This window comes from Paenibacillus silvestris, from assembly GCF_009882985.1.
In the GTDB taxonomy this organism is placed as follows: Bacteria; Bacillota; Bacilli; order Paenibacillales; family NBRC-103111; genus Paenibacillus_E; species Paenibacillus_E silvestris.
This window is the reverse complement of the sequence record NZ_WTUZ01000038.1, coordinates 115344-173014: the sequence shown is the minus strand read 5'-3', so window position 1 is coordinate 173014 and position 57671 is coordinate 115344. Positions and strand designations below refer to the sequence as shown.

53 protein-coding genes (2 of these 53 cut by a window edge) are annotated in these 57671 nt (G+C 46.7%); 38 read left to right on the top strand and 15 right to left on the bottom strand.

Annotation, left to right across the window (positions count from 1 at the left end):
- A protein-coding gene (locus tag GQF01_RS29285) for an FAD-dependent oxidoreductase (RefSeq protein ID WP_161410505.1) crosses the window boundary here: on the top strand, nt 1–705 show its end. The gene continues 1242 nt to the left of window position 1, outside the view; 705 of the gene's 1947 nt are visible here — the last part of the coding sequence; its start codon lies off the left edge, out of view; it ends in the stop codon at nt 703–705.
- A gap of 105 nt (nt 706–810) precedes the next feature.
- On the opposite strand, the gene GQF01_RS29280 is transcribed toward GQF01_RS29285, so the two are convergent.
- Complete coding sequence (locus GQF01_RS29280) at nt 811–1119, bottom strand: hypothetical protein (protein WP_161410504.1); 309 nt, start codon at nt 1117–1119, stop codon at nt 811–813.
- 321 nt (nt 1120–1440) lie between these two features.
- Nucleotides 1441–1830 (bottom strand): DoxX family protein, encoded by a 390-nt coding sequence (locus tag GQF01_RS29275; RefSeq protein WP_161410503.1) that lies wholly within the window; start codon nt 1828–1830, stop codon nt 1441–1443.
- Between the two features lie 122 nt (nt 1831–1952).
- Between GQF01_RS29275 and GQF01_RS29270 the strand changes: the two genes are divergently transcribed.
- From GQF01_RS29270 to GQF01_RS29255, 4 genes are all read left to right on the top strand, one after another.
- Entirely contained in the window at nt 1953–2258 is a 306-nt protein-coding gene (locus tag GQF01_RS29270) for a winged helix-turn-helix transcriptional regulator (protein ID WP_127455345.1), read from the top strand.
- A gap of 449 nt (nt 2259–2707) precedes the next feature.
- Nucleotides 2708–3973 carry a histidine--tRNA ligase gene (gene hisS, locus GQF01_RS29265; protein WP_161410501.1) on the top strand — a complete coding sequence of 422 codons (1266 nt, stop codon included), beginning with the start codon at nt 2708–2710 and terminating at the stop codon, nt 3971–3973.
- A 44-nt stretch (nt 3974–4017) separates the two neighbouring features.
- The gene (gene aspS / locus GQF01_RS29260; RefSeq protein ID WP_161410500.1) at nt 4018–5796 is read left to right on the top strand and encodes an aspartate--tRNA ligase; all 1779 of its coding nucleotides are present in this window, start codon (nt 4018–4020) and stop codon (nt 5794–5796) included.
- A gap of 25 nt (nt 5797–5821) precedes the next feature.
- Nucleotides 5822–6574, top strand: a complete 753-nt coding sequence (locus GQF01_RS29255) for a tRNA threonylcarbamoyladenosine dehydratase (RefSeq protein WP_161410498.1) — start codon at nt 5822–5824, stop codon at nt 6572–6574.
- 227 nt (nt 6575–6801) lie between these two features.
- Here GQF01_RS29255 and GQF01_RS36040 read toward each other — a convergent pair whose 3' ends face one another.
- Nucleotides 6802–6951 (bottom strand): hypothetical protein, encoded by a 150-nt coding sequence (locus GQF01_RS36040; protein ID WP_202556765.1) that lies wholly within the window; start codon nt 6949–6951, stop codon nt 6802–6804.
- Nucleotides 6952–7229: 278 nt separating this feature from the next.
- On the opposite strand from GQF01_RS36040, the gene GQF01_RS29245 reads away from it, so the two are divergent.
- Complete coding sequence (locus tag GQF01_RS29245) at nt 7230–8549, top strand: replication-associated recombination protein A (protein WP_161410496.1); 1320 nt, start codon at nt 7230–7232, stop codon at nt 8547–8549.
- On the opposite strand, the gene GQF01_RS29240 is transcribed toward GQF01_RS29245, so the two are convergent.
- The 3 genes from GQF01_RS29240 to mnmA all read right to left on the bottom strand — a co-directional run bounded on the left by GQF01_RS29240 (nt 8544) and on the right by mnmA (nt 10887).
- Complete coding sequence (locus tag GQF01_RS29240) at nt 8544–8918, bottom strand: DUF3889 domain-containing protein (protein ID WP_161410493.1); 375 nt, start codon at nt 8916–8918, stop codon at nt 8544–8546. The two genes, GQF01_RS29245 and GQF01_RS29240, sit on opposite strands and share 6 nt — an antisense overlap.
- 145 nt (nt 8919–9063) lie before the next feature.
- A complete protein-coding gene (locus GQF01_RS29235; protein WP_161410492.1) occupies nt 9064–9747 on the bottom strand; it encodes an AlkZ-related protein in 684 nt (227 codons plus the stop codon).
- A gap of 51 nt (nt 9748–9798) precedes the next feature.
- The gene (gene mnmA / locus GQF01_RS29230) at nt 9799–10887 is read right to left on the bottom strand and encodes a tRNA 2-thiouridine(34) synthase MnmA (protein ID WP_161410490.1); all 1089 of its coding nucleotides are present in this window, start codon (nt 10885–10887) and stop codon (nt 9799–9801) included.
- Between the two features lie 314 nt (nt 10888–11201).
- On the opposite strand from mnmA, the gene cymR reads away from it, so the two are divergent.
- The 5 genes from cymR to GQF01_RS29205 all read left to right on the top strand — a co-directional run bounded on the left by cymR (nt 11202) and on the right by GQF01_RS29205 (nt 14761).
- Entirely contained in the window at nt 11202–11621 is a 420-nt protein-coding gene (cymR, locus tag GQF01_RS29225; RefSeq protein WP_161410489.1) for a cysteine metabolism transcriptional regulator CymR, read from the top strand.
- A gap of 9 nt (nt 11622–11630) precedes the next feature.
- Nucleotides 11631–12779 carry a cysteine desulfurase family protein gene (locus GQF01_RS29220; RefSeq protein WP_161410487.1) on the top strand — a complete coding sequence of 383 codons (1149 nt, stop codon included), beginning with the start codon at nt 11631–11633 and terminating at the stop codon, nt 12777–12779.
- 28 nt (nt 12780–12807) lie between these two features.
- Nucleotides 12808–13329, top strand: coding sequence for a PRC-barrel domain-containing protein (locus tag GQF01_RS29215; RefSeq protein WP_161410486.1), 522 nt, complete (start codon nt 12808–12810; stop codon nt 13327–13329).
- Between the two features lie 10 nt (nt 13330–13339).
- Complete coding sequence (locus GQF01_RS29210) at nt 13340–13540, top strand: hypothetical protein (RefSeq protein WP_079419326.1); 201 nt, start codon at nt 13340–13342, stop codon at nt 13538–13540.
- Between the two features lie 150 nt (nt 13541–13690).
- Entirely contained in the window at nt 13691–14761 is a 1071-nt protein-coding gene (locus GQF01_RS29205) for an AI-2E family transporter (RefSeq protein WP_161410580.1), read from the top strand.
- Between the two features lie 234 nt (nt 14762–14995).
- Here the strand turns inward: GQF01_RS29205 and GQF01_RS29200 are convergent, their stop codons facing one another.
- Entirely contained in the window at nt 14996–15220 is a 225-nt protein-coding gene (locus GQF01_RS29200) for a DUF3951 domain-containing protein (RefSeq protein WP_161410484.1), read from the bottom strand.
- A 460-nt stretch (nt 15221–15680) separates the two neighbouring features.
- Between GQF01_RS29200 and alaS the strand changes: the two genes are divergently transcribed.
- The 10 genes from alaS (at nt 15681) to GQF01_RS29150 (ending at nt 27518) form a co-directional block, all read left to right on the top strand.
- On the top strand, nt 15681–18308 hold the full coding sequence (gene alaS / locus GQF01_RS29195) for an alanine--tRNA ligase (RefSeq protein WP_161410483.1): 2628 nt from the start codon (nt 15681–15683) through the stop codon (nt 18306–18308).
- 115 nt (nt 18309–18423) lie between these two features.
- Nucleotides 18424–18684 (top strand): IreB family regulatory phosphoprotein, encoded by a 261-nt coding sequence (locus GQF01_RS29190; protein ID WP_028555746.1) that lies wholly within the window; start codon nt 18424–18426, stop codon nt 18682–18684.
- A gap of 17 nt (nt 18685–18701) precedes the next feature.
- Nucleotides 18702–19118 (top strand): Holliday junction resolvase RuvX, encoded by a 417-nt coding sequence (gene ruvX / locus GQF01_RS29185; protein WP_161410481.1) that lies wholly within the window; start codon nt 18702–18704, stop codon nt 19116–19118.
- A gap of 6 nt (nt 19119–19124) precedes the next feature.
- On the top strand, nt 19125–19433 hold the full coding sequence (locus tag GQF01_RS29180) for a DUF1292 domain-containing protein (protein WP_056610485.1): 309 nt from the start codon (nt 19125–19127) through the stop codon (nt 19431–19433).
- Nucleotides 19430–19726 (top strand): DUF1292 domain-containing protein, encoded by a 297-nt coding sequence (locus tag GQF01_RS29175; protein WP_161410479.1) that lies wholly within the window; start codon nt 19430–19432, stop codon nt 19724–19726. Before GQF01_RS29180 ends, GQF01_RS29175 begins: the two co-directional genes overlap by 4 nt.
- Before the next feature lie 109 nt (nt 19727–19835).
- Complete coding sequence (mltG, locus tag GQF01_RS29170; protein WP_161410578.1) at nt 19836–20936, top strand: endolytic transglycosylase MltG; 1101 nt, start codon at nt 19836–19838, stop codon at nt 20934–20936.
- Nucleotides 20937–20974: 38 nt separating this feature from the next.
- A complete protein-coding gene (locus tag GQF01_RS29165; protein ID WP_328803556.1) occupies nt 20975–21904 on the top strand; it encodes a peptidase U32 family protein in 930 nt (309 codons plus the stop codon).
- A 26-nt stretch (nt 21905–21930) separates the two neighbouring features.
- Nucleotides 21931–23214, top strand: a complete 1284-nt coding sequence (locus tag GQF01_RS29160) for a peptidase U32 family protein (protein WP_161410477.1) — start codon at nt 21931–21933, stop codon at nt 23212–23214.
- Between the two features lie 189 nt (nt 23215–23403).
- On the top strand, nt 23404–25554 hold the full coding sequence (locus GQF01_RS29155; RefSeq protein ID WP_235960630.1) for a methyl-accepting chemotaxis protein: 2151 nt from the start codon (nt 23404–23406) through the stop codon (nt 25552–25554).
- A 149-nt stretch (nt 25555–25703) separates the two neighbouring features.
- Entirely contained in the window at nt 25704–27518 is a 1815-nt protein-coding gene (locus GQF01_RS29150) for a peptidoglycan D,D-transpeptidase FtsI family protein (RefSeq protein WP_161410476.1), read from the top strand.
- Here GQF01_RS29150 and GQF01_RS29145 read toward each other — a convergent pair.
- Entirely contained in the window at nt 27504–28775 is a 1272-nt protein-coding gene (locus tag GQF01_RS29145) for an ATP-binding protein (RefSeq protein ID WP_161410475.1), read from the bottom strand. The two genes, GQF01_RS29150 and GQF01_RS29145, sit on opposite strands and share 15 nt — an antisense overlap.
- A gap of 191 nt (nt 28776–28966) precedes the next feature.
- On the opposite strand from GQF01_RS29145, the gene GQF01_RS29140 reads away from it, so the two are divergent.
- Nucleotides 28967–29791 carry a lipoate--protein ligase family protein gene (locus GQF01_RS29140; RefSeq protein ID WP_161410474.1) on the top strand — a complete coding sequence of 275 codons (825 nt, stop codon included), beginning with the start codon at nt 28967–28969 and terminating at the stop codon, nt 29789–29791.
- A 228-nt stretch (nt 29792–30019) separates the two neighbouring features.
- On the opposite strand, the gene GQF01_RS29135 is transcribed toward GQF01_RS29140, so the two are convergent.
- Nucleotides 30020–30751 (bottom strand): alpha/beta hydrolase, encoded by a 732-nt coding sequence (locus GQF01_RS29135; RefSeq protein ID WP_161410471.1) that lies wholly within the window; start codon nt 30749–30751, stop codon nt 30020–30022.
- A 263-nt stretch (nt 30752–31014) separates the two neighbouring features.
- On the opposite strand from GQF01_RS29135, the gene pdhA reads away from it, so the two are divergent.
- Genes pdhA through lpdA form a run of 4 tightly spaced genes read left to right on the top strand, consistent with a single transcriptional unit; the run spans nt 31015 to nt 35901 of the window.
- On the top strand, nt 31015–32097 hold the full coding sequence (gene pdhA, locus GQF01_RS29130; RefSeq protein WP_161410469.1) for a pyruvate dehydrogenase (acetyl-transferring) E1 component subunit alpha: 1083 nt from the start codon (nt 31015–31017) through the stop codon (nt 32095–32097).
- Nucleotides 32098–32133: 36 nt separating this feature from the next.
- Nucleotides 32134–33114 carry an alpha-ketoacid dehydrogenase subunit beta gene (locus GQF01_RS29125; RefSeq protein ID WP_161410468.1) on the top strand — a complete coding sequence of 327 codons (981 nt, stop codon included), beginning with the start codon at nt 32134–32136 and terminating at the stop codon, nt 33112–33114.
- A 32-nt stretch (nt 33115–33146) separates the two neighbouring features.
- The gene (locus tag GQF01_RS29120; protein WP_161410466.1) at nt 33147–34481 is read left to right on the top strand and encodes a dihydrolipoamide acetyltransferase family protein; all 1335 of its coding nucleotides are present in this window, start codon (nt 33147–33149) and stop codon (nt 34479–34481) included.
- A 4-nt stretch (nt 34482–34485) separates the two neighbouring features.
- Complete coding sequence (gene lpdA, locus GQF01_RS29115) at nt 34486–35901, top strand: dihydrolipoyl dehydrogenase (protein WP_161410464.1); 1416 nt, start codon at nt 34486–34488, stop codon at nt 35899–35901.
- 86 nt (nt 35902–35987) lie between these two features.
- Here lpdA and serC read toward each other — a convergent pair whose 3' ends face one another.
- The 4 genes from serC to GQF01_RS29095 all read right to left on the bottom strand — a co-directional run bounded on the left by serC (nt 35988) and on the right by GQF01_RS29095 (nt 40539).
- Nucleotides 35988–37082 carry a 3-phosphoserine/phosphohydroxythreonine transaminase gene (gene serC, locus GQF01_RS29110; RefSeq protein WP_161410462.1) on the bottom strand — a complete coding sequence of 365 codons (1095 nt, stop codon included), beginning with the start codon at nt 37080–37082 and terminating at the stop codon, nt 35988–35990.
- Nucleotides 37083–37364: 282 nt separating this feature from the next.
- Nucleotides 37365–38702 carry an ABC transporter substrate-binding protein gene (locus GQF01_RS29105; protein WP_407945435.1) on the bottom strand — a complete coding sequence of 446 codons (1338 nt, stop codon included), beginning with the start codon at nt 38700–38702 and terminating at the stop codon, nt 37365–37367.
- A 137-nt stretch (nt 38703–38839) separates the two neighbouring features.
- Nucleotides 38840–39661: a carbohydrate ABC transporter permease gene (locus tag GQF01_RS29100; protein ID WP_161410458.1), complete on the bottom strand. Its 822-nt coding sequence runs from the start codon at nt 39659–39661 to the stop codon at nt 38840–38842.
- The gene (locus GQF01_RS29095; RefSeq protein WP_407945434.1) at nt 39658–40539 is read right to left on the bottom strand and encodes a carbohydrate ABC transporter permease; all 882 of its coding nucleotides are present in this window, start codon (nt 40537–40539) and stop codon (nt 39658–39660) included. The genes GQF01_RS29100 and GQF01_RS29095 overlap by 4 nt, the downstream gene beginning before the upstream one ends.
- Nucleotides 40540–40828: 289 nt before the next feature.
- On the opposite strand from GQF01_RS29095, the gene GQF01_RS29090 reads away from it, so the two are divergent.
- From GQF01_RS29090 to lplT, 3 genes are all read left to right on the top strand, one after another.
- A complete protein-coding gene (locus tag GQF01_RS29090) occupies nt 40829–41563 on the top strand; it encodes a glycerophosphodiester phosphodiesterase (protein ID WP_161410456.1) in 735 nt (244 codons plus the stop codon).
- A gap of 352 nt (nt 41564–41915) precedes the next feature.
- The gene (locus GQF01_RS29085) at nt 41916–44075 is read left to right on the top strand and encodes an AMP-binding protein (RefSeq protein WP_161410455.1); all 2160 of its coding nucleotides are present in this window, start codon (nt 41916–41918) and stop codon (nt 44073–44075) included.
- A 14-nt stretch (nt 44076–44089) separates the two neighbouring features.
- On the top strand, nt 44090–45259 hold the full coding sequence (gene lplT, locus GQF01_RS29080) for a lysophospholipid transporter LplT (RefSeq protein WP_161410454.1): 1170 nt from the start codon (nt 44090–44092) through the stop codon (nt 45257–45259).
- On the opposite strand, the gene GQF01_RS29075 is transcribed toward lplT, so the two are convergent.
- The gene (locus GQF01_RS29075; protein ID WP_161410452.1) at nt 45256–46173 is read right to left on the bottom strand and encodes a diacylglycerol/lipid kinase family protein; all 918 of its coding nucleotides are present in this window, start codon (nt 46171–46173) and stop codon (nt 45256–45258) included. The two genes, lplT and GQF01_RS29075, sit on opposite strands and share 4 nt — an antisense overlap.
- Nucleotides 46174–46372: 199 nt before the next feature.
- Between GQF01_RS29075 and GQF01_RS29070 the strand changes: the two genes are divergently transcribed.
- Nucleotides 46373–48145, top strand: coding sequence for a methyl-accepting chemotaxis protein (locus GQF01_RS29070; RefSeq protein ID WP_161410450.1), 1773 nt, complete (start codon nt 46373–46375; stop codon nt 48143–48145).
- A 486-nt stretch (nt 48146–48631) separates the two neighbouring features.
- Here the strand turns inward: GQF01_RS29070 and GQF01_RS29065 are convergent, their stop codons facing one another.
- Nucleotides 48632–49453: a PDDEXK family nuclease gene (locus GQF01_RS29065; protein WP_161410448.1), complete on the bottom strand. Its 822-nt coding sequence runs from the start codon at nt 49451–49453 to the stop codon at nt 48632–48634.
- Nucleotides 49454–50003: 550 nt separating this feature from the next.
- Here GQF01_RS29065 and GQF01_RS29060 point away from each other — a divergent pair.
- The 8 genes from GQF01_RS29060 to nagZ form a co-directional block, all read left to right on the top strand.
- A complete protein-coding gene (locus tag GQF01_RS29060; RefSeq protein ID WP_235960628.1) occupies nt 50004–50399 on the top strand; it encodes a DMT family transporter in 396 nt (131 codons plus the stop codon).
- Nucleotides 50400–50404: 5 nt separating this feature from the next.
- Entirely contained in the window at nt 50405–50857 is a 453-nt protein-coding gene (locus GQF01_RS29055) for an OsmC family protein (RefSeq protein WP_161410445.1), read from the top strand.
- Between the two features lie 91 nt (nt 50858–50948).
- Nucleotides 50949–52769, top strand: a complete 1821-nt coding sequence (locus GQF01_RS29050) for a sensor histidine kinase (protein WP_161410443.1) — start codon at nt 50949–50951, stop codon at nt 52767–52769.
- Nucleotides 52766–54406 carry a response regulator gene (locus GQF01_RS29045; protein ID WP_161410442.1) on the top strand — a complete coding sequence of 547 codons (1641 nt, stop codon included), beginning with the start codon at nt 52766–52768 and terminating at the stop codon, nt 54404–54406. The genes GQF01_RS29050 and GQF01_RS29045 overlap by 4 nt, the downstream gene beginning before the upstream one ends.
- 94 nt (nt 54407–54500) lie before the next feature.
- Nucleotides 54501–55841: an extracellular solute-binding protein gene (locus tag GQF01_RS29040; protein ID WP_161410440.1), complete on the top strand. Its 1341-nt coding sequence runs from the start codon at nt 54501–54503 to the stop codon at nt 55839–55841.
- A 35-nt stretch (nt 55842–55876) separates the two neighbouring features.
- Complete coding sequence (locus GQF01_RS29035) at nt 55877–56737, top strand: carbohydrate ABC transporter permease (protein WP_328803555.1); 861 nt, start codon at nt 55877–55879, stop codon at nt 56735–56737.
- Nucleotides 56734–57567 (top strand): carbohydrate ABC transporter permease, encoded by an 834-nt coding sequence (locus tag GQF01_RS29030; RefSeq protein WP_235960626.1) that lies wholly within the window; start codon nt 56734–56736, stop codon nt 57565–57567. The genes GQF01_RS29035 and GQF01_RS29030 overlap by 4 nt, the downstream gene beginning before the upstream one ends.
- 26 nt (nt 57568–57593) lie before the next feature.
- Nucleotides 57594–57671, top strand: partial view of a beta-N-acetylhexosaminidase gene (gene nagZ / locus GQF01_RS29025; protein ID WP_161410436.1) — the start only. It continues 1557 nt past the right edge of the window; the window shows 78 of its 1635 coding nt (coding positions 1–78); it begins with the start codon at nt 57594–57596; its stop codon lies off the right edge, out of view.

Sequence of the window (57671 nt, the reverse complement as noted above, 5' to 3'; positions counted from 1 at the left end):
CCGAAGCAATACGCAATTCCGTTCCGCAGCTTAGTGCCGCAGAAAGTGGATGGATTGCTTGTAGTAGGCAGAGCGGCCAGCTACGATACACTGCCGCACGGAAGCGCCCGCGTTATGCCTACAGGCATGGCCGAAGGGGAAGCCGCAGGAGCTGCAGCCATGTTTGCTAAGCAAGAGAACATGACGTTCCGTCAGCTGTCGGCCTCCAAAGAAGGGATTGCGAAGCTGCAAGAGCAGCTGAACAAACAAGGCATGGAGATTCATCCGATGACGCTCAAGCCGCAGCCATTTATGGAGCACAAAGCCTATGAGGGTCTGAAATCTGCACTAATGCTAGGGCTGGCTTCCGGTGCGTACGACAATAATTTTCACTTAGATGACCCAGCGAATCCGAAGCGAATGGTTAATCTCGTGAGCGGCGCGAAGAAAATGAAGCCAGATGCGTTCAAAGGTGATGTATCCCAGGCGATAGCAAAGCTGGAGAATGCCGATAAAATCCCATTATCTCTTGAGCAGGCTGCTTACACGATCACACAAGCTTTGGGACTGACAGCTTCATCTCAAGAGGCTCAAGCCAAGTTAATGGAGAGTAAACTGCTGACTGACGCTTCCTTGAAGTTAATAGCAGACAAGCAAAAATTAACGAATGCGGACACGTACTTGCTTATCAAAGATCTAAAGGTTGGCTTAACAGGCAAGCCTTAATAAATAACAAATAAGAGCCTTATTACGCCGAGTTTCCTGTGGCGATAAGGCTCTTATCCTTTTTTTCGAAGCCAATGGAAGTTTTTATGACTGCGCTTACAAATTTCAGTCAGCTTCTGAAGCATCCTCTTCGGCTTCCGCAGATTCTTCCGCTTCTTCTTCGGCAGAATCCTCACTATCTACTTCAGCATCCTCATCGGCATCAACTTCCGCTTCTTCTTCCGCTTCGACTTCTTCTTCATCAGCTGCTTCTTCCACTTCTTCAGCTTCGTCCGAATCTTCAATGGCCTCTTCTTCGGCTGCTTCTGATTCTTCGGCTACGTCATCTTCTACTTCAGCTTCGGTTTCGGATTCCTCAGAGAAGAGCACCACTAGATCTTGCCGTTCCTCTTGAAACTCGTTTTGTGTTGTCATTGTTAACAGCCTCCTGGTGAGATATTCAAGGCCATTTGCCTTGTTGTACATGTATATGTGGAAAAAAGTCTGAATATACGAGGGAGAGCAAATGAAAATGATGAAAATACAGGGAAAACACTTGTAATGAAATTGTAATTTAAAATTGATACGGCGTTAATTAACCGTGGGTATAATAAAACTCGACCCCCTTTAATTTATATATTGTCTAGAGGCCTGCCGCCACTCGTGCTGCAGGCTATTTTCTTTGTGTAGATACAAAAAAGGCTATCATCCATCAAGTCATTTCTGACCTAAGGAGATAGCCCTTTTTCTTATTTTTTAGAATAAAGCATCCAGCGAATAATCACCTGCACCGATAAGAGCGACGCCTAATGCTGCCGCGATCAAAAGCAAATTGTACTCGAACCCATTGGAGGTCGACCAATAGCTTTTATAATGAACCTTAATAATAGCAACAAGCATCGTAATGATAATAAGTGCAGCAGCAAGTGGTGTCCAAAGTCCTGCGGCAAAGAACAATCCGCCTACAATTTCCGACAAGCCAGCCACAACGGCCATCAGAACACCGGGCTTAATCCCAATGGAGTCGAAAAAGCCTCCTGTGCCTTTTGGTCCATAACCGCCAAACCATCCAAATACTTTCTGTGTGCCATGCGCGGCTATTGTTAAACCTAAGACCAAACGAATAATAAGAAGACCTAAAGCCATGACTAACAACTCCTCTTTAAATAAATTTTCATTAATTACTTACTTTATGTTAGTATATTATTACGCAGCACTTACTTTTGTCAAGCGACTATGCTAAAATTGTTTATAAGGAGATGATTTATATGGAAGACTATCAACTGTGCCCGAAATTCGAAAATGCATTTGAACTTCTGGGAAAGCGTTGGACGGGACTCATCGTTCATGTCTTATTGACTGGACCGAAGAGGTTTAAAGACATATCCGTGCTAATTCCTAGTATGAGTGATCGTATGCTTTCGGAGAGATTTAAAGAACTTGAGGCTGCAGAGATCATTGTCCGACACGTGTACCCGGAAACTCCGGTTCGTATTGAATACGAATTGACAGCTAAAGGAAAAGGGCTTAAGCCTGTTATGGACGAGTTGCAAAAATGGGCTGACTCTCATTAATTAAATGAAGGCGGTACGAAGTCAAGTGGACGTATATCTCTTGACTTTACTTCTGCCAATGTTTACAATAAACAATAATTCAATACCTTTGTGATCCGTTGAAGGGATAAAGTATTTCGCCCCCACATTATCAGAGAAGGAAGTCCAGGCTGCAAGCTTCCTATGATGAGCGAACGAAAAGACCTCCCCGAGGACCTGCTGGGAACGACATGTCGATTTATATCGACCGTCTAGTAGCGGCTAGTGCGTATTCGCGGGCGTTAACCGTAAAGAGCAGATTTCTGTTTGTTGTACCTAGGTTTGACCTAGGGTGCGAGAACAGACGATCTGAATGTGGGTGGTACCACGGGTGAATTTGTTAATCAAATCTCTCGTCCCTGACAAACGTCGGGGGTGGGGGATTTTTTTGTTATATAACCAAGATCGACAGATAAAGGGAGGTTGAACACATGAGCATTCAAAAGCCAAAAGGCACGCAGGACCTGCTTCCCGGCGAAGTGGAGAAGTGGCAGTACCTGGAAAGTAAAGCAAGAGATCTATGTCAACGGTTTAACTACAAAGAAATCCGTTCGCCAATTTTCGAGAGTACCGAGCTTTTCTCCCGAGGTGTTGGAGAAACGACGGATATTGTCGAGAAAGAAATGTACACATTTGTGGATAAAGGCGATCGCAGTATGACCTTGCGTCCAGAAGGGACTGCTGGCGTTGTTAGGGCTTATGTAGAAAATAAGTTGTATGGAGTGCCAGATTTGACGAAGTTGTTCTATGTGGGACCTATGTTCCGCTATGAGCAGCCGCAAGCAGGAAGATACCGTCAGTTCCACCAGTTCGGGATTGAGGCTTTCGGATCCGTTGATCCAAGCATCGATGCAGAAGTCATTGCGCTGGGGTACACTTTCTACAAAGAAATTGGGTTAAAAGAAGTAACCGTGGAAATTAACTCCGTGGGCACACCTTCTGTTAGAACCGTTTACCGCGAGAAGCTGCAGGAATTTTTTGCACCAGTGAAACATTTGCTTTGCAAAGATTGTCAGTCCCGTTTTGATCGCAATCCGATGCGAATTCTTGATTGCAAAACAGATCAAAAGTATGGGGTAGGCGCTCCTGAGATTCTGGATTATTTGGACGAAGAATGCACGACACACTTTGCGGCGGTTCGAGAGCACCTAACCGCTATGGACATTCCCTATCGAGTTAATCCTCGCCTAGTGCGCGGGCTTGATTACTACACGCACACTGCTTTTGAATACAAAGCAGCTGGCATTGGAGCTATCGATACAATTGGCGGCGGCGGGCGTTACAACGGTCTCGTTGAGCAAATTGGTGGTCATGGTACAGATCAGCCAGGGGTTGGCTTAGGTTTAGGCCTGGAACGTATTCTGCTTGTGCTGCAAGCGCAAGGTGTTGAAATCCCGAAACCAGAGCCGCTTGATGTCTATTTAATTGGATTAGGTGAGCCTGCTGAGAAGGAAGTTACGAAGCTGCTGCACCAGTTAAGGGTTCAAGGTCTCAAAGCTGAGAAGGACTACCAAGGACGCAAGTTGAAGGCGCAAATGAAATCAGCGGACCGTTTTCAAGCGAAGTATGTGGCGATTCTCGGAGACGATGAGCTCGCCCGCGGCGAAATTACGCTGAAGCAAATGGAAACAGGTTCTCAAGTCATTATAAGTCTAGTGGATCTTGCCTCAAATGCTGCAAAGACACTATTCGAATAGATAGCATTGAATTATTCAACTACTCATGAGGAGGCAACAACATTATGATGCTCAAAACACATCATTGCGGGCAGCTTACAAAAGCCCAGGTAGGACAGACTGTAATATTAAACGGGTGGGTACAAAGAAGACGTGACTTAGGCGGTGTTCTATTTATTGATCTTCGCGACCGCAGCGGGCTTGTACAGACTGTCTTTAACCCGGATTTCTCAGGGGATGCGCTTGCTATTGCTGACCGTGCACGTAACGAATATGTGCTTGCAGTAAAAGGGAAAATCGTAGAACGTGACGCGGAAACCATTAATAAGAACATCCCAACGGGTGAGATTGAAATTCAAGTAACGGAAATCGAAATTATGAACGCAGCCAAAACACCTCCGTTCTTCATTGAAGACGGTGTAGATGTTGATGAAGCTGTTCGCTTGAAATACCGCTATTTGGATCTTCGTCGTCCAGAAATGCAAAGAACATTAATGCTTCGCTCGAAAGCGTCCAAGATTTTCCGCAATTTCTTGGATGACCAAGGATTCGTGGAAGTTGAAACACCAATTTTGACGAAAAGCACACCGGAAGGGGCTCGTGATTACTTGGTGCCAAGCCGTGTTCACCCAGGTGAATTTTTCGCGCTGCCGCAATCTCCACAAATTTTCAAACAACTGCTGATGGTTAGTGGTTTGGAGCGTTACTACCAAATCGCACGTTGTTTCCGCGATGAGGACCTTCGTGCAGACCGTCAACCGGAATTTACACAAGTCGACATTGAGACTTCCTTCCTAGCACAAGATCAACTACTCGATATTTTGGAAGAACTTGTCGTTAACTTGATGAGAGAAACTGCACAAGTCGAAATCCCGCGTCCTTTCCAACGTATTACGCATGCAGATGCGATGGCGAAATATGGTTCAGACAAACCGGATCTGCGTTTCGGCCTAGAGCTCGAAGATGTATCGGACATCGTTCAAACTTCCGGCGTTCAAGTATTTGCGAATGTGGTTAAAGGCGGAGGTCAAGTTAAAGCGCTGAACGCCAAAGGTTGTGGTACTTGGAGTCGTAAAGAAATCGATGACCTGCTGCCATTCGCGGCGCGTTACGGGGCTAAGGGCTTAGCTTGGATTCAAGTCAAAGACGGCGAATTCAAAGGGCCTATCGTGAAATTCTTTAACGAGGCTGAAATTGCTGCATTAACTGAGCGTCTTGGCGCTGAAGAAGGAGATCTACTTCTTTTCTCCGCGGATAAAAAGAAAGTCGTTGCCGACGTTCTAGGAAACCTTCGTCTGAAAATCGGTCGTCAACTTGGACTTATCGACGACTCCAAGTTCAAGTACGCATGGGTTGTAGACTTCCCGCTGCTTGGATACGATGAAGAAGCGAAACGTTATGTCGCAGAACATCATCCGTTCACGCGTCCTAATGAAGACGACATTCATTTCTTTGACACGGACCCAGGTCAAATTCGCGCTCAAGCGTATGACCTTGTGTTGAACGGCTATGAAGTAGGCGGCGGTTCCATGCGTATTTACCAACGTGACGTGCAAGAAAAAATGTTCGGAGCGCTTGGTTTCTCCAAAGAAGAAGCACAAGAGAAATTCGGCTTCTTGTTAGAAGCGTTCGAATATGGAACGCCTCCACACGGCGGTTTCGCCTTCGGTTTTGACCGTTTGGTGATGCTGATTACAGGCCGTACGAACTTGAGAGAAACGATTGCATTCCCGAAAACAGCGAGCGCAACGGACCTGTTAATGGATGCACCGGGAACTGTAGATGACAAACAGCTGGATCAGCTGTCGATTCGTTTAGCGCTTAAGCAGCCTGCTAAAGCCTAAGAACATTGAAAGAGGACGTGTTTCTATGCTTCACCAATTTTCGCGGACTGAACTAGCCATTGGCCCTGAGGGCCTGGACGTTATGAAAAACAGCACCGTTGTCGTTTTAGGCATCGGTGGTGTTGGTGCAATCGCTGCTGAAGCGTTGGCGCGTACGGGAATCGGACGTCTTATTCTGATCGACAAAGACGTTGTCGACATCACGAATATTAACCGTCAGATCCATGCCCTTACAACGACTGTAGGGCAGCCTAAAGCTGATCTGATGCGCGATCGCATCAAATTAATTAATCCGGAATGCGATGTTATCTCAATGCGGATGTTTTATACAGAGGAAACCTATGAGGAAGTGTTCGCTCATCACATCGATTACGTGCTTGATGCAAGTGACACCATTTCCTACAAAATTCATCTGATCAAGCAGTGTCTGGAGCGGAAAATTCCGATTGTCTCCAGCATGGGGGCCGCTAATAAAATGGACCCTTCGCTGTTCAAAATTGCGGATATTTCCAAAACGAGCATGGACCCGGTTGCTCGGGTCGTGCGCCAGAAGCTGCGCAAAGAAGGCATCAAAAAAGGCGTTAAAGTCGTCTTCTCGACCGAAGAGCCGATGAAGCCGCGTGAAGACGTCACGCAACAAATCGTACCAGAGAATGCACCAGAAATTCGTAAAGCGAAGCAGCCTCCGGCGAGCAACGCTTTCGTTCCACCTGTGGCAGGATTGATCATGGTGAGTGAGGCTGTGAAAGATCTTTTGGAGATTGGTTTGAAAAAGTAAGGAACGGATTAGGGCTGTCACAGAAGATCAGGAATGATCTTTTGTGGCGGCTCTTTTTGCGTCGTAGGAGGATTAGGGGAACTACAGGGCGCTATTTCAGCTGGAATTTGGTTTTTATACCACTTGTGGGGAACTGTGGTCCGTTATTTCGGTGATTTTTGTTGAAATTCGGTGCTTGGATCGAATATAAGAGCCTGTAGTTCCGTCAGGAGCCGGATACGGTTAATTTAGTTGAAATAACGTCCTGTAGTTCCCTTTAACCCGAACACGAGCCCAAGCCCGAACCCGAACCCGAACCCGAACCCGAACCCGAACCCGAACCCGAACCCGAACCCGAACCCGAACCCAACCGCCACCATTTGTTGCATTTTGTGCATCAAATATATGTAATCCAGCCCTAGACCGCTCAGATCCTGCAAAATGTGCAGCAAATTCCGAGAAATTACCCGATTTCCAGCCAATTCGCCATTATTTACTGTACGTAATACAGTAAACTGTCTCGAAATATCCGTTTCGCATCAATTTTACTGTACAAAATACAGCTACTTATCGTGCTCATGCCAAGCAGCAATAAATCCGCAAGACATGACAGTCTATCCCATGAGGGGTATAATGGAAAATGTCTATTTAAACCCAATGCAAAGGAATAACCAACATGGACTTGTTTACATATGCCTCATCGCAAGAACCGACCGGCAAACTGCTCGCAGACCGGATGCGTCCCACAACGCTGGATGAGTACATCGGCCAGGAGCAAATTGTCGGCAAAGGCAAGCTGCTGCGCAGAGCCATTGAAGCTGATCAGGTGAGCTCTATCCTGCTCTATGGTCCACCGGGCACAGGGAAAACCACCCTCGCGAATATCATCGCGAACAAGACAAAGGGAGAGTTCATGAAGCTGAACGCTGTCGATGCCTCGGTCAAGGATGTGCGAGAGATAATTGAGCTCGCCAAGACCAACAAAGCGATGTACGGCCGCAAGACGATCCTGTTCCTGGACGAGGTGCACCGCTTCAACACCTCGCGTCAGGATGCGCTGCTGCCTGCCGTAGAGCAGGGCATCCTCATCTTCATCGGGGCGACCACAGAGAACCCGTTTCACCATGTGAACGGGGCTCTGCTGTCGCGCTCGACGCTGTTTCAGCTCGAGCCCCTCACGGCGGAGCATGCGCTCATCGCCATGCGAAGAGCCATCGCCGATCCCGATAAGGGGCTCGGCTTCATGCGCCTCCACGTGGACGAGGAGGCGCTGGAGCATATTGCGCAGATGGCCGTTGGGGACATCCGCCGCTCTTTGAACGCGCTGGAGCTGGCAGCGCTGACGACCTCACCCGAACCGGATGGGACGGTTCGGATTACGCTTGAGGTGGCGGAGGAGTCGATCCGCCGACCTATCGTGAAAGCGGACGAGTCGACGCAGTATGACGTCTTGTCCGCCTTTCACAAGAGCGTGCGCGGCTCCAGTGACGCCGCGCTGTTCTGGTTCTTGTATGCCGTCGAGAAGCTCGGCATGGACCCTATGACGTTCCTGCGGCGGCTTATCGTCGCCAGCAGCGAAGATATCGGCCTTGCCAACCCGCAGGCCATGGTGCAGTCTGTGACGGCCATGGATGCGTACCACAAGATTGGCTGGCCGGAATCGAAGTACGTCATTTCCCAGGCAATTTTATTCGCTGTAGAGAGTCCCAAATCGAATTCGATCCCAATCGCTATTTCTCGAGCGGAACAGTTAATGGACCACGTAAAATCTGCCGACGTGCCGCTTCATTTGCGCGATACGCACTATAAGGGAGCAGAGAAGCTCGGGCATAAAGGTTATATGTATCCACATGATTATCCAGGACATTACGTGCAGCAGCAGTATTTACCAGACGAAATAAGACATCAAATCATCTTTGCGGCCAGTGAGCAGGGAACGGAAGATAAGATGAGGCAGAATCAGCACAAAAGAAGAGGGAAGCCTGCAGATCTATAGGATCTGTAAGTTCCCTCTTCTTTCTTGTTCCATTTCGATGGTAAAAAGCTTTTCCGACACGGGGTCATACCGGATAGATACAATTAGCGGAAATTCGACGCCTTGATGTCTAACCCAGAAGCGAAATTGCTGCTGATCCACACCAGGGGCAACACGAGAATGTCCCAGATACTTGTAATCTAGTAATACATAGACTTTCCCGGCCTCCTGAAAAGCGATTTTGCTCCATTTGGCATAGAGAGGATCAGGTTTTTGAGACGGAGCTGGTTGATGGGTTATAGCTTCTAGGATGTCTGTTTCCATGCTCGCATGTGCTGTGCTGCACCAACTTAGTCCAAGTAAGAGAAGCACGGCTGACATTTTCCTCATTCGCTCACACCTTTCGACATTATGGTTCGCGTAGGTGCGAGGCTGCATACTTGCAGGTAGTGAGGTAAATATGGGCACTTCTTGCAGATTGAGGAGACAAAAAAAGAGCCTCATAAAGAGGCCCTCTGTTTGGTTTGCCAAATCCTTATAACTTGAAAATCTTCCCAAGATACTGGATAGCCCTTGAGCTATAACGTTCCTGTATATAGGCTCTGAACTGACTTTTGGCTTCAGGAGTGGGGGAAGAATTCATGGCTAAACGATGAAGCTCCATCCAATGCAGTGCGGTCATGTAGCAAGTGCTGTTCCAGCCGTTTTTTGTCCCATTGGCATTCAAACGCTCGCTGATGCCTGCAATCACAATATCCGTTGTGCTCTGGAGTTCAATGAGTGCACGGTCGAATTCGCTTTTGGACTCTTTGGCTTTCATTCCGGTAACAGCCCGAAGCTCTTTGACATCGATGCCTTCGTTCGCTTCAACAGCTTGGAATAGCTCGACGGCTGATTTGGGAAGCTGCCCGTCTTCATAGCGTTCTTCCACGGAATAAGGGTCTTCCAACAAATTTTTCACCAATGGGAAGAGGTCCGCAGAAATTAACAAAGGTTTCTTTGCAAAAAAGCGACCATAGGCAGCAAGTCCGTCACCAGGCAGGCGATCCCGCCAAAGCCAAGGATCCGTCTCTAAGCCGGTATGCCATTGTGCTTGTGTTGTTATGGATTCAAGGGAAGGATGATCCGGTATGAAAGATGAGAGAGGTAGAATGCCGACCTCTTTAACGATTTGTGTAACATCCTCGTACGTAGCTGCCTGCAGAGTCACTTCATTCATTTTGATCAAACGGATCATCCTTCCTTCTTGAACCATCTATTTTGCCAATAATTATTTATGAACTTTGTCAATCACACCGCCGCCTAAACAAACATCACCATCATAGAAAACAACGGATTGTCCTGGCGTTACAGCCTTCTGCGGGCTATCAAATACGACTTCAATTGTTCCATCCTCCATAAAGGTCAGAACAACACCTTGGTCAGGCTGACGGTAGCGGAATTTGGCTGTGCAGGTGAAAGACCCTTGAGGTCTTTTCGGAGAGATCCAGTTGACATCTGTCGCTGTGAGCCCTTTGGAGTAAATTCCTGGATACTGCTCGCCTTGAACGACAAGAAGCTCGTTGGTTTCCAAATTCTTATCCACGACAAACCAAGGTTCGCCAGAACCTGAACCGCCAATGCCAAGACCTTGTCTTTGGCCTAGCGTATAGTACATCAGCCCGTCATGGCGTCCTTTTACCTCGCCGTTACGGATATCAACCATATTCCCGGGTTTAGCAGGCAAGTATTGGCTGAGGAATTCCTTGAAATCGCGCTCGCCGATGAAGCAAATGCCTGTGCTGTCTTTTTTCTTTGCTGTTGCCAGACCAGCTGCTTCGGCAATTTTACGTACCTCAGGTTTCGGCAGGTGACCGATCGGGAACATGGCTTTGGACAGCTGCTGCTGTGTAAGCACATTGAGGAAGTAAGTTTGATCCTTGCCTGGATCATTGCCCCGCAGGAGCACGTACTCACCATCTTGTTCTTTCACTTGGGCATAGTGGCCAGTTGCGATATAATCTCCGCCTAAATCGATGACTTTTTGGAGCAATTCACCGAATTTGATCTCTCTATTGCACATGACATCCGGATTCGGCGTGCGACCTTTGGTGTACTCGTCCAAGAAATAAGCAAACACCTTTTCGTAGTACTGTTTTTCAAAATTTACTGTATAAAAAGGGATTCCGAGCTGATCGCATACTCTGCGGACATCCTCTGCATCTTCTTCGGCTGTGCAATGGCCAAACTCATCGGTATCGTCCCAGTTTTTCATGAAAATACCGATAACTTCATAACCTTGTTCTTTCAAGAGCAGTGCGGCGACAGAAGAATCGACACCCCCGGACATACCCAGAATGACACGTGTTTTTCTATTCATGGCTTGTGTTCCTCTTTTCTATCCAGTGAGACTTTTTTAAAACTCATACTATTATACATCTCTCTAGTTAAAAATTAAAATATTTCATGAGAATGTCATTGTTTTTCCCCCATAGAACAAGGAATTATGATAACATAGATACGATATACGGATGTTTAGGAATGTTTTTGCTAAAAATGGAAACGCTGTTTACCTAGATAGGGACGAGCATGATGTCTGAACGTAGACAAAGCATAAGGTAAATAACTCACAATTTCTTTCTCGTAATATCAAATAGCCCCCTTGATGGCATAAATGTTGAATGAGGTGTAATTTTGAAAATTTCCACAAAAGGCCGCTATGGTTTAACGATCATGATGGAGCTGGCTAATCGAGTTGGTGAAGGCCCGACTTCGCTCAAAAGTATTGCCGAAAAGCATCAGCTCTCCGAGCATTATCTCGAGCAGCTTGTTGCTCCTTTGCGTAACGCGGGATTGGTCAAAAGCATTCGTGGAGCGTACGGTGGATATATTCTCTCCAAAGCTGCTGATCAAGTGACAGCAGGTGAAGTGATTCGCGTATTGGAAGGGCCAATTAGTCCTGTCGATTTTACGGAGGAAGATGATCCGGCCAAACGCGACTTATGGATTCGTATCCGCGACAGCATTGCGGAAGTGCTAGATTCTACAACTCTTGCGAACTTGATCTCCTTTGAAGACGCAGGTCAGCAAGACAACTACATGTTTTATATTTAAAGGTGATTTATGAATCCTATTTATCTTGATCACGCGGCGACCACGCCGGTGCATCCCGACGTTATGGAAGCTATGCTTCCTTTTTATACAGCCTATTTTGGCAATCCTTCCAGCACGCATAGCTTCGGTCGAGCGACGAGAACTGCACTTAACCGGTTTCGTGACGCTATGGCGAAGTCACTTGGCTGTCTGCCCGGCGAGCTGATTTATACGAGCGGCGGGACTGAGAGCAACAATATGGCGATCTTTGGGATCATCCATGCGAACAATAATGGCAAGAAACATATCATAACGACAGAGATTGAGCACCATGCCGTTCTGCATCCCTGTGAGCGGCTGGAGGACCTCGGTTACGAGGTCACTTACCTTCCAGTAGGTCCGACTGGTCTTATTCAAGTCGAAGATGTGGAGTCGGCTATTCGTCCCGATACGGCTCTCATCTCCATCATGTATGTGAATAATGAAATAGGCACGATTCAACCGATTGTAGAAGTTGGTCGGTTAGCACAAAGTCGAAAAATTCCTTTTCATGTCGATGCCGTTCAAGCCTTAGGTAAATTACCGCTGAATTTACATGATTTGCCGGTTGATTTGCTAAGCTTGTCTGCTCACAAAATATATGGTCCTAACGGTGTGGGCGCATTGTATGTGTCCAAGAACACGAAGCTGGTCCCTCATGTGCATGGTGGCGCACAAGAAAGAAAGCGCCGCGCGGGAACAGAGAATGTAGCTGCTATAGCAGGGTTTGCCAAGGCAATTGAGATGGTTCTCCCTATGACGGATGCCCTTTATGAACAAGCTGCAGAGCTAAGGCAGTACATGATTACCAGCTTGGATCAGCAACTTGGTCGTGATCAATTTACGATAAATGGACATGCCGAACAACAAGTTCCGCATATTCTGAACATCAGCTTTCCTGGTGTATCCACAGAGACGCTGCTTATGAATCTTGATCTAGCAGATGTGGCTGCAGCAAGCGGTTCGGCTTGCACATCAGGCTCACTTGAAGTGTCTCACGTACTACAAGCGATGAAGCTCCCAGAAAATGTTACAGCCTCTGCCGTTCGATTTAGCTTTGGAATGGGGAATTCTAAAGATCAAATTGAAACAGCTGCCCAGAAAATTGCAACCATTATCAAACGGCTGCGTACTAATTAGTACCGGGTGGTTCTAGGAGGAAAACACCTTGCGCAGAGCGCATGATTTGATCGGACTTCCCGTTCTGACGGTAGATTCCGGTAAACAAATTGGCCAAGTGAAAGATTTGATGATTGACCCTGAATGGAACATACGAGGCATTATTCTAGAAGCAAAGATGTGGTTTTCCTCCTTACGGTACGTACCGTGGGATGGAGTTGTCGCTGCAGGCGAAGATGCCGTTACCATACCGAACGCAAATGTCATAGTCGAGTTTGAGCAGGCAGATGAATGCCATGCTTTCCTGGAAGGAAGCCACCCGATTAAAGGTCTTCCAGTCGTTACAATCGGCGGAGACAAATTAGGCGTGGTAGAAGATGTTTATTTAACCCAAGATTGGGGTAAACAAATAGTAGGTTATGAATTGTCCGAAGGGTTTATTTCTGATTTAAAGGAAGGGCGTAAATGGCTTCCCATGCCGGATTCGGCAACCAAAGGTGAAGATGCCATTATAGTGCCTGTACATTGCTCTCAGGAAGTAGAAGAACTCTTCGTATCCAAAGAAGAATAGGGTGAGCAAGATGCGTTGTCCAAACTGTAATTCCAAAGATATTGGAAAGATCGGTTCCCATCAATTTTATTGCTGGGGTTGCTTTATCGAACTCAGCGTAAACGGAGAGAAAATGTCCGTGTATCAAGTAGAGGAAGACGGTACGCTAAGTTCTCTAGATGATTTGTTTTTTGAAGAAGAAATGCCATTGATTCAAGAACATGCCAATTAATCATAATAGCAAAATGAGAGACGTTGCTTTTCGGCACAATTTGTGCCTGAGAAGCAGCGTCTCTTTGTTTTCGGCGGCAAGGTTAATTTGACCAGCATGTACATATACTGTATGAACGTAGACATATTTAGAATCACTGAGGTGAACGGGATGGAACGTTTTTGGAGAAATCGATGGTTTGTAGGGCTGGTGTATCTGCTTCTGGCACTGGCTTGTGTGTACATGCTGCTGCTTATTAAACCTATTTTGCTAAGCTTATTTTCCTTTTTAAAAGCGATATTAGCGCCATTTTTCATCGCGGTGATTATTTCCTACATCTTGAACCCGGTAGTGAACATGCTGAACCAGCGCAAAGTGCCGAGAACGATTGCTGTCCTGCTGATTTATTGTGTCTTTATATCATCACTCACTGTCATTATCATGAATATGACGCCTGTATTTATGACGCAAGTGGCGGAGTTGAATGAGCATATGCCACAGATGGAAATTCGCGCACAATCCATTGTGGATGGCTTTAACCAAAATCGGCTTTTACCTGATAGTGTTCGAACAGGCTTTAATCACTCTTTGACGAAGCTGGAAAATAGCATTTCCATGGCCATATCGAATTACATGAATCAAATTGGAAGCACGATCAGTATGCTGTTTATTGCTTTTATCGTGCCTTTCGTTGCCTTTTATATGATGAAGGACTTTCAAATCATTGAGAAGACGGCGCTCGCTATCGTACCGAAGGATCATCGGAAGAAAACAGTTAAGCTCCTCATCGATATCGATACGGCACTTGGGAATTATATTCGTGGACAGCTGTTGGTTTGTGTCATTATCGGAGGGCTTGCCTACTTGGGGTATTGGCTCATTGATATGCCTTATGCGCTCCTGCTCGCTAGCGTTGTGGCGGTTTTCAATATCATTCCCTACCTTGGGCCGTTTTTTGGGGCCGCGCCAGCCATTATTATGGCTTCAACGATTTCGCTGAAAATGGTGCTGTTCGTCGCGCTCGTGAACTTAACCGTCCAAATTCTTGAGGGGAATGTTATTTCACCTCAGGTAGTGGGCAAAAAGCTGCATATGCATCCGTTGATGATTATCTTTGCCTTGTTGGTAGGTGGGGAAGTAGCAGGGATAGTCGGCTTAATATTAGCGGTACCTTTCTTCGCGGTCATGAAAGTGATTATTCAGCACGTCTTCATGCATTACGTTCATAGGCCTACGACTTAGTGGATCTATGCGTAGAAGCACAAATAGACGCACAAAACCCCCGTGCATCATGACTTGCGGGATCATGGTACACAGGGGTTTTGCACGAGGGTTGAGGATATTAAAGGGTGTGGCGTACGTAAACCATCGAATGGGCTACGGAATGAATGACACGTTGATTCTTATGTTGCTTTATTCGATAATGAAAATCATTATCAATGAATTTAGTATATCGCCATTGAGAACGATTGTCAACTACGTTTTTAAGCCTTTATCTTTGTCGTCGCCTTGATCGGTATTTTCTTCTTTTTCTTCTTTTTGCTCCTGAAATTCAACGCGCGATTGACCCGTTATATAATCGAAAGGATTATATCGGCTATCCGGAATTTGCTTCTTAATGAGTGTTTTGGCCATGATGTAGATGACGAGAACAAAAACAGGTGTAATTAGCCCTAGCAGCGTAAGAGCTGATAAATCCATTAGCATCACTTCCTCACGATTTTGTTGGATCAATATTATATTGTACATACGATGCCCACACCAAACTGGTTCCATGAGCATTTATGAATATTGACACGGTTCAGGCATAAAGTTATAATTTGCCTTATCTAGATCTACTGCAAAGCGTTGATGAAATTGAAGTAAGTCATAGTCCACTGTCAGAGATGAGGTTCCGGAATGCAGCTTTATCGCGAATCCGGCTGGAAGAACCTCTCGGTGCTAGGATGGCTGAACGCTAATTTCGGAGTGTGGATGAACTCCACCGGATGGACCCGTTACAGATCCGCACAAGGAGATTGCTTGATTTCCTCTACCGTTACGCTTGGTAGAAGGGAAGGCAATAACCAGGGTGGTACCGCGATGATTCGTCCCTGTATGTTACAGGGGCGTTTTTTGTTTGTTTTCAAACATTATAAGTAAATATGGAGGCTTGAGAGAGATGAAGGCAAGTGAAATTCGTTCCAAGTGGTTGCAGTTCTTCGCAAGTAAAGGGCATAAAGTAGAGCCAAGCTCTTCACTAGTTCCGCATAATGATCCTTCGCTCTTATGGATTAACGCTGGTATTGCACCTTTAAAGCCCTATTTGGACGGACGGGAAATCCCTGAGAATCCGCGTATTACCAATGCTCAGAAATGTATTCGTACGAACGACATTGAGAATGTCGGGAAAACGCGTCGTCACCATACTTTCTTCGAAATGTTAGGGAATTTCTCTATCGGTGACTACTTTAAAAAAGAAGTCATTCCATGGGCATGGGAATTTTTGACGGATCCACAGTGGATCGGTTTTGACCCGAATCGTATTTCCGTTACCGTGCACGAAGATGATGAAGAAGCTTTTGACATTTGGCATAACCAAATCGGTATCCCGGAAGAGCGCATCTACAAGCTTAAAGAAGATAATTTCTGGGACATCGGAGAAGGGCCTTGTGGTCCGTGTACGGAAATTTTCTATGATCGTGGCGACAAATATGGCGATTTATCTGATCCTGAATGCTGGCCAGGTGGGGAAAACGAGCGCTTCCTGGAAGTGTGGAACCTTGTATTTACACAATTCAACCATAATAAGGACGGCAGCTACACACCGCTTCCTAACAAAAATATTGATACAGGCGCAGGCCTGGAGCGCTTTGCTTCGATTCTGCAAGACGTAGATTCCAACTTTGACACGGATCTGTTCAAGCCGATTATCGATAAGACCTGCGAACTTACAGGTGTGACTTATCACGTGAACGATGATCACGATGTGGCGCTTAAAGTAATCGCTGATCACATTCGTACGGTTGCCTTCTCAGTAGGAGACGGTGTGCTTCCTTCTAATGAAGGACGCGGTTATGTCATCCGCCGTTTGCTGCGCCGTGCTGTGCGTTATGGGAAAGTGCTTGGTCAGGATAAACCGTTCCTCTATAAATTGGTGGCCACTGTCGGTGAAATCATGGGCGTTTACTACACAGAGGTTGTAGACAAACGTGAGTTTATCGAGAAGGTCATCCGTACGGAAGAAGAGCGATTCCATGAAACATTAAGCGATGGCTTGGTTATCCTTGGGGAGATGGTCGAAAAGACACGTCAAGCGGGTACGAATCAAATCAGTGGACCAGATGCTTTTAAATTATATGATACGTATGGTTTCCCGTTCGATTTGACGGAGGATTTTGCTTCGGAAAAAGGTTTGACGGTTGACCGTGCAGGATTCGACACCTCCATGCAGGAACAACGTGACCGCGCAAGAGCAGCTAGTCAAAAAGAAGGCGGAATGAAGGTACAAGGCGGCCCGCTGTCTGAATTGACGGTTAAAAGCGAATTTGTTGGTTATAATGAATTGGTAGTTACTGCTATTATTGAAGCAATCGTACACGAGAATGAGCTTGTCGACATCGTAGGTGTAGGCGAGACGTGTCAGGTTATTCTGGACCGCACACCTTTCTATGCAGAAAGCGGCGGTCAAGTGAGCGACTTCGGAACCATTCGTAACGGTCAAGTTACGCTGAAGGTCGAAGATGTCATTAAAGCACCTCATGGACAGCATGTTCACAAGGTGGTTGTGGAGTCTGGCGTTCTACGCAAAGGTGACACGGTAGAAGCTATCGTAGCATCTGCAGAGCGTGGAGATATCATCAAGAACCATACGGCTACGCATTTGCTGCATAAAGCACTGAAGGAAGTTCTGGGCTCGCACGTTAACCAAGCGGGGTCTTTGGTAGAACCAGATCGTTTACGTTTCGACTTCTCACATTTCGGCAGCATTAGCAGCGAAGAATTGCAGGATGTTGAGCAGCGCGTAAACCGTCAAATTTGGAATAACATCAATGTCGACATCTCGTTGAAACCAATTGCTGATGCAAAAGCAATGGGAGCTATGGCATTGTTCGGCGAGAAATACGGCGATATCGTGCGCGTCGTGCAAGTCGGCGATTACAGCTTAGAGCTATGCGGTGGTTGTCACGTTCAGAACACGGGTCAAATCGGACTATTCAAAATCGTAAGCGAGTCCGGTATCGGATCTGGCGTACGTCGGATCGAGGCTGTTTCTGGCCGCAGCGCGTATGAATACCTTGACGGTCAGCTGCAATTGTTGAAAGAAGCAGCAGGCATGCTCAAGACGAACGTTCAGGACGTTCCTAAACGTGTAGAAGCAACTCTACAGCAAGTGAAGGAGCTGGCACGTGAAAACGAGTCATTGCGCGGCAAGCTTGGCCGTATTGAAGCAGGATCGCTTACGGATCAAGTGAAGCAAGTTGCTGGCGTTTCGATGCTGGCCGTCCAAGTAAACGCAGCAGATATGGATTCTCTTCGCAACATTGTTGATGAAATGAAGACCAAATTAGGCTCAGCTGTGATCGTTCTAGGCGCAGTGGCTGACGACAAAGTCAATTTGGTTGCAGCTGTTACACCGGATCTTGTAGCGAAAGGTTTCCATGCCGGCAAAATTATTAAAGAGGTAGCTACAGCAGTTGGCGGTAGCGGTGGCGGTCGACCAGATATGGCGCAAGCAGGCGGTAAAGACGCTTCCAAACTGCAAGCTGCACTATCCGGCGTAGAGGGACTTCTGTCACAATTTGCATAATTATTTTTTTGGGGGACAGGAATTTTTAAACCCATAGAGAATATAAACCAGTATACACGGAACAGTTTTCAAATATATTTACAAATGGTATCACAAGGAAAGTGAGGTGCTCCTGATGAGTTCCATGGATAAAACGATGAAGTTCAACGTGAAAGCAGAAGAAATTGAGACATCGCCCAAAGATGTGTTATTAGCGGTTTACGATGCTCTTCAGGAAAAAGGGTATAATCCGATCAACCAGATTGTCGGGTACTTGCTTTCCGGAGATCCTGCTTATATTCCACGGCATAACAATGCGCGTAGCCTCATTCGTAAACGGGAACGCGACGAGCTGATTGAAGAATTGGTTCGTGCTTATCTGGGTCAACACAAATAGAAGGAAATGAGAACCGCATGAGATGGATAGGCTTGGATTACGGGGATAAAACGATTGGTGTAGCGATGAGCGATGAGCTAGGATGGACCGCGCAAGCGCTGGAAGTCATACATCGTCGTAAGCCAGGAGAAGACATTGACCGGCTGGCAGCTATTGTCGAGCAGTATGGTGTCACGAAAATTGTCGTTGGCTTACCCAAAAATATGAACAATACGATTGGTCCTCGTGGCGAATTGGCCACCCAGTTCTCCAAAGAATTAGAACAAAAATTAAGTGTACCTGTACACTTGTGGGATGAGCGCTTAACGACTGTTGCTGCCACTCGCACGCTGCTTGAAGCAGATGTGAGTCGGAAGAAACGGAAGCAGGTCATTGATAAAATGGCCGCACAGATCATCCTGCAAGGGTATATGGATGCCAATATGAAGAGGTGAATGAACATGTCCAAAGAAGAATTGCGTGAAGAGGAACCAGAAATCATTTACATCCCGGACGATGAAGGCAACGAAGAAGAGTTCGAGGTTATCATGAAATTCGAAGTGGACGGTTCTGACAAGAAGTACATGATGGTTGTGCCTACTGACGGAGGAGACGAAGAATCCGATGAAGTGTATGCATTCCGTTATGAAGAAGATGATGACGGCGAAGATTTGAAGCTGTTCACCATCGATGATGAAGAAGAGTGGAATATCGTGGAAGAAACATTTAATACATTAATGGCAGAATTCGACGAGGAAGAAGAAGCATGAGTACGACGCCTTCTGACGTATTGCGTAAAGCTTACGGGGATGATATTATTTTGTTTGATGAGCAAAATGAATCAACGGTTTATCATCTTCTTAAAGAATTCGTTTATGACAATAGAACGTATGCTATTTTGCAATCCGATGAACTCAAGAAGGAAGACGAGGTTGCTGTTTTCCGAGTGACGCAGAATGCGGAAGGCGAATACGAATTGGAAACCATCGAGGATGACGACGAATTCGAAACTGTTTCGGAGCTCTACGACGAGATGGTATTTCCAAATCAGGATGACTTGTAAGAAGTAAACAACCGAGCGGAGCGCATCCGCTCGTTTTTGTTTGCTTGGAGAGCTTGCGATAGCAGAGTTTTGCTGCTGCATAACGTTTAGGAGGATCATCGTGAACAACATGCTTGATCAAGAAAGCGCAGGGAGTACGACGAAACGAAAGAAGCTGAAGCTAGTTCTTCTAATTGTGGGCCTGTTTCTGCTCATAATAATCGGGACAGCAAGCGGTATTGGCTTATATATTGCGAATGCACTGCAGCCGGTTACTGCCTCTGAGCAACCAGTGAGGGTATCCATTCCCCAAGGCGCCGGATCTGTACAAATCGCAAAGGAGCTTGAAACAAAGGGACTTATTAAGAATTCATCCGTTTTTACGTATTATTTAAAAGTAAAAAAACAGGGCTCCAGGTTTCAAGCTGGTGAATACGAAATGAAGCCCGGTTTAACGTTCGAAGAGATGATAGAAAAGCTGAATAAAGGGGAAACCGTGAAGGAAGAGGTTATTCGTATAACGATTCCTGAAGGATATACCGTTGATCAAATTGCTGCTAAATTAAGTGAACAGACACCGTGGAACAAAGACGTATTTCTGAAGCTGGCAGATGCCCCTGCAGGCCTGACAGATGAGACCGCCGCGAGCAGCATTCCGGATAACAAGAATTTGAAACATCGGCTCGAAGGGTATTTGTTCCCGGAAACCTATGAGTTTAAGAAGGGTTCAACGGAACAGGAGTTTATTGAGCGAACGCTGCAGCAGCTGGACAAGAAGCTTGCAACGCTGCCGCCTGACTGGAAGGACAAGCTCAAGGAGCAGGGACTTAGCGTTCATCAGATGCTGACGATTGCGTCTTTAATTGAGCGAGAGGTTGTTCAGGACGAAGAGAGGGCTCTTGTTTCCGGCGTTATCCAAAATAGGTTGAAAAAGAATATGCCCCTGCAAATTGATGCTACGGTGCAATATTTATTTGATAAGTCCAAGGAGCGGTTGTTGGAAAAAGATTTGCAAATACAAAGCCCTTATAATACGTACTTAAATACTGGACTGCCTCCGGGGCCAATTGCTAGTCCGAGTCTTGCCTCGATGAAAGCTGCGATCTATCCGCAGGAAACGAAATATTTATTTTATGTAACGAAGAAGGACGGCACGAAAGGGCATTTGTTCGCGGAGACATTTGAGGAGCACAAAAAGAATATTGCGGATAGTAAAAAGACCGCGAATTAATACCACGTTAGGAAGCTGACAGAAGGTAGGGTAAGCAAGTGAAAAAACCAGAGTTAGTAATAAGCTGCGGTAGTAGCGCTGAATTGAAAAGAATGATTGAAGCCGGCGCAGACAGTGTGATCATTGGAGAAGCGCGCTATGCGATGCGTCTTCCTGGAGACGTGAAGCTTGAGGAGATAAGCGAATCCGTAGCTTGGGCTCATGAGCAACAGGCGAAGGTGTATGTGTCTGTAAACAAAATTTTTGACAATGGCTCCTTGGAGGGACTGTCAGAGTATTTAAGCAAGCTGCAAGAATATAACGTGGATGGCGTTATTTTCGGTGATCCTGCAGTCCTTATGGCTGCGCGTACGTTGCCAAAGCCGCTTGCGCTGCATTGGAATGCTGAGATGACTTCAACCAATTTCGCGACAGCGAATTATTGGGGCAGACAGGGTGCAACCCGGGTTGTGCTGGCTAGAGAGCTGAACATGGAACAGGTGTTGGCTTTCAAAGAGAACACGGAGTTAGCCGTTGAAGTTCAAGTACATGGTATTACTAATATTTATCACTCAAAGCGTGAGCTAGTGAAAAATTATATCGAACACCAAGGAAAAGATGCCTCCACAGAGGACCGCTCCATTGAACGCGGACTGATCCTCATTGAGCATGAGCGCCGCGATCAGCGTTATCCTGTGTATGAGGATGGTAATGGCACGCATATCATGAGTTCTGAGGACTTTTGCATGCTAGAGAATTTGCCTGAGCTTATGGATGGCGGGATTGATAGCTTCAAAATCGAGGGACTTTTGAAATCAGCTGCTTATAACGAAACGGTTGTTCGCAGCTATCGTGCTGTCATTGATGCTTATGCTGCTAACCCTGAAGGATTTGAGTTCCAGCAGGAGTGGCTGGATGCTATAACAGAATTGCAAGACCCAGAGCGTGAATTGTCTTTCGGGTTTTTCTATAAAGAACAGGTATATTGATAGATGGAAGAAGGTGCGTTTTCGAGATGACGACAGCATTAGAAGCACGAGCAAGAGGAAAGCGTGTTAGACTGCATAAGCCGGAATTACTTGCCCCTGCGGGCAATTTGGAAAAATTAAAATTCGCCATCCACTACGGTGCTGACGCGGTGTATATTGGCGGGCAGAAATATGGTCTTCGTTCTAGCGCAGACAACTTTTCGCTCGAGGAAATGCGTGAAGCCGTTGAGTTTGCGAACGGCTACGGGGCCAAAGTGTTCGTGGCAACGAACATTTATGCGCACAACGAGGACATCGAAGGGCTGGATGAGTACCTGCGGGGACTGCAAGAGGTTGGTATCTCAGCCATTATCGCAGCGGATCCGATTATTATGGAAACCTGCCGGAGAGTAGCGCCTAAGCTGGAAGTACATGTGAGTACACAGCAGTCGGTGATGAACTGGCAAACGGTGAAGTTCTGGAAAGATCAAGGCATTGAACGGGTGGTTCTGGCCCGCGAAGTGAGTATGGAAGAGATCGATCAGATTAAAGCTCATGTCGATGTTGAGATTGAAGCTTTCATTCACGGCGCGATGTGCAGCTCATACTCCGGCAGATGCGTGCTTTCCAATCATTTCACGGATCGCGACTCTAATCGCGGAGGCTGCTCGCAATCATGCCGCTGGAAATATGATCTGTTTGCCAAAGATCAGCTTGAATCAGCGCCACTCGCGACGGATTTACCGTTGTTCGGGGATGAAGATGATGCCTTTACGATGGGATCGAAGGATCTCAGCATGATCGAACATATTGCCGATATGATTGAATCCGGTGTAGATAGCTTCAAAATTGAAGGAAGAATGAAGAGCATTCATTATGTGGCGACGGTTGTTAATGCCTACCGACAAGCCATTGATGCTTATTTTGAGGATCCGGAACATTTCGAGCTCAATCCTATTTGGCAGGAGGAGATCCACAAAGCGGCCAATCGACCTTTGAATGAAGGCTTCTTCTACGATGCTCCAGGCCCTGAAGATCACATTTTCGAACCAGAGGATAAAGTAGTTGGTTTTGATTTTGTCGGTCTAGTGCTGTCCTATGACGAGGCAACGGGGACCGCGCTGATTCAACAAAGAAATCATTTCAAGCCAGGGCAAGAAATTGAATTCTTCGGACCAGAAGGAACGCAGTTTAAACAAACGGTTGGCGTGATCTGGAATGAAGAGGGTCAAGAGCTGGATGCAGCAAGGCATCCACTTCAAGTGATTAAACTTAAAACGGAATTTCCTGTAAGAAAATGGGATATGATGCGTAAGAAAACAGGAAAATAGTACCATGGAAGCTTTCTCCAGACTGGGTTATATTGGAGAAAGTTTCTTTTTTTTATTTTCTTTTAGAGCGAATATTAAAGGAAATTGTTACATGTTGTCGAAATGAATACAAAACACGAGTTGTAACCCTTTTCATTTTAGGACGAAAGTATGGGGGACAATGAACAGAAACTAATGGCGGTGAAGAAGATGAAGAAGAGTCTCCAAAGTATTCTTGCATTTGCAAACAAAGCTGTCGTTCGTATGGCGGGGACAGCAGGTAAGACATCCAAGCAAATGGGCACAAACGCTTTTAAAGAAATGAAGCAGGTTAAGCTGGAAAATCCAGTGAAATCCGTAGGTATGAAGCTGTTTTTAATGTTTTTTATCAGCATTTTGTTCTTCGTTCTCATTGTGGGTATGATTTCTTACAGCGTGTCCAAAAGTGTCATTAAGAACAAAGTGGCGGAATCCTCCTTGCAAACTGTCACACAAGCAGGTCAAAAGCTAGATTTCCTTTATCAAACCTTTGAAGATGCATCTTTGCAAATTATGCTGAACAAAGAGCTGCAGGACCTTCTTGAGAAAGTTCCTACATTGGATCCTACTTCGTACGAATCGCTGGAGGTTATTCGCCAATTAACGGATAAATTAAATGTGGTGACCTTCGCTAACAAGTCAATTAAAACGCTTCATCTTTATCGACCAGACGGCAAGCTTATTGTCATTACGGGTTCCGGTGGAAGTACGTTAAGCGAAAATTCCGGAACAAGCGATTGGTTTAAGAAGATAGTGGAGAATGGGGGAAAAGTAGCGTGGTTGGATAGTAAAGTCAAAGGATATTCCAGCTCTTCCACGAATACATTCGCCATTGGCCGTCTTATGAGAAATACCCTTACGAACAGCACAACTGCTGTGTTAATGTTGGAGCTTAGCACTGATCTCTTGAATAAAGAAATTACAGGTATGTCTCTGGGAGATGACAGCAAGGTCGTCATTACGAATGCAGAGAATAAGAATGTTGCAGTTGCAGAAACTGCAGAACTCGAAAAAGATGCTGCCATTCAAATAACGAAAGAGCAACGGGATGAAGAACATGGCTCTTTTGTAACGAAAGACGATCATTTGGTTGCCTATTACAAATCATCTATATCAGGTTGGAATCTAGTTGGAGATATCCCAGTTAGCTCACTGGTGAAGGACGCTAAGAAAATTTTCAATTATACGCTTCTAATCGCTTTATTTGCGGCTATTGCGGCCGTATTAATCGGATTATTTGTTGCCAGAATGATTGGTCGACCGCTGGTTAATCTTCGCAACTTGATGCAGCAAGGCGCAAAAGGTAATTTAACTGTACGTGCAAACTACACAACGCAGGATGAGATTGGGCAGTTGGGCGCAAGTTTCGATGTTATGATGCAGCAGATTACAACGTTGGTCCAACAAACTAGCAGCTCAGCGCAAGCTGTCTTTGAAACAGCGCAAGAGTTAACGAATTCCTCCAAAGTGACTGCTACTGCGGCCAGAGAAATTGCTGTGGCTACGGATGAAATTTCCAATGGTGCCGGAGGCTTGGCGACGGAGTCCGAAAGAGGAAACGAGCTGACACATCATATCGGCATCCAGATGAAACAGGTTATCGAAGCAAATCTGGAGATGGGAACAGCTGCAGCAGATGTGCAGAGCTCCAGTGAGCAAGGAACGAAATACATGTCCGAGCTCATATCGAAAACGAATTTGACCGAAGAAATGATTCGTTCCATGGTTGATAAAGTCGACAACTTGAAAGACAGCACACGTTCGATTCGCAAAATCTTGGATGTTTTGAATAATATGACGAAGCAAACGAATATTTTGTCCTTGAATGCAACAATTGAAGCTGCGCGTGCCGGAGCTGCGGGCAAAGGCTTCATGGTTGTAGCGGATGAGATTCGGAAGCTGGCTGACCAATCCCGTCAATCCATTGATGTCGTAGGTCAAATTACAGAAACGATCCAGAAAGAAATCGATGAAACGGTGAAGGTGCTTTCAACAGCTACACCAATATTCAAAGAACAGATTCTAGCGGTGAAAGAAGCCGATATCATTTTCAAACAAGTAACGAACCACATGGGCGGCTTCATTGAGCAATTGAGCACGGTGAGCGATTCGATCTCAACACTCGAACAATCGCAAGTCGTTCTCTCGGATGCTATGACGAATGTAAGTGCTGTAGCAGAGGAATCTCTTGCTACTTCAGAGGAAGTTGCTTCCTTGAGTTCCGAGCAGCTTAGCATTAGCGATGGTTTGGTTAAATTGTCTGATAAGCTGGATTTGCTTTCCAAATCACTTACCGACACCTTATCCAAATTCGAAGTCTAGTCGTATACAATTCGAAGTCCATTCTCTGTTTAAGAGGGTGGACTTTTTTTGTTTCAGAGAGGACGTATAGACGGTTTGTCTAAGTGCAGGAATGACGATACTGAGTACATCTGAAATTATGATGAATGACATCGCAAGGAGCTAGGTGTATGAGGGTCAAACAGTTATCTTCACTTGAAAAACGTCGTATGTTTCTTGTTCTCTTAACTATCGTACTCCTGTTTATCGGCATAGTGGGCAAGCTATTCTGGATACAGATCGCAGCAACGGAAAACTACAGCTCACACGGCGTTAATTTGCTTAAAAACTCAGTCGTTCAAAGACAGCGTGCGCTTGTGCTGGAAAGCGGCCGAGGAGAAATCCTGGATCGCGATCTGCAACCGATAACAGGGAAGATTGTAAAATCTCTGGTTGTGTTTCCCATTCATAGTGATCTGCAAGCAAAGCCACAGCAAGTGAAACAGCTTGTTCAGATTTTGCGGACGAATGCGGAGTCATGGCGCGTATTCACCAAAGATCTGAAAGAGCCGCAAGTGTGGAGTGCTGCTGGCGGAGGCAAGCCGATCGAGTTAACAGATGGACAGGAAGCTAAGATTGATGCGCTTAATTTGCCGAATGTGAAGGTGGTGCAGATGGAGGATCGCTACCCGAGCGGGATGACTGCGCGGCAGTTGATTGGCTTCATCGGGCAGAATCCAGATCGGGTGATGAACCTATACAGCGCCGATTTGGAGAAAGGTAAGGTCGCACTGACAACGAAGATTGGCGGAGCAGGCCTTGAGAAGACGTTCGATCTTTGGCTTCGCGGTATCGGGGAGACAACGATCTCTTATTTTATGGATGCTGGGAAAAGGCCTCTGACAGGACTTGATGCGCGTATGATTGCGCCGAACAATGCCTTTTATCCCGTTAAGTTAGTCACGACCCTTGATGTAAGTGTGCAGCAGCAAATCGAGACACTGATGGATAAATTGAAAATACGCGATGGAGCTGCCGTCGTTCAGGAAGTCGAACAAGGGGACATCGTCGCCATGGCAAGCAGGCCCAACTATGATCCCACGTCCGTGGATCTTGCCAGTAATAGCTGGAGCAACTATGCGCTTAAAGCGACGGCTCCCGGCTCTATTTTCAAAACAATTGTGGCAGCTGCCGCATTAGATCTTGGTGTGGTTAATCCCAAAGAGACTTTCACTTGTGAAGGAGCTCTTGGCAAATATGGTTTTACATGCTGGAGAAAAGAGGGACATGGCCCCTTAACCTTGGAGCAAGGGTTCGCACAATCATGCAACATCGTGTTTGCCAAAGTCATGCAGCGCTTGACTGCAGCTCAACTAGAAAGCTTCGCACATAAGCTTGGCGTCCTTGATGAGGTAGGATGGACAGGGAAGACGGACACGAAGCTCCTGCTTCATCAATTAGATAGCGAGGAGACCGGACAGCTCTTTGGCGCCAATACGCCGCATGATGATGAGGGAGTGCTTATGCAGACAGCCATCGGTCAAAGAGACGTCATGATGACCCCTTTACAGGCGTCTAATATGATTGTTACTTTGCTGCATAATGGAAAAGGCTATTCACCGAGAGTGGTCCAAGAAATACGCTACCAAACCGATCGTGTGATGGAGAAGTTTGAACCGCAAACGTTAAAGGACAAAGAGGGGTACGTGTCTGCCTCGACAAGCCGTACGCTTTTGAGTTGGATGAGAGAAGTCGTGACCGAAGGGACAGGCCAAGGGTTGAAGGATGCCAAGTGGCAGCTCGCAGGGAAATCCGGTACGGCACAAACGATGGTCGGCAAGCAGGAAAAGGTGAATCAGTGGTTTATCGGATATGGCCCAGTAGCTTCTCCCAAGTATGCGGTATCCGTCGTGATCAAGAACACGGACCCAACCGAAAGCAACAAGGCCATACCTTTATTCAAGGGGATCATGGATATTCTTGCAAGTGAATCAAACAGCAGGTAGCGAGATCGTGAAGCAAGTGCCTTGATTGGGCTCGCTCGTTACTTCAATGAGTCCTCCAAAGGTGCGGATGATCCGGTAAGAGACCATCATGCTGAGACCGGTGCTTTTATTTTTGGTGGAATAAAAAGGCGTTCCAAGGCGGTTGATCTGTTCAGCAGTCATCCCCACACCAGTATCTGTAATTTGCAGAATAACGTTGGAACCCTTTTTGAAGCCAATGATCTGTAGCGCGCCCCCGTTAGTCATAGCCTCGATACCGTTTTTTGTTAAGTTGAGCAGGCATTGCATAATTTTCTCTTCATTAGCTTGGATGACCAGGGGAGATTTCATATCGATTTGAATATCAACCCCGCGTGCAGCTGCATATGGAAGAATGAGATTATTTAATTTGGATGACAAATCAGATAGGTTCAGCGGTTCAAGCTTCTCAGCTTCTGGCTTGGCAAAGGATAAGTAGTCGGTAATTATACCCTGAGCGCGGTCGATTTCTTCGATGACCATAGCTGTGTAGACATGTTTCTTCTCTTCAGTGACTTGTGATTGACTGAGGATTTGCATAAATCCCCTGGCTACCGTCATTGGGTTGCGGATTTCGTGGGCGACAGAAGCTGCCAGTTCACTTAGGACATTCAGTTTCTCAGAGCGCTGGATTTCTTGGCGCAAGGTAATATTTTCGCGGATCCGAGCAATTAAATACGTAAGCAGCCACATAGTAAATAAATGAACGAGACAATACAAGATACCGTATACCAAAAAAGTACGATCTACCGGGACGAAAGAACCGACTCTATAGAGCAGAGTGATGCAGAAAGTTGCTAGAGCACTGATGAAAGCAAGCAGGGTGGGAAACATCACTTTGGGGGTTAGGTGCTTCCAATTGCTCAGCGCAATGAAAGCCAGGATGAAGGGGACAAGAAGAGCTAATAAGGTGACGATCCACACGAAATTCGGGCCATTCATCATATACACATAGGCGAGTATGAGTCCAGAAACCGCTAGTCCTGAGCGTATGCCGCCATATAGGAAGGCTATAAGTACGGGAATAATATGGAGATCGAAATGATTGCCTATGGGTTTAAAAAAAGGATGGGTCACGCAAAAAATGGCGGCTAATGAGCAGATAAATAAGAGAAATACCTGTCGGTACTTATCGTAACTGTCTAGTGAACCGGGTTTTTCGAGCCAAAAGATGTGAGTTAAAACAATGGGGACGGTTAAAACAAGGATATTCAGGAGTAAATCGTCAAATATGTTCAAAGATCTCGCCTACTTAATAAAAAATTTGATGTTCCACTTTTTATTCGACACAAAACTTGGAATTCCTTCGAATTGTATCCTAAATTTTGATGTTTTTTGGCGAAATGCAACGATTTTTGCATTGCGGCTTACGCTAGTTTCGCTTACAATTCGGAAGACGGACTTAAATAGCAGGCTCAGGAGATATATAAATGACGAATACACCACTTTCCTCTTCCATGGTCATTCTGGACCGAACCCAGGAAACGGACACAAGATCTATTCTATATGCTTTTGCGTTGGAAGAACTTTTGTGCCGATCAATTGGTAAAATGGCACCTCCGATCCTTCACATTTGGCGGCACCCGCGAGCTTTCGTCATGGGACTTAGAGATAGCCGACTCCCCGAAGCAGCACTTGCTAACGAGTGGCTGCTCGATCAAGGGTATGATACGGCAGTAAGAAATTCAGGCGGCGCAGCGGTTCCATTGGATTTGAGTGTTGTGAATGTCTCATTACTGCTGCCGAAAGAGGCAGGAGATATGGAGCATCGCAAGGATTTCGAAGCGATGGTTACCCTGATCCGCGACGTGATGAGCAAACTTACCGATCATATTGATCAAGGTGAAGTGATGGGCTCCTTTTGTCCAGGTGAGTTCGACTTAAGTGTAGGTGGTCGTAAGTTCTGTGGGATCGCTCAACGCAGGCAGCAGCTTGCTTTATCGGTTCAAGCGTTTATTATCGTCGAGGGCGAAGGCGAGGCGAAAGCAGCGCTGGCTAGGGGCTTCTACGAACGCGCGGCTGGATCTGCTGATCACAGCCAGTATCCTGAGGTGGCACCGGGGAGCATGGCGAGTTTAGCGGAATGCTTGAACATTCCTTTAACAGCAGAGCAATTTACTGCGAACTTAGTTGAAGTTATGGTTGCCAGAGGGCTGCAAGTGGCGAGTCCTGAAGTAATCCAAGGGTATCCGACGGATGAACAGATTAGCGACATGGTGAGGCTGATGAAAGAGCGATACGCGATTAAGGAATAGAAAAACGGTCTGACTTCGTCATCTGACGCAAGCGGGACCGTTTTCTTTGTAAGATGCGACGTTTTGTAAGATGTGACGGCTGCCTGCAGCATCGCCTTTATGCACCTGCAGCCAACCCATACATTCGGGCCCTCCGGCCGAAATCCAGTTATTTCGCTATATGTGGAGGAATTGCATGGAATAGCTGGAGAAATCGGCGTTAATTGCAAGGGAAGCCCTCGCTCAACATCACCCTAGAAAATAGTGCAGCGCCGCGCTCAATTCCCCTTGCCAGAATCCCCACAAATGCTTGCCAGGTTTCTCAATATAATGTAGCACCACATTTTTTCTTTCCAGATCCTCTTTGGCCAAACGATTTTCTCTGACGAAGTCAAAGGTTCCTCGCTCGGTTTTGACATCCGTTTCATCCAAACCAATTAACATATACATTTCAAGCCAAGATAAATCGTCTGCCGCTTTAAGGCGTTCGCGGGTAATGTCGAAAAATGCGCCAGATAAGGATATAACGCGGCAAAAAAGGCTAGGATAATCTAAGGCGAGATGCAAGGAAACGGTCCCACCGAGGGAATCACCTGCGACAATGCGTTCACTGCGCTCCGTTCGTACAGGATAGCGGCTTTCCACATAAGGGAGCAGCTCCTCCGCGAAAAAGCGGCAATAAGCATCATGACGCTCACCTTCCGGCGCATACTCGGACGTGCGGTTAGCCGTGTTCACATCCACACCTACGACAATAGCCGGCTCCAGGTCCTCATCCAAAATGCAGCGGGTAATCGTTGTGGCAATGCGCCCGAAATTAAAGAATTGCTCGCCATCTTGGCAGTAGATAACGGGGTAGGAGAGCAGCTCGTTATAACCGGGAGGCAAATAAACGCGAAGCGGGCGTGTTTCTTGCAGCAGGACAGAGGTGAGTTCATCTTTCACAATGGTTCTTTGGTAGTAACGAGCGTCATCAGACATCGTGTATTCTCCTTTATATCCTAATGGGGAAAAGTGGTATGTGAAGCGTAAGTTGGAAATGATTTGGGTAAGGTGTATTATATCAGTTGTTAATTTCATGTTAACTGTATTATATATTTTCCTAAACTGTACTATTCGCTTCCGCGAAAAAAGGTCATATATCATAAGGATAGCGGTGTACAATTCACAAAAACAGGTTTATAATAATACTATAACAGAAGTGTAGCTAGCAGGCATCAAAATCATATAAGAGGTGAAATGGTATGAGTAAGCCACTTGTCAGCCAAGTAAATTACGAAGTGACCACAGAGAAGGTTGAGCCTTTACAAGTACTGGCTCCAGACGGCACAATTGTAAATCCAGACAAAATGCCTAAACTTAGCGATGACCAATTAAGAGAGTTAATGAGAAGAATGGTATTCACACGTGTTTGGGACGAAAGAGCAGTAAATCTCGGTCGTCAAGGACGTCTTGGTTTCTATGCACCGGTATCCGGTCAAGAAGCTTCCATGATCGGTAGTGAATTTGCATTAAATAAAGATGACTTTATTTGCCCAGGTTACCGCGATATGCCGCAGCTCGTATGGCACGGACTTCCGCTTTACCAAGCATTCCTATACTCCCGCGGACATCAACATGGCGGACAAATTCCGCAAGATGTTCACGTTCTTATGCCGCAAATCATCATTGGTGCACAAATTCTGCACGCAACTGGTGTTGCTATGGCATTCAAAAAACGTAACCAACCGCGTGTAGCGATTACGTACACAGGGGACGGAGGAAGCTCCGAAGGAGATTTCTACGAAGGTATGAACTTTGCAGGAGCATTCAAGCTGCCTGCCATTTATTTTGTACAAAACAATGGTTATGCGATCACAACGCCTTACTCCAAGCAAACTGGAGCGCTTTCTGTTGCGCATAAAGCAATTGCTGCTGGTATCAAAGGCGTGCAAGTAGATGGAATGGACGTTCTGGCTGTTGTTCAAGCTGTGTCCGAAGCTGCTGAAAGAGGCCGCAAAGGCGAAGGCGCTACATTGATTGAGGCTTTGACATACCGTTACCGTCCGCATTCCTTGGCCGATGATACAACGAAGTATCGTACTAAAGACGAGGAATCCGATTGGGAGCCTAAAGATCCGCTTACGCGCATGCGTATTTTCCTGACCAAAAAAGGTCTATGGAGCGAAGAAGAAGAGGCTAAAGTGAAAGAAGAAGCAAAAGCAACGGTTGCTGAGCACATTAAAAAAGCTGAAGAAACTGAGAAAATGACAGTTTCGGGCTTAATCGATTCCATGTTCGAAGTTACACCTTCCCATCTCGAAGAACAGAAACAAGCGTATAAATAAAATCTGGCAAAAACTCTTAGGAGGCACGGAGAAGTCATGGCACAAATGACGATGATTCAAGCGATTAAAGACGCAATGCGCGTTGAACTGGAAAGAGATCCAAATGTAATTTTGTTCGGCGAAGACGTTGGCCATGTTGGTGGCGTATTCCGTGCTACAGAAGGTTTACAAAAAGAATTCGGCGAAGAGCGCGTATTCGATACGCCTCTTGCTGAGTCTGCAATCGGCGGACTTGCTGTAGGTCTTGGCGTTCAAGGCTTCCGTCCAATCGCTGAGATTCAATTCGTAGGTTTTATTTACGAAGCGCTTGACCAAATTTGCGTGCAAGCAGCTCGTATGCGTTACCGCTCAGGCGGTCGTTACAATGCGCCAATCGTATTCCGTACGCCTTACGGCGGCGGCGTTAAAGCGGCTGAGCTTCACACGGATGCACTTGAAGGTCTATTGGTGCAAACTCCGGGGATTAAAGTTGTTGTTCCTTCCAATCCTTACGATGCGAAGGGCTTGCTCATTTCCGCGATTCGCGATAATGACCCAGTTTTCTTCATGGAGCATCTGAACTTATACCGCGCATTCCGCGCAGAAGTACCAGAAGGTGAATACACGATTGAGCTTGGTAAAGCGAACGTAGTTCGTGAAGGCTCTGACGTAACGATCATCACATACGGAGCTATGGTTCACACATCAGTGAAAGCTGCTGAAGAGATCGAGAAAACAGAAGGCGTGAAAGTTGAAGTTATCGACCTTCGCACCCTGCTTCCGCTTGATATCGATACAATCGTTGCTTCGATCAAGAAAACGAACCGTGCAATTATCGTACAAGAAGCACAAAAAACTTCTGGAGTAGCCGCAGAGGTTATTGCTCAAATTAATGAAAAAGCAATTCTTCACTTGGAAGCTCCAGTTCTTCGTATTGCGCCTCCGGATACCGTTTATCCGTTCGCACAAATTGAAGATGCTTGGTTGCCTAGCCCTGCAAGTGTTATTGCCGGTATTAAACAAGTACTCGAATTCTAATTCACAGTCGAAGGTAACAGGAGGTTGTACACGTGGCATTGTTTGAATACAAGTTCCCAGAGCTTGGAGAAGGCATACATGAAGGCGAAATCGTTAAGATGCTCGTTAAAGCGGGTGACACCGTAACAGACGAAACAATTCTTATGGAAGTACAGAACGACAAAGCTGTTGTTGAAGTTCCTTGTCCAGTAGAAGGTAAAGTCGTTAGCGTCGCTGTAAAAGACGGACAAACCTGTACGATTGGCGAGCTCGTGATGACAATCGAAGTAACAGGCGAGATGCCGGCTGAGTCCATGCATCACAGCAGCTCCAACAACGCTGCGCCAGCCGCAGCGGCACCTGCTGCTACAGCGGTAGCCGTAGCAGAGGCTCCTGCAGCAGCAGTCACAGTGGCAGTTGCTGCAACACCGGCACCAGCAGCGCCAAGCGCTGGCGGCGGCCTTGAAGTGCTTGCGACGCCTAGCGTGCGCAAGCTTGCAAGAGAGAAAGGCATCACACTCGCAGAGGTGACGCCAACTGGCAAGCACGGCCGCGTAACACGCGAAGACGTGCTTGGCTTTAGCGGAGCGGGCAACGCCGCGGCTCCGGCAGCAACAGAGCCAGCTGCAGCGGAAGCAGCTGGCAGCGCAGCACCTGCGGCTAGCACGCAGGTCGCTGTGGGCGATCGCGTAGAAGAGCGGGTTCCGTTCAAAGGAATCCGGAAAGTAATCGCGAACGCGATGGTGAAATCCGTGTACACGGCACCGCACGTGACACTGATGGACGAAATCGACGTGAGCGCGTTAGTTGCTCTGCGTGAGCGCACGAAGCCTCTTGCTGAGAAGAAAGGCGTGAAGTTGACTTACCTTCCTTTCATCGTGAAAGCATTGGTAGCGGCTTGCCGTCAATTCCCAGCATTGAACGCAATGATCGACGAAGAGAAACAAGAAATTGTTTACAAAAAGTACTACAACATCGGTATCGCAACGGATACAGACAACGGCTTGCTCGTACCTGTTATCCATGACGCAGACCGCAAAAATGTATGGTCGATCGCTTCTTCTATCAAAGACTTGGCTACTCGCGGACGCGATGGCAAATTGTCTCCGAACGAGATGAAGGGTGGCACGATCTCCATTACGAACATTGGTTCTGTAGGCGGTATGTTCTTCACACCGGTTATCAACTTCCCAGAAGTTGCAATCCTGGGTGCTGGCCGCATTACGGAAAAACCTGTTGTGAAAAACGGTCAAATCGTTGCCGCATCGGTTATGGCTCTTTCCTTAAGTTTCGATCACCGTATCGTAGATGGAGCGACAGCGCAAAGCTTCTTGAACTACATCAAACAGCTTCTGGCTGATCCAGAGCTTCTCGTCTTGGAGGTGTAACAACATGGTAGTGGGAGATGCTTCTCTTGATATTGACTTGCTAGTCATAGGTGCAGGACCAGGGGGTTACGTAGCTGCCATTCGCGCAGCTCAACTTGGTCAAAGTGTACTTATTGTAGATAAATCGGAGTGGGGCGGCGTCTGCTTGAACCGCGGCTGTATCCCTTCCAAAGCGCTGATCTCCGCTGCTCATACTTATGAGCATGCGCAGCACGCTGACAGCATGGGTATCTCTGTAGAGAACGTGAAAGTGGACTTTGCAAAGGTACAAGCTTGGAAAAACAGCATTGTTGCTAAGCAAACGGGCGGCGTTGGCGCGCTGCTCAAAGGCAACAAAATTCAAACGTTCCAAGGTGAAGTTATGTTCATCAATGAGCACGAAGCACGTGTGTTCAACGATGCAGAAGCTCCGCGTTATCGCTTTAAGCACTGTATTATCGCGACAGGTTCCCGTCCGATTGAGCTGAAAGCCTTCCCTTACGGTGGAAGAATTATTTCTTCCACGGAAGCTTTGAACTTGCCTGAAGTTCCGAAAAGCATGATCGTTATCGGCGGCGGCTACATCGGAATCGAGCTTGGTCAAACTTACGCGAAGTTCGGTACCAAAGTAACTGTTTTGGAAGGATCAGATCACGTACTGCCAGGCTTCGAGAAAGAATTGACGAAGCTTGTAGCACGCAATCTGGAGAAAGTTGGCGTTGAAGTTCATACAGAAGCGCTAGCACAATCCTGCACGAAAACAGAGAACGACGTAACGGTTACTTTCACAGTGAAAGGCGAAGAGAAACAAGTAACAGCTGATTACGTTCTTGTAACTGTTGGTCGTCGTCCGAACACAGATGGCGAGCTTGGTCTTGATCTGATTAACTTGAAATTGACAGACCGTGGTTTGATCGAAGTTGATAACCAAGGCAGAACTAGCATCCCGCACATCTTTGCGATTGGTGATGTAGTGCCTGGTCTTTCTCTAGCTCACAAAGCTTCTTATGAAGCGAAAGTGGCTGCTGAAGCTATCGCTGGTCACTCTAGCATCGTTGATTACAAAGCAATGCCTGCTGTTGTATTCTCCGATCCAGAAATTGCTGGTGTTGGCTTGAGTGAAACAGAAGCAAAAGAAAAAGGTATCAACGTTACAATTGGTAAATTCCCATACGCAGCTAATGGCCGCGCTAACTCTTTGAACGCAGGACAAGGTTTCGTGAAGCTTGTTGGCGACAAGGAAACAGGCCAATTGCTTGGTGGTCAAATTGTGGGTCCAGAAGCATCAAACTTAATCGGCGAGCTTGCTCTTGCTGTTGAGATGGGTGCTAACCTGGAGGATATCGCCCTTACCATTCATGCACATCCTACATTGACAGAAATGATCATGGATGCAGCTGAAGGCGCGCTTGGACACCCGATTCACCAACTTGGGAAATAAGCACCCGTAGAGCGGTTTCTATTACCTTTAGATAAAAAGTCCCGAGAGCATGGCGCAAGCCGCTCTACGGGACTCTTTTATTTGTTTTAACCGTTTCTGCGGGCAAAATCAAGCATGAACGCAGCTAAAGCTTGGCAGGCTTCATCAGGGACCGCATTGTAGGCGGAGGCGCGGAGGCCGCCAACGCTGCGGTGCCCAGCCAATCCCTCAAAGCCATGAGTCTCGGATTCCAGAATAAAACGACGTTCAAGCTCTTCATTGCCTAAGCGCCAAGTGATATTCATGGGAGAACGGTCTTTTGGATCAATAATCCCTTGATAGAAACCGCTGCTCGCATCGATAACGTCATAAATGAGACCAGCCTTTGCAAGATTGCGGCGTTCTAATTGTTTCACGCCACCTTGGTTATGTGCCCATTTGAGCACGAGATTGGTCATATAAATAGCGTGAACGGGAGGCGTGTTGAACAGGGATTTATTTGTAGCAAATGTGCTGTATCGCATGATTTCTGGGATTTCCTTGGAAGCTTGCTCCAGCCAGCTTTCGCGGATAACGACGACCGTGACACCAGCAGGCCCAAGATTCTTCTGGGCGCCGGCATAGAACATCGAGAACTTCTGAAGATCCAGCTTGCGGCTTAGGATTTCGCTGGTCATATCGCCAACCAGAGGGGTGTCACCGACTTCAGGTATCTCGGCATAACGTGATCCTTCGATGGTATTGTTCATGGTGATATGCACGTAGGCGGCGTCTCGGCTGAGATCTTTAGTACCCAAGTCAGGGATGCCGCGCCAACCTTGCTCTTTGGAGCTTGCCGCGACATGCGTGCGACCTAGATAGGAGGCTTCTTTATAAGCTTTTTCTGCAAAGCTGCCAGTTAAAACATAATTAGCTGTAAGATGAGGGGCTAAGAAATTCATCGGAAGGAGGGCGAACTGCGTGCTTGCCCCACCGCCCATGAAGAGCACTTCATACCCTTTTGGTAAATCCAGCAGTGAGAGCAGGAGGGTCTGAGTTTCATGATTCATTTCTTCGACTGTACGGCTTCTATGCGACATTTCGAGCAGTGAAATTCCTTTGCCTTCATAATCGATAAATTGCTGCTGAGCTTCTTCCAGAACGTCTAAAGGTAGTGCGGCTGGACCTGGATTGAAATTGTACCTGCGGTTTGTTACATGCATGTGTGTTGCCTCCCATTACCGAATTTTGGCCAACAAAAAAACGCTCCTCATCCGATTGGGACGAGGAGCGTTTGCTCGCGGTGCCACCCAATTTAAGAAACACTACTTGAATGCTTCTCCACTTGGTTCCGCGGTAACGGGCGGTGCCGGTTAACTTAGCATGACTCTACTGCAAGGAGCATACTTGGCGATAACGCCTCCGAGTTGGATTCTCATCATAGGCACGATCGAATATAGAAGTTGAATAAAAGTATATGCTTCTAGATTGAAAAGGTCAATGCTTTATTTTACTGTTTTGTTATAAGCGGCAAGCTTCTCAGCGATGCTTTTGGAAGCAGCATCCAAAGCATCTTTCGGTGCTTTTTTACCTGTGAGCGCTTCTTCAATAGCTGTTTCAACGAGTTGACGAGCTTCTGGGAATACACCCATGACCGCACCTTGCGTTGCTTTGTTTGCTTTTGTGTTGTGAAGCTGGTCGATAGCTGTTTGGAATTGCGGGTATTTCGCTAAGTTATCTTTGATAAGCTGCTCATCATAAGCTTTTTTCGTAATTGGGAAGTAGCCCGTGTTAACGTTCCACCAAGCTTGTGTTTTTGGAGTCGTCAAGAATTTGATGAACTCCCAAGCGCCTTTTTGCTCAGCTTCGGATTTGTTGTTCAAGATATAGAGACTTGCGCCCCCAACAACGACACCGCCGTCTTTGGCATCAGCTGGTTTAGGCATTGTGCTTGTTCCAACTTGGAATTTGCCTTCAGCACCTGTAACAATACCACGTAAAGAAGCTGTAGAATCAAGTGTCATCGCAACTTGACCAGCAAGGAACGCTTTTTTCGTATCATCGGTTTTGCGTCCAAGATTCATAACGGACTTGTTATCAACCATGCCCTTCCACCAGGACAATGTTTTGAGGCCTGCTTCACTGTTTAGAGTAGTTTCCGTTGCAGCGGCTGTACGGCCGTTTCCGTTGTTCAAGAATTCTGCACCTTGACCAGCGAAGAACTGTTCCATGAACCAACCGTAAATAGCGAAGGAAGCGCCAGCTTTACCATCTTTGCTTAGTGCTTGTGCGGCTTTAGCCACTTCTTCGTACGTTGTTGGCGGTTTCTCTGGATCTAATCCAGCAGCTTTGAACATGTCTTTGTTGTAGTAAAGGATTGGGTTTGATGTGTTAAAAGGCATAGAATTCAATTTATCGTCAACTTTGTAGTAGTTTAAAATGTTTTCTTCGAGCTGTGAAAGATCGAATTTATCGGCATCAACGAATTTTTGAACCGGTGTAATGGCCTTGGAATCGATCATGAAACGGGAACCGATTTCGTAAACTTGAATGAGGGATGGACCGCTTTTGGTATCCATGGAAGCCTTCATTTTATTCAAGCTTTCATCGTAAGTACCTTGGAACACAGCCTGAACTTGCACATCTTTCTGGGAAGCGTTGAAATCTGCTACTAGTTTATCTACAGCTTGACCAAGCTCGCCACTCATGGAGTGCCACCAGATGACTTTAACTGGCTCTGCGGCTTTCGTAGGAGCTGTTGAAGCGGCAGTTGTACTTGCTGGTGCAGTGCTGCTGCTAGCTGGAGCTACTTCTGCTTTGCCGCATGCGCTAGCAAGCATCATCATGATAGCTGTCGCTGTCAGAGCAGTGACTCTTATGTTTACGGATTTCATTGATTTGTTTCTCTCCCTTTTTTAACCTTATTTTTATTTATGGAAATCTGACACAGCTTCATAGCTGCGCAGAGCAGCCAACAAGATTAGCCTTTCACAGCTCCAGCGGTAAGTCCGCGTACGAGCTGCTTTAAACCAAGTACGAGCAGAATAAGCGATGGCAAAAGGACGATTGTTACGCCTGCCAAGACGAGATTCCACACGGTTAATTCTTCAAATTGCAGCATGGCGATACCGATTTGTGCAGTCCGCATTTCTTCACTGTTCGTAATGAGCAGCGGCCAGAGGTACATATTCCATGCGTTCAGGAAGGCATAAACAGCAAGTGTAGCAAGTGCAGGTCTTCCCAAAGGCAGTACGATGCGGAAAAAGATGCGGATATGACCACAACCGTCGATACGTGCCGCTTCGAATAATTCTTTGGGCAGCTGCAAGAAAAATTGGCGCAACAGGAAGGTACCGAATGCTGTCGCCAGGAAAGGAACCGTTAGGCCTTGCAAACTATCGAGCCAGTCCCACTTTTTGATAGTCAAATAATTCGGTATGATCGTGACTTCCCAAGGAATCATCATCGTTGCCATGAATAATGAGAATATGAAAGCTTTTCCTTTAAAACGAATATTGGCAAAAGCGTATGCCGCCATCGAGGAGGTCATCAGCTGCCCAATCATGATGACCAAGGAGACGATGAAGCTGTTTGTAATAAATTTGGCTATAGGAACGAGCTTAAAGACGGCTATAATGCTTCCCACGTAGAAACCGCTTGGCAAGAAACGAGGTGGATAAGCCGAAGCTTCATCAGGTGTCATGAAAGTAGCTGAAAATGTGTAAAAGATCGGATACAGCACAAGAGCGGCTGAGATAGCCAATAAGACATAGATGATCGTTTTTTGTAAGGGACGGGTCATTGATAATGCACATTCCTTTCGAACACTTTGAATTGCACAAAGGTGAAGATCAGGATGATGGTGAACAGAACAAGGGCTTGCGCGCTTCCAGTCCCAAACCGGAAGTTAATGAAAGCATCTTGATATAAGTTATAAACAAGCACATCGGTGGAGTTGACAGGTCCGCCTTTGGTCAGAATATGAATCTGTCCGAAGGATTGGAAAGCGCCGATGATTGATACAATCGTGACAAAGAACACTGTCGGTGAAAGTAGTGGTAAAATAATTTGTACAAACGTCCGAATTGGACCGGATCCGTCGATTTTGGCGCTGTCGTAAATTTCATCGGGGATGCCTTGCAGGCCGCTGAAAAGAACGATGTAATTGAAGCCAAGATTCATCCACACGGTCATTAAGGAGACGGAAAGCAGTGCCCATCTCGGATCTGTTAGCCAAGCAACAGGCTCTAAACCCACAAGCTGCAGCAGGTAGTTCAGCATGCCAACACTAGGATGAAATAGCATCATCCAGATGACAGAGGAGGTTCCTACAGACAGAACGACAGGCAGCGAGAAAATAAATTGGAAGAAACGCATGCCTTTTAGCTGATTGTGTGTAAGAGCTGCGAGCAGAAGCGCAAGAGCGATGGAGGTCGGTACCGTCAAAATGGTGAATAAGCCTGTGACCTCTAAGCTTTTATAAAACTTCTCTGACGTGAAAATGGCCGTAAAGTTATCCAAACCGACAAAGGAAGCCACCCTGCCTCTAGGGTCGGTTTCGTGCATACTGAGATAAAAAGTTTGAATCAAAGGATAGAACAGGAATACGCCGAAAAGCAGTAATGACGGGAATAAGAAAATATAACCAAGCAGCGTCTCTGACCATTTCGAGATGAACATGGAACGAGGTGGGAGCTCAGCACGTGTTGTTATTTTTTTTGGAGCATTTGTTATTGTTAAGTCTTGGTCCAGCGTACTCATTCAGTGCCCTCCATAAAGATTATTAGACTAGTTAGATCTCTATTAGCTTAACGTTCTGTTATTTGACCAGTGTTAAATAGGTATAAATGATTTGTGAATTTTAGCAGCTTGTTTACATAACATTTACGAATACCTACTGGGCAAAAGCGGACCTGCTCTACTATAATTTGAGGATAAACATAATGATGTAAGGAGCGTGTTACGAAAAATGAGCACACATCAACCAATTATCATAGGCCACAGAGGAGCAGCCGGGGTAGCACCGGAAAATACATTAAGATCTTTTGCAGTCGCTTTCGAGCAAGGAGCAGAAGGCATTGAATTGGATGTACATCTCACGAAAGATGGCGAAATCGTCGTATGTCATGATGGAACACTTGATCGCACGACGAATGGCACTGGCCTTATTTGCGAAAAAAACTGGGATGAAATCAAAGAACTCGATGCTGGTTCATGGTTTTCCGATGCTTTCATTGGGGAAAGAGTGCCTCTTCTGCGGGAGGTTTTTGAGATGGTTCCGCGTGGTTTTCTTATCAATGTGGAAGTGAAGTACGCCTATGAAGGACGGATGGAGAAGGCACTGCTTGCCTTTTTGCGTGAAAGCGGCAGAATGGAAGACGTGGTGATTTCCTCCTTTGATCACAAAGTGATTAAGCGGATCAAATTGGCTGAGCCTGAGGTAAAAGTAGGACTTCTGTATGCTGCCAACCTGATTGACCATGCGGCTTATGCACAGCAAATCGGGGTCGAGGTGCACTCATTGCACCCTCAACATCATCATTTTGAAAAAGAAGATGGGGTATCGGCAGCAGAAGCAGGATTAGCCACGTATCCATGGACAGTGAACGTTGTAAGGGATTTTCAGAAGATGATCGATGCTGGCGTTACGGGCATTATTACGGACTTTCCAGCCAAGCTTAATGAGTTATTAAAAGGCGAGTGAGCGGTAGACGCTGGCGTTCCCAGTTCTTCTGGGAGTCCGAGGGGAATACACTAGCATTAACGATGAAGTTACGAAATGAATACGCCGCAAGAAGGACCACTGCATTTCGGATGCTGTGGTCCTTTTTTCATAAGATGTGCAGGGGAGAGGAGGGCAGCAAAGGCTGCAGTAGCGGGAATCCAGCGAGGATTGGCGAGTAGTACTAGGTAAAGTTAGTACTATCAGAAGCGCAGCAAATGCATACAATGGGATTATGACCTGGTATTAAGAGAAGCCCAAAAAGGAATGGATTCTTAATAGGTTTACCAAGGTTTTCTCAGCTTTGCCATGCGAACGCTTAGGAGGAGTCACCATGATCAAATGGTTGTTTATTGTATTGTTAAGGCTTCTGCTTCCACTGCTGCGTCCTGTCATTCTAGCTTGTTATCGTGTAAAAGTGAAAGGACTGCAGCAGCTTAATTTTACAGATAAAACGGTGCTCATTCCTAACCATGTTTCTTTGCTGGATGCTGTTCTGCTAGCGTTGATCCTTCCCGAGGAAGTTGCCTTTGTCGTGAATACACGAATGGCCAAACGTTTTGCTTGGCCGCTCCATTTTCGTACACATATCCCAGTAGATCCACTCAACCCATACTCCGTACGGAAAATGCTCAAAACGGTTCAGAGCGGTACGCCGCTGGTCATTTTCCCGGAGGGGCGTATATCGACCACTGGAAGCATGATGAAGGTGTATGGCGGAATAGGTTACATTGCATCCAGATCTGAGGCTCATATGGTGCCGATTGCGATTAGTGGGCTGGAATATTCCAAATTTTCGTATCTTCGCGGCAAAATGAAACAGATTTGGTTTCCGGCTGTGAGCATCACGATTGGGGAATCTTTTCAAGTGCCTGTGAATGAGAAACTGACGAGAAGAGTTCAGAAGGAGCGGGCAACGGAACTCATCGCCAGCCGAATGCAGAATCATTTGGTGGACAGTCGAATGAAGCCGGAGCTTAATTTATTCAATGAGCTGCTCATGGCTGCCAAACAACACGGATTTTCAAAAATGATTTGTGATGACATCATATCGGACACGTCAATAAGTTACCGCAAGCTGATATTAACCACCTATACGATGGCGGAGCGATTGAAAGAGCTGCTGGGGAATCAGAAGCGCGCAGCTGTCTTGCTGCCGAATGCGGCGGCGCATGTCGTCACTTTATTTTCATTATTCCGCTTAGGCATTACACCGGCGATTTTGAATTATACGGCAGGAAAAAACGCCATGCTGGACGCCTGCGAAACCGTATCTGCCGAAACGATAATTACATCTCGAGCTTTTATCGAGAAGGCGGGTTTGACTGATTTTATCCATCGTGCAAGCGGAATTTATTCGGTGATCTATCTTGAAGAGCTTAAAGAGAGTATTGCTTTTAAACATAAATGGGCAGGAATCCGTCATTTCTTGAGGAAAACGCAAGGACCCGTCGGGGATGGGGAGACTGAGGTTGTTCTCTACACGTCTGGGAGCGAGAGTAAACCGAAGGGGGTTGTTCTAACCCATCGAAATATTTTTGCTAATATCGGGCAGGCCAAGGCAGTGATTGCTTTCAATGCTGCTGATATTCTACTTGGGGCGATGCCCATGTTTCATTCGTTCGGTTTAACAGCGGGGACGATGCTGCCGGTTCTTTCTGGCATGAAGGTGGTCATGTATCCCAATCCTCTGCATTATAAAGTGATCCCAGAGATTGTGTACGACCGGAATATTACGATCTTGTTCGGTACATCAACGTTTCTATCTGCTTACGCGAGAACGGCACATGCTTATGATTTCGCCTGTTCGTTGAAATATGTCGTGGCTGGCGCCGAGAAGCTGAAAGAGGAAGTCCGTCAAACTTGGGCCGATAAATTTGGCATTCGGATTCTAGAGGGCTACGGCACGACAGAGACAGCACCTGTTATTTCGCTCAACACACCTATGTATGTTAAAAAGGGAACTGTAGGCCGTGTATTGCCAGGTATTCAGGTGAGGATCGAGAAAGTGGATGGCATCGAGCTTGGCGGCAATTTGCTTGTCAGAGGTCCTAATGTGATGAAAGGATATTTGATCCATGGACAGGGATTTGTTCCTTGCCCAGAGTGGTACAGCTGTGGAGATATTGTACAAATCGATGAAGAAGGCTATCTGTCGATACAAGGAAGGATGCAGTCTTTTGCCAAAATTGGCGGGGAAAAGGTGTCACTGCCGATGGTCGAGGAACTCGTATCGTCCAGCTTGCCGGCGCAAGCGGTGTGCGCTGCCGTTGCTGTTCCAGATGCGCGAAAGGGAGAGCGGATTGTGGTGTACCACAATAGCGCGGACACTCAGCTTCAGCTTCTTAGAGAATCGATGAAAGAGCGAGGACATCCGGGAATTTATATGCCTTCCGAGCTGCGCTACGTGGAGAAATTGCCGCTTTTGGGCAGCGGAAAAGTAGATTATGTCACCATTAAGCGAATTGCGCTAGAGGAGCATCATGCATCTTAAGGGAGAGAAATAATATGAAAATGAAACCGCTTCAGACACTCAACCTAACCCAATTTCTTTCCGCTTTTGCCGATAATATGATTCTCTTTATTACGCTGGCTATCATTAAGCAGAATGCTTTTCCCGATTATTACATCGGTGTTGTTCAAGCATCATTTCTAGTTGCCTTTGTCCTATTGGCGCCTTTTGTCGGTGCTGTTGCTGATAAAAACTCCAAATCCCGCGTTCTTCTCGTCGGAAATGCCATCAAAAGCATCGGTATTATCGCGATGTTCTTTCATGTGGACCCGGCTGTCAGTTATGGGATCGTTGGCATAGGCGCTGCGGTGTATTCACCGGCCAAATATGGCATTCTGCCTGCACTTACGCATTCTGATCATGAACTTCTCCGAGCCAATGCACGCATGGAAGGTTATACGATCATGGCCATCTTGCTTGGTTCTGTTTGTGGGGGTATTTTGGCTAAAATATCGCTGTCAGGTTCGATGATCGCCTGCCTCGCCCTGTACTTGTTATCTTTGCAATTGACACTGCAAATGCCGAAGATGCAAGGCGATCCGTCGATCCGCTATGGGAAGGCAGCCAGAACATTCCTTGCTGACATGAGCGCTTTGTTGAAAGACCGCGCCACTCGTTTCTCGCTTGTCGGCACAGGCTCATTCTGGATGACGTCTTCGGTTGTTCGGTTGGCGATCATCGCATGGGTGCCAGCTCATCTTGGCATCGAGTCCATCGATCAGATCTCAATGCTTGTCGCTGTAACCGGCGTAGGGATCATGGTTGGGGCACTGATGACGCCGAAATTAGTTCCAGCCAGACGATATTATAATTCATTTATATTCGGTATCCTCATGATCATCTGCATGATGCTGTTCCCACTAATCACTAATTTGTATACAACAATAGGGCTGCTTCTTCTTGTAGGATTCAGCGGCGGCGTGTTTATTGTCCCTATGAATGCCGTCCTGCAAGATCGAGGCCAGGTAATGGTCGGCGCAGGGAAAACGATTGCTGTTCAAAACTTCCTGGAAAATGCGATGATGCTTGCTGGAGTAGGTCTTTATACACAAATATCCAAGGATGGGCTTTCACCGGACCTGTCGATTACAGGGATTGCGTGTATCCTCGCTGGTTTCGTTGTGTACTTGATAGTCCAGCGTGAGCGTTTGAAACTATCCGTTTAGCAAATAACAGTGATAGATGCCGGCTCTAAGGTAATTTGCAGAGGTGTAGCCCCCGCGTATTCGCCATCTGCTTGAATGAGCAAAGGTTTTTGTGTGCGAAGTGAAATGGATGTTCCTTTATAAAATGAAACAGCAGGATGATTAGTGTGCTTGCCTTGATACACGGTGAAAAGAACAGGTAACAGCCGGAAGCGCCCTCTGCTTTGAATGATGACGATATCAGCCATGCCGTCGTGAGGCGAGGCAGATGGGCATATTTGAATCGCGCCGCCATAAAAGGGAATGTTGGCTACAGCAGCGAGCCACGTATGTGGCAGCTCATGAACAGTACCATCGACTTCTAACCAGACAGTGCAAGGTTGATAGGTGGCGAATACGCGAAGAATCGTTAGAAAATAAGACAGTTTGCCAAGTCCGAGGCGATTCAAATATTTTTTGTAGCTGGACTCATTCGTTAGCTTGGCTACCATTCCATCGAATCCGGCTCCAATGCTATTGACGGCAATGAGCTCATTCAGGCCGCGGAGGAGGTCGATTTGTACCTTCTTTTTCTCGGCTATGGCAGTGTTGAGTGCTTGAAGCGGCTGTTTGGGAATGCTGTAAGCTTTGGCAAAATCATTGCCGGTTCCCGCTGGAATGACTGCAAGGCTGCAGTGAATTCCTTCTTTTTGCAGATGTGCTAGCCCCGAGGCGGCCTCATGTATCGTTCCATCCCCACCGATTAGGATAAGTTTCTTAACCGAATGTTCTTGAATGATAGAGATGGCGAGCTCTTTGGCTTCGCCAGCCTTTTGCGTTATTTTGGAGACATACGGAATTTGGTTCATCTGTAGATGCGTTTCAATCTCCTTCCAGATGTTAGCTCCTCTGCCATCACCGGAAAGCGGATTGATAATAAATCCTATTAATTGCATAACAATATCCCCGATCTATAGATTAAAGTGGTCGTAATTAACTAGGAGAAAAGTTCTATAGATAAACGTATTTTGGCGAATTTTGTCTTTACATAACGTGCACATGTTTGTAAAATAAACCATAGGTAAATTAATATTTTCCATGTAAGGTAATCTAACATTTCTTAGGGGATCTGCATGTCGGGAGGAGAACTGGACTTTGAAATTCAACATGAGTTTGAATGTGAATCAACGAAAGAACGCAAGAAATGTGAAAGCCAATCTGTCCGTCCTTCGCAATCTGAAATTACGTTACAAACTGCTTTTCATGAATGCTATTGCTATTTTATTCCTTCTGATTGTAGGTATTACGGGTTATTACTTCATGGATAAGATGTCTAGTAATTCTACTAGAATGTACGAGGAAAGTTTGTTATCTGTCAAATGGATTAATCAATTAAAAACGAATTTTAATGAAACGGAATCGAATTTGCTCGAAATGATGTTATCCGTCGATATGAAATATAAAGGTAAACTGAAGACTAAACTGGATGAAAACAGCGCCATGAACCAGGAACTTGTCACGAAACTGGCAGGAATCAGGGTAACGGAGGAAGAGACGGCTGCTTTCAAGGATTTTGAAGAGCTGAATAAGAAGTACCGCGAAATCGTCACAATGACGATCGATCATGCAACGAAGAATAATCAAGTTGCCTACCAGGTGTACAACAATGAGGTGTCTCCGCATGGTGACAAGACGATCGCAGCACTCGACAAATTGGTGAAGCTGAAAGAGACCGCGGCTGAAAATTTCCAGAAAACAAGCAGCAACGATTCTAGAACTTCTCACTGGGTCATCATTCTCACGGTAATTATCGCCATTGTTGTGATGACTTTGAACGCGATGGCATTGACTATGATTATTACGACTCCGATTCGTAAATTGCAGGAGCATATGGAGAAAGCGGCCAGCGGAGATCTTTCCGTCAAAGGGGATTATCCATATGAAGATGAAGTTGGTAAATTAACGGGTTCCTTCAACGTTATGACGGGAAGCCTTCGCAGCTTGGTGTCGCAAATTGCTGACAACGCTCTGACACTTTCGGCAAGCTCAGAAGAACTTCTGGCAAGCTCGGAGCAAAGCTCGCAAGCTGCCAAACAGGTCGCGTCGTCGAGTCAGCAGCTGTCGGAAGATTTTGAGAAGCAGTTTGCGGGTGTGAATCAAGCGAATGAGGCTGTGCAGCAAATGCTGACGAGCACGAAGCTGATTGATGAATCTGCACAAGAAGTAGCCCAACTTGTTGTACAAGCCACGGCTGCCGCGCAGAATGGCAAACGTTCTGTCGTATCGATCGCAGGCCAGATGGGCGAGATTTCGGAAGCCGTACAAGAAGTGAATAGCGTCATAGAAGCATTAGGGAAAAATGCTCATAAAATTGGCGAGATCGTCAATGTGATCAATGATATTTCCACGCAAACCAATTTGCTGTCGCTGAACGCGGCGATTGAAGCTGCACGTGCTGGCGAAGCAGGCCGCGGGTTCGCGGTTGTTGCTGGTGAAGTGCGCAAGCTTGCGGAGCAATCCGCTTCGTCAGCGCGCAACATCACGAATCTGGTCTCTACGATTCAGAGACAGATTAATCACGCGGTAAGCTCCATGCAAGATGGAGCGGTCAAAGTGCAGGCTGGACTAATGATTTCTGGCGAGGCGCAAGAGTCGTTCATTCACATCGAGACTTCCGTTGATGAAGTCAACGCGAAGGTGGAGAGTGTGAACCAGAACATTCACCACTTGGTGGATGCCAACGTGCGTATTGAGCGCGTGATGGGCATTGTCAGCAGCGTCTCGGAAACAGGGATTTCCGTCAGTCAGGAGACGTCTGCTGCCAGCCAGCAGCAGATGTCGACGACCGAGGAAATCGAGAATTCGGCTAAGTCGCTTGCAGGACTAGCAGAGGAACTGCAAATTTCGCTGCAGAAATTTACGGTGTAGTTTGGGACCGCGGGCTTAGGCTCGCGGTTTTTTGTTTTTGTTGGTGGCGGGCGCTGCTTCGCGCGAGAGAGCCGAAAAGGCTGCCTCCAGAGGTGGGGCGAAGGAAGAGGAGCGCGAGCCAGCCGAGAAGGCCGTCTCAGCCGGCGCTGGGCAGTCGGCCGTGAGGCGGTCGGGCGCGAGAGAGCCGAAAAGGCCGCCTCCGGAGGTGGGGCGAAGGAAGAGAAGCGCGAGCCAGCCGAGAAGGCCGTCTCAGCGGCGCTGTGCATTCGGCCGTGTGGCAACTGGTCGCGAGAGAGCCGAAAAGGCCGCCTCCGGAGTAGGGGCTGAGGAAAAGAAGCGCGAGCCAGCCGAGAAGGTCGTCTCAGCGGCGCTGTGCATTCGGCCGTGTGGCAGCTGGTCGCGAGAGAGCCGAAAAGGCCGTCTCCGGAGTAGGGGCGGAGGAAGAGAAAGCGCGAGCCAGCCGAGAAGGCCGCTCACGCTGGAGTGTTAGCAATTGTTTTTCTCCCAGATTGTGTATGCTTGTTCATGTAAGTTGTAACCGCGAATGCACTTTCTACCATCCCCTGCAGGTGTAAGTAATGATTTATCGGTCATCGCCTTCAGAATTTGGTAGGACTTACGTGAGCCAAAGTTTAGTAATGTGCATATATCGTCTGGTTTTAAGGCTCTTCCAATATTGAGAGCAAAACGAATTACCTCCTTCTCCACGTAACTGAGCTTAACGTCGCTTGAAGCATCCCAGCCCAGAAATCGTCCCATGAATTGCTGCAGCATTTGTTCGCACATGCGGGGGCGGGTTTTGACATCATCAAAGGAAAAGCGGAGGATCTTCCAGCCGTCGATGATGAGATGGTTCTGGCGAATCCATTGGTCAGCGAATTGGGCACGGCTGATCTGCGAGGCGTGCGGCCCATAACCATCGATTTCGATGGTCAACTTAAGGGAGTGCCGCAAAAAAGCAAAGTCAAGAAATCGGGTCCCATCCCGAAAATCTTTCACCTCATACTCAGGGTGTAAATCCGTAAAGTTGCCGAAAGCGGGCCACCAAACCTGTCGAAGAAAGATTTCTTCAGCATGGCCAAGGCCTTCCTTGAGTCTGCGAGCGCTCTCTCCCTTTCTTTTGGCAAGATGCTTGTTAAGGAGATTCTCTAGTGCAATGCTATATTTCTCATCTATGATGGTAGCCTCCAATATATTAGGAATAAAATAAGCCGCCTCCCTAAATTCAGCAGCAGTCCATGCTGGATCTAGAAAAGCGGCGTGTGCTTCACAGCCGAATGAAACGATAGGATTGTTAATTAATTCCATAATACCACAACTAGCTTCTAGGAAGTAATGATCTTGACACTTGCGTATCATTCGTGTATATTAGATAGATTGATTGAAGTGAACCATATAAACACTTTAGGCTAAACCTCATTTACCCCCATACGGACGATTAGCGAGTAGAAAGTAACCCCCTCTCCTTGTTTGTAATTTCTCCCAATGACGCAGTAAAATCAGCTCATTTCTGGTAAACCCGAGGCAGTGTCATCGTGTTTCGGCAGCAGGTGTTTGTAAAGCAATTCGTACTGGCGCGGTCATTGGAGCCGCAAGGATGGAAGAGAGGTAGGGCTTTCATTGTTTTGATTCCAACACATGAATCATGCATTTTCATAGAGATCAATATTCGCAATCCTATAGAAGCGCCTATCACACGAAGTGAGCAGCCTTCATCCATTGCGCTAACAAGACCGTTCTTGCCCTGATCACAGGGCGGGGGCGGTTTTTTAATTGATTTTGCCTATGAACGAACTGGTGAAACGACCTCCATTCCTTTACAATGAGAGCATCAAGATTAGTGCAGAGGATGGATGAAATGGTTTGGAATATGAATTGGACGTTCCTGCTGCTGGCAATCCTATTTGAAACGATAGGCACGACAGCAATGAAGATGTCGTTTGGTTTTACAAAGGTGGGTCCCGCAGTCGTGATGGGGATTTGTTACATCATATGTTTCACGTTGTTTACGCTGGCTTTGAAGCAGCTGGAAGTTTCTTTGGCCTATGCCATATGGTCAGGAGTAGGGACAGCACTGATTACGATCATCGGCATTTGGTGGTTCAATGAGTCCATTTCCACGCTCAAGGTGATCTCCATTGTGCTCATCATATTGGGCGTAATTGGGCTGCATATAAGTGGCGGAGATGAAGCGCAAGCGCAGCAGTCCAGCAAACCTCAAGAGCCATCCGCAGCAACATTAAATAAGGAGTGATACCGATGAGTGAGCATCGATTTGATTTGAAAGCAGAGTGGACCGGCGGTTTAGACGGCACAGGGCACATTCGAGCAGGTAATCTGGCTGCGTCGATTTCGGTGCCAAGCCAGCTAGATGGACCTGGTATCGGCACGAATCCCGAAGAGCTCCTGCTTGGGGCAGCAGCAACTTGCTATCTTATCACGCTTGGCATGTTGGTGAAGCGCCAAGGTATTCTTTCGCTTGAACTGAAATCGGAGATTTACGTTGAGAACAGTCCAGCGATGAAAGTGAATCGCATCATACACCGCCCACTCATTTCTGTCCCCGTTCATACTTCCCCAGATCAACTGGATAAAATAAACAGAGCAGCCTATAGGGCTGAACAAGCATGTATGATCAGTAAAGCACTTAAAGGCAACGTAGAAGTCACGGTGGAACCCGAAATTCGATCCGACGATGAGACGGGTCAATGATAATGGGTCGATGATAATGATAAAAGCAGGGGAAAGGCACCAGCATTAGAAGGGTGCCTGATTCGGGTTAGAAGGGGTCAGCCAAACGTCGATGAATTTGAACAAAAAGGTGTTTATCGGATTTTTATTTTTTATCATTATCCCTTTGTTCGTGCTGGGCACGGCCGTCTATACCGTATCCCAACAGCTAATTGAGAAGAAATACGGTGACTTAACCGAAGTTACGCTGCAGGCGATTTCTCGCAACATTTATTACATGTTCAAAGAAGCAAATTATTTCTCGGATTTTTGGATGGTTAAGGACAGCATACAGGGCATCTATCGCACGATCGATGAGGTTAGGCCGAACGAAGAAGCTCCGTCGTCCTATGATTTGAACACGTTTGATACGCTGCTGCGCGGCTCAATTCTGACCTATTCACCGATCCAGTCGGTTGTCATTTATAACAATGCCGGCAAATCCTTCAGCGCGGGGAGAACGAGCGGAAATGCGCTGCCATGGAAAACGTTGTCGAGCAGCACAGCTTTTGAACAGATCAAAGAACTGAATGGGAGTCCCATGTGGATTGGGCCTTCTGAATATAAGGAGCTGGGCGCTGGCCGCGGGGAGTTCTATCAAGCAAGGTTGGTTAAGGATTTCTGGACGATGGACAATCTAGGCTATATGCTCCTGAAATTTAAATTTAATGAGCTCGATCAAATTTTCAAATCTTTTAATACGAATGAAGACAGCTCGAAGCGTTACTTGCTTGTGAATAAGAGCGGACTTATTTTTTATGACAATAAGATGAATTTGGAAGGCGCGAATGTGCTTCAACTGCTGCAAGGCAAGCTGGATCTACGGCAGAGCAACCGGAGTTTTCAGGCTACTTTTCAAAATGAAAGAAGTCTAGTTTCTCTCTATCATTTAAATATTAATCAAATGGGTGTGCAGGACTGGAGCGTTGTATCGATAACGTCATGGAAGTATGTGGCGGGAGAAATCGAAACGATCATGAAGCTGGTCGCTGGGATTACGTTTGTCTGTTTATTTTTTGCTTTGGTCTATAATCTCGTGTTTGTTCGCCGCATTGTTCAGTTAATTCTGCGCATGCTGGGCGCCATGAAAAAAGTAGAACGCGGTGACCTGACGACGCGGATGGAGGAAAGCGGCAAAGATGAAACTACGGCGCTAGCCAGAGGTTTTAATAGTCTCGTAGTCAGGGTCGAGGACCTTCTGGAAGAAGTCAAACGCCAGCAGGATCGGAAGAATAAGGCAGAGCTCATGCTGCTGCAAGCGCAAATTAAGCCGCATTTTCTTTTTAATACACTGGAGTCTATTAATGTGCTTGCAATCCAAAACCAAGGGAAGAAAGTCAGTCAAATGGTGTATCGACTTGGCAATTTGCTGCGGATCGGCATGGAGAGCAGGGAAGAGATTTCGCTTAAACAAGAACTTGATCATCTCAAGAGTTACCTCGAAATTCAGGAATTCCGCTTTGAAGACCAATTCCGCTATGAAATTGAATCAGACTCTGAGATTTTGGATTACTGCGTTCTGAAGCTTACACTTCAACCACTCGTAGAAAACGCTCTGCAGCATGGCTTCGAGCCTATTGATTACATGGGTGAAATTTCGATCAAACTCCTTGACGAAGGGGAGCGGATCGGGCTGTATGTCACGGATAATGGGATTGGTATTTCCAATGAGAAACTAGCTAAGTTTCATTATAAAACGGAGCTGGAAACGCCACTTCATGAAATTTTAGACGCAAATGTCAATGAAGAGCGTAGAGGTCTAGGCGTCAGCAACGTAGCTGATCGCATACGCATCCAGTACGGACCGCACTACGGCATGTTTATTTGCAGCATGGAAGGACATGGGACGACGATGAAGATTGTAATTCCCAAAACAAAGGGGGCAGGCCTGTGAGACTAAAAGCGATTTTGGCGGATGATGAGCCTAATATTTTGCGTAATTTACAGGCGGTTATTCCGTGGGATGAGCTGGACATTGATATTGTAGGGACAGCCAAGAACGGGATCGAGGCGCTGGAGCTATCCAGCCTGTATGGACCGGATATGGTGATGAGCGATATTCGGATGCCTTTGATGGATGGGATTACTTTCGTCCAAAAGCTGCGTGAAATCAACGAGGCATGCAAAGTGCTGATGGTGACAGGCTATCAGGATTTCGAGTATGCGCGCTCGCTCATGCGGGTAGGTGTTAGTGATTACATATTAAAGCCGATTAACTACGAAGAGTTAGAAAACTGCATTCGTAAGCTGGCTCTTGAAGTCAGGGAAAACAAGGCTATCAAGCAGGAAGAGCAGCAAAAGTGGGGCAAAATGAAAAATTTGGCCTATGAGAAAATCCTGCAGGACGTCCTCATGAACTGTACAGAAATTTCTACGCATACGCTGCTTCCCATAGATAATAAGGATTTGGAAACTATGAGGTACTCGTTCATGATGATCGATGTGGATGATTATTCGCAAAAGTCGCTGCCTTGGTCAGAGCAAGAGCGAAAGCTGTGGAATTTCGCCGTCCGAAATGTTATGCAAGATTCACTAGCTGACTACAAAGCCGAATATTCCGTTCTACAGATGCGTGAAGGCGAATGGTGCCTGCTTATTCAATGGGACACTGGCGGGGAAGAGGACATGGGAACTCAAGCTGTGGAAGCACTAACAGAGCAAACCCAGATGCAGTCTAATTTGCAGGAAGTGGCAATAAAATTGCAAAGGGATGTCCGCGAATCCGTCAAACTAGGCATTAGTGTGGGTTTTTACCCTAGTGCTGTCGGTCTGCGCTTACTCTCCGATACCTATCGGAAGCTGCAGCGGTTCATGCAGTTAAACCTGGATAAACAGGAGTCAGTGCTGCTCTATAAGGAATCCAAAGAGTCGACGGACGCAAACAGCTCCTTATGGTATTTGGTCGAGGAGATTGTGACCGGTCTCAAGCAGCTGAATCGTACGAAAACAGAGGACGCTCTGAATCGGCTGAAATTCTTGCTGGAGGGGCTGCCGAATAGTTCTTTTGCCAGAGCGTATCAGATGCTGCATTTCCTGATCCTGCATGTGCTTCGCGAATTGCGCGAGATGAATTCCCTCGATGCACAGGAAGAAGAGCAGGTCTGGCGCCAATTGGATAAAAGCGAGAGCATTCAGCACCTGCTTCAAGTGATGGTGCAGCTCGCAGCCATCGGACTGGAAGGGACGAATAAGAAGAAGAACAGCGAGATTCTGATGACGGCGGCGAAGGAGTATATTCGAACCCATTATTCGAATGATTTCGGCATTGAAGATATTGCGAGCTCCCTCGGCATCTCTTCGAGCTATTTTAGCTTATTATTTAAGCAGCATTTCGGGGAAACTTTCGTTGAATATGTAACGAAGCACCGGATGGAGCTGGCGAAATCGATGCTGCTGCATAGCGATAAAAATATTACCGATATCGGACGATCCGTCGGTTACATGGAACGCCGTTATTTTACCAAAGTATTTCAGAAATTTACGGGTGAGATTCCTTCGGAGTATCGGGAGAAGCGCATGGAGCCGAAGTAGAGAATTTTGCCCCTATATAAGGAATTTATCGGTCTTTAGGATGACCCGTCCTTATTTTATACTTAACATGCAAGCCTAAGGAGACCCGAGAAAGATGAAAATAAGAACGTTGTTACTGGTGACAGGGGTTGTAGCCGTATTGTTCATCCTGTCAGCTTGCAGCAGCTTCAACCTATCCAGCCCAAACAACGAAGGGCCCACCCCAGGGGCAAAAAGCGAACCGATCCTGCTGACGATCCGTCACACGCAAGTGAAAGATACACAGAAGAAGCGATTGGCGATGCTTCAGGAAGTTGTGAAGTCCACGGAGGCGAAGGTGCCTGGCCTGTCGATTACACTGGATGGCGTAGAGGACAAGGTGAATCGATTTGAAAAGCTGAGAGCTGAGATGGCTGCCGGGAATCCACCGGAAATTTTCGACTTGTTCGGTGGGACGGATACGAAGGATTATGTCAAAGCGAATAGACTGCTTGATCTGACGCCGATTTTGAGTGAATTGGGTTTAACGAACAAGTTCTACAGTTTTGAAGAGTTTACAGTAGACGGTAAAGTATATGGAATCCCGATGGCCGGATATGTCGAGGGCCTGTATTATAATAAAAAGATTTTATCGGAGCATCAAATTAAACCGCCCCAGACTTGGGATGAGCTGCTTGACGCTGCGGCTAAGCTGAAAGCCCAGAAGATAACGCCATTCGCGCTGGCAGCCAAAGACTCGTGGGTTATCAACATGATGAGCAACACCATGTGGGTGCGTACGGCTGGGCCCGATTCGGTCGAAGGCTTTCTGGATGGAAGCAAACATTGGACAGATCCGGATGTCGTGAATGCGTTTGAGAAGTACGATTTGCTCGTGAAAAAAGGATACTTCCAAGAGGGCAGCTTAGCGCTTTCGTATGCCGAGCAGCAGAACAAATTCAGCAGCGGAGAGGCAGCGTTCATGTTTGACGGCAGCTGGGCCAATACGCCGCTGCTTGATCCGGAGAAGTCTGCCATCGTAAACGATGTAGGATTCATGAGCTTCCCAGACATGGGCGGCCCTGGAGATGGCTTCATCAATGGCGGGTGGTCAAATGCCTATGGCTTCTCGAAGAAAGTTACCCCGGCGCAGCTTGATGCCATTAAAGAATTCATTAGACAAATGTACAATGAGTCGATGCAAAAAAGACAGCTGGTCGAAGAAGGCATGCCGCCAGCGATGAAGCTGCAGGATACGAACAATGTGAATCCGTTGATTACGCAAATTTTGGATGTGTTTGCAACCAGCAAAGGGGCATTCCCTGCTTTCGACTCGCGCATTCAAACCAAGGTCCGTGAGAAATTGGAACGCGGTATGCAGGAATTGGTGGGCGGAAGAACAGATCCAATCACGCTGATGACGGACATACAGAAGCAGCAAGATGCTTCAAATAAGGAAGAAACTCATACGAATTAGTGGGATGAACCATGAACAAAGTAGGAAGAAACCCCTTGGCTTACGCCATTTTTACAGTACCTACGCTGCTATTGCTGGTGATCTTTTTCTATTATCCCATGCTGATGTCGATGCGTTACGGATTTACGGCATGGAACGGAATCCTACCTGCCAAGTGGAATGGACTAGACAACTTCACGCAAGCGTTTCTGGACAAATATTTCTGGATTGCAGTGCGAAACAACTTGTATTTTATTGCTTTTTCTATTGGTGTACAGATCCCGTTCATTGTTCTCTTAGCTCTGGTAGTGAGCAGAATTCGGCGCTGGGCGGGCTTGTATAAGACCATGATATTCCTCCCTACGATTCTATCGACAGCTGTTGTCGGCGTGTTGTGGGGATTCATTTATCATCCAGAAGCGGGCTTGCTGAATCAGTTGCTTGAAGCTGTAGGTTTGGGAGCATGGAAGCATACGTGGTTAGCTGATGAATCGACAGCCATGATTTCTGTGCTCGTCACGAATGCCTGGCAGTGGGTTGGCTTTTATGTGATTCTCGTGTTGTCTGCGATTTATGCCATCCCCAAAACGATCCTGGAGGCAGCCGAAATGGATGGCGCGTCGAGCTCTCGTCAAGCATGGTCGATCATGTTGCCGCTCTTACGTCCTGTCATCATGGTAATGATTTTGCTTTCGATTACTGGGGCGATGAAAGCTCTGGATATCGTTTTTGTGATGACAGGTGGGAATCCCTATGGGATAACGGAAGTAATGGCAACTTATATGTACAAAAAGGCGTACCGGATCGGCGAGTATGGCTATGCGAATGCCATCGCATTGCTCATGCTTCTGTTCACGGGTGTGCTCACTTCCGTGTTTGGCTGGTTGACGGCGAAGCAAGAGGAGGTGCGGTTTTGAAGAGTTGGATCAAGTGCGAAGCAATTTCTCTCCGCGGTACCGTCCCGCATGTCATACTTATGGTGTACATAGGAATCATCCTGTTCCCTCTGGGCTGGGTGCTTAATTCTTCTTTTAAAACGAATAAAGAAATCATCGCATTCCCATGGTCTTTCCCGCATGAGTGGCTGCTGTCCAATTATTGGAACGCTTGGACAGGCGCGCATGTCTCGCACTATTTTACGAACAGTCTCGTGATTTCGGTCATATCAGCCGTGATGACGTTAATCCTCAGTACAAGCACCTCCTTTGCCTTGACACGAATGAAGTTTCCTGGATTAAGCAAGGTCATCCATCGAGTTCTATTGGTAGCTTTACTTGTGCCTGCTGGCTCTTTGCTCGTCCCTCTGTATATGCTGCTGAGAAGCATGCATCTGTATAATACGCCTCTCGCTCTGATTCTTCCTTATATAACGATCGGATTGCCGCTCTCGGTTTTCATGATTAGCGCGTTTTTCAAGTCGATCGCAAGTGAGCTGGAGGAAGCGGGCATAATGGATGGGTTATCTATCTACGGGCTGTTGTGGCGCGTCATTGTTCCGATTACGGTGCCACCGCTTATTCCAGTGTTTATGCTCAATTTTCTTAGCAATTGGAATGAATTTATGATGGCGAACCTGTTCCTGCCCAAAGAGAAATTTCGCACGCTGCCTGTAAGCATGGTGGCCTTCTATGACCAGCTGAATATGAATTATGGCTCGCTTTGCGCTGCTATCATGTTCAGTCTTGTCCCTGCCCTTCTGATATATGTTCTTTTGCAGAAACGAATTATTGCCTGTGTGAAAGCTTAACCACTTACCCAAGGAGCGTGTCCACTATGTTATCCACATCCAGCAATGCGCATAAACCATTAACTCTGCGTCAAAAAGTGGGTCAAATGTTTATTTGCGGCTTT

Excerpts from the sequence above, each read along its gene's own strand:
- GQF01_RS29155 (WP_235960630.1), top strand. The coding sequence starts at position 23,404 with ATGAAGAAGAGTCTCCAAAGTATTCTTGCATTTGCAAACAAAGCTGTC.
- GQF01_RS29200 (WP_161410484.1), bottom strand. The coding sequence starts at position 15,220 with ATGGATTTATCAGCTCTTACGCTGCTAGGGCTAATTACACCTGTTTTT.
- GQF01_RS29175 (WP_161410479.1), top strand. The coding sequence starts at position 19,430 with ATGAGTACGACGCCTTCTGACGTATTGCGTAAAGCTTACGGGGATGAT.
- ruvX (WP_161410481.1), top strand. The coding sequence starts at position 18,702 with ATGAGATGGATAGGCTTGGATTACGGGGATAAAACGATTGGTGTAGCG.
- GQF01_RS29075 (WP_161410452.1), bottom strand. The coding sequence starts at position 46,173 with ATGCAATTAATAGGATTTATTATCAATCCGCTTTCCGGTGATGGCAGA.
- GQF01_RS29135 (WP_161410471.1), bottom strand. The coding sequence starts at position 30,751 with ATGTCTGATGACGCTCGTTACTACCAAAGAACCATTGTGAAAGATGAA.
- GQF01_RS29150 (WP_161410476.1), top strand. The coding sequence starts at position 25,704 with ATGAGGGTCAAACAGTTATCTTCACTTGAAAAACGTCGTATGTTTCTT.
- GQF01_RS36040 (WP_202556765.1), bottom strand. The coding sequence starts at position 6,951 with ATGCACAAAATGCAACAAATGGTGGCGGTTGGGTTCGGGTTCGGGTTC.
- GQF01_RS29180 (WP_056610485.1), top strand. The coding sequence starts at position 19,125 with ATGTCCAAAGAAGAATTGCGTGAAGAGGAACCAGAAATCATTTACATC.
- GQF01_RS29270 (WP_127455345.1), top strand. The coding sequence starts at position 1,953 with ATGGAAGACTATCAACTGTGCCCGAAATTCGAAAATGCATTTGAACTT.
- lplT (WP_161410454.1), top strand. The coding sequence starts at position 44,090 with ATGAAAATGAAACCGCTTCAGACACTCAACCTAACCCAATTTCTTTCC.
- GQF01_RS29210 (WP_079419326.1), top strand. The coding sequence starts at position 13,340 with ATGCGTTGTCCAAACTGTAATTCCAAAGATATTGGAAAGATCGGTTCC.
- serC (WP_161410462.1), bottom strand. The coding sequence starts at position 37,082 with ATGCATGTAACAAACCGCAGGTACAATTTCAATCCAGGTCCAGCCGCA.
- GQF01_RS29090 (WP_161410456.1), top strand. The coding sequence starts at position 40,829 with ATGAGCACACATCAACCAATTATCATAGGCCACAGAGGAGCAGCCGGG.
- GQF01_RS29160 (WP_161410477.1), top strand. The coding sequence starts at position 21,931 with ATGACGACAGCATTAGAAGCACGAGCAAGAGGAAAGCGTGTTAGACTG.
- GQF01_RS29105 (WP_407945435.1), bottom strand. The coding sequence starts at position 38,702 with ATGATGCTTGCTAGCGCATGCGGCAAAGCAGAAGTAGCTCCAGCTAGC.
- GQF01_RS29240 (WP_161410493.1), bottom strand. The coding sequence starts at position 8,918 with ATGAGGAAAATGTCAGCCGTGCTTCTCTTACTTGGACTAAGTTGGTGC.
- pdhA (WP_161410469.1), top strand. The coding sequence starts at position 31,015 with ATGAGTAAGCCACTTGTCAGCCAAGTAAATTACGAAGTGACCACAGAG.
- GQF01_RS29125 (WP_161410468.1), top strand. The coding sequence starts at position 32,134 with ATGGCACAAATGACGATGATTCAAGCGATTAAAGACGCAATGCGCGTT.
- GQF01_RS29140 (WP_161410474.1), top strand. The coding sequence starts at position 28,967 with ATGACGAATACACCACTTTCCTCTTCCATGGTCATTCTGGACCGAACC.
- GQF01_RS29280 (WP_161410504.1), bottom strand. The coding sequence starts at position 1,119 with ATGACAACACAAAACGAGTTTCAAGAGGAACGGCAAGATCTAGTGGTG.
- GQF01_RS29050 (WP_161410443.1), top strand. The coding sequence starts at position 50,949 with ATGAATTTGAACAAAAAGGTGTTTATCGGATTTTTATTTTTTATCATT.
- alaS (WP_161410483.1), top strand. The coding sequence starts at position 15,681 with ATGAAGGCAAGTGAAATTCGTTCCAAGTGGTTGCAGTTCTTCGCAAGT.
- mltG (WP_161410578.1), top strand. The coding sequence starts at position 19,836 with ATGCTTGATCAAGAAAGCGCAGGGAGTACGACGAAACGAAAGAAGCTG.
- GQF01_RS29085 (WP_161410455.1), top strand. The coding sequence starts at position 41,916 with ATGATCAAATGGTTGTTTATTGTATTGTTAAGGCTTCTGCTTCCACTG.
- mnmA (WP_161410490.1), bottom strand. The coding sequence starts at position 10,887 with ATGAATAGAAAAACACGTGTCATTCTGGGTATGTCCGGGGGTGTCGAT.
- GQF01_RS29275 (WP_161410503.1), bottom strand. The coding sequence starts at position 1,830 with ATGGCTTTAGGTCTTCTTATTATTCGTTTGGTCTTAGGTTTAACAATA.
- GQF01_RS29190 (WP_028555746.1), top strand. The coding sequence starts at position 18,424 with ATGAGTTCCATGGATAAAACGATGAAGTTCAACGTGAAAGCAGAAGAA.
- GQF01_RS29055 (WP_161410445.1), top strand. The coding sequence starts at position 50,405 with ATGAGTGAGCATCGATTTGATTTGAAAGCAGAGTGGACCGGCGGTTTA.
- GQF01_RS29100 (WP_161410458.1), bottom strand. The coding sequence starts at position 39,661 with ATGACCCGTCCCTTACAAAAAACGATCATCTATGTCTTATTGGCTATC.
- GQF01_RS29060 (WP_235960628.1), top strand. The coding sequence starts at position 50,004 with ATGGTTTGGAATATGAATTGGACGTTCCTGCTGCTGGCAATCCTATTT.
- GQF01_RS29235 (WP_161410492.1), bottom strand. The coding sequence starts at position 9,747 with ATGAATGAAGTGACTCTGCAGGCAGCTACGTACGAGGATGTTACACAA.
- hisS (WP_161410501.1), top strand. The coding sequence starts at position 2,708 with ATGAGCATTCAAAAGCCAAAAGGCACGCAGGACCTGCTTCCCGGCGAA.
- aspS (WP_161410500.1), top strand. The coding sequence starts at position 4,018 with ATGATGCTCAAAACACATCATTGCGGGCAGCTTACAAAAGCCCAGGTA.
- GQF01_RS29245 (WP_161410496.1), top strand. The coding sequence starts at position 7,230 with ATGGACTTGTTTACATATGCCTCATCGCAAGAACCGACCGGCAAACTG.
- GQF01_RS29065 (WP_161410448.1), bottom strand. The coding sequence starts at position 49,453 with ATGGAATTAATTAACAATCCTATCGTTTCATTCGGCTGTGAAGCACAC.
- GQF01_RS29220 (WP_161410487.1), top strand. The coding sequence starts at position 11,631 with ATGAATCCTATTTATCTTGATCACGCGGCGACCACGCCGGTGCATCCC.
- GQF01_RS29095 (WP_407945434.1), bottom strand. The coding sequence starts at position 40,539 with ATGTTCATCTCGAAATGGTCAGAGACGCTGCTTGGTTATATTTTCTTA.
- GQF01_RS29205 (WP_161410580.1), top strand. The coding sequence starts at position 13,691 with ATGGAACGTTTTTGGAGAAATCGATGGTTTGTAGGGCTGGTGTATCTG.
- GQF01_RS29255 (WP_161410498.1), top strand. The coding sequence starts at position 5,822 with ATGCTTCACCAATTTTCGCGGACTGAACTAGCCATTGGCCCTGAGGGC.
- lpdA (WP_161410464.1), top strand. The coding sequence starts at position 34,486 with ATGGTAGTGGGAGATGCTTCTCTTGATATTGACTTGCTAGTCATAGGT.
- GQF01_RS29040 (WP_161410440.1), top strand. The coding sequence starts at position 54,501 with ATGAAAATAAGAACGTTGTTACTGGTGACAGGGGTTGTAGCCGTATTG.